Below are 55,590 nucleotides of genomic sequence, written 5' to 3' on the forward strand. Positions count from 1 at the left end.
GGATGGCGCGGGCTACCTGCTCGGCTTCGGCCGCCACCCGCCCGGCGCGGTCGACCTGGCCGGCGGCGGCCAGCGCCCCGGCCACGCCGGTCAGCGCCCGGGCCTGCTCCTCGGGTCTGCGGATTGTCCCGGCGAGGGCGGTTGCACGGTGTGGATGACCGAGGCGAGCCCACAGCCCTGGGAGATCGGTGGGGATGGCCTGGCTGCGTTGGGCGAGCCGGTCGTGTTCGACAACCAGGAGGACGAGTGCGGTGAGGTCGGGCTCCGGCTGGTCGACCAGGAGCTGTTGGGCTCGTTCGACCTCGGCGAGGGCAGCGGCGTCCGTGTTGGTGCGGACTCGCATGCGGTCGTGCCGGGCCGGGTCGGTGGCCATGCTCGTGAGCCGGTCGGCGGCGCCGATCTCGGCGAGCTGCTGCCCGTAGGGGACGAGGAAATAGCGGGGGGTGTCCGGGGGCCATCCCTGGGTGGCGTAGTCGTCGGCCCAGTCGTCGATCAGCCTGCGGAACTCGGGCAGGCGATTCTTGAATCGGTCGCGGGTGCGCTGCATGAGCAGGTCGTGGCCGAAGACATGCACGGTCTGGTGGGTTCCTCCTCGTTGGGCACCACCGCGAGACTGCGGTCGAGCAGGCCTAGATGCGCTCGAGGAGCCCCTCATTACTGCCGCACTCCTGCCGCACTCTTGCCGCACTCGCCGGAGGAAACGCTCGGCGGCGGCGGTGTCCCCGTGCCGGGCAGAGGCGCGACGTCTGGGCGCTCTCGGTGGACTGGCGATTCTCGGATGCGACGGTGGGGTGGGGGTCATGTGTTGACGCCCCACTGTGGTGCTGGACGGCGCCGTTTGACGCTGCCGTCGGTGAGGTGGCGGCGTGCGCGGGTGGTTGGGCCGGGTGCGGCTCACGGGGACACTCCGGCCCGGCTGCGATAAGAGTCGAGTCGATACGGCGTCGCTCGCCGGTGGGAGCTGTTCGCGGCGGGGAGCCCGCATCGCAGGCACTCATCAACGTCGGTCCGGGCGCTCTCGAATGTGTGTCCGGTGGGCCCTGGCCGAAGGGCTACGACGGCAGGCGTCGGCCGGTGAGGCGTCAGTGACTGGAATTCGTCGCTGGGGTGCTGCAGCCCGTCGAGCCAGGCGATGACGGCGCCGGCGCCAGCACGGTCCCAGCCGTGGTGGGCGACCAGTGGGCCAAGGCTGTCGCTGGTCCACCCGAGAACAGCGAGCCGGGTGCTTGCGACGTGGAGGCGGGGTCGGGAGACCTGTGCAGCGAGCGCCGCCGGCAGGTTGGCGCGAATGACGTCGAGGAGGCCTCTATCAACCGCCAGGCCGCTGGGTGCGTCGGTGGTGGTGTTCTGGGTTCTCTCCGAAGTCTCTGGTCCGTCTGCCGGACTGCTCGTGTCGAGAGACGGACGGCTGAGCGCGTCCAGCGGACGGCTGGCAGTTCTTTCAGCCGTCCGCGAGACGGACGATTCAGAAGTCCCAGCAGTCCGGGAGGCGGACGCCTGCTCTGCCTCAGCAGTCTGCAAGGCGGACGGCTGAGACTTCTTGCTGGCTGCCTTCTCCTCGTCCGGGACGGTCGGGATCTGCAGCCGGTAGCGGGCGGAGTGGTGTTGGCGAGCGCGCTCCACCAGCACCAGCCAGCCCTTGGATTCGAGGCCGCGCAGGGCCCGCGAGGCGGCGTCCCGGGACAGTCCGGTCCGCTGCATCAGCACGGGGAACGTGACCCATGCGATGTCACTGTCGCCTGCGTACTTCGCGTAGACGAGGGCCACCAGTCGCTCGAGCGGCTTGAGAGTGGTTGAGTTCCACACTGCGTCAGTCCATGCGTCCCGTGGCCAGCTCATCGGTGCTCCGGGATTTGGGCGACGCCGTGCCACGTCCGGCAGGCACTGCCGGCGCGACCAGGACGCGACTGCCGATAGCCCACCGGAACCATGAGGCCGCGGAGACGCGCATGGGCGATCAGTCGGTCCCGGCGAGACACGGTCGACGGGTTGTAAGCGCCGAGGTTGTCGACAACAAGCTCCCCGCCGCCCTCGGCCATGTGCAGGAGCACGGTCCGGGCTGCGGCCAGCCAACAGTGGTCGCCTCCCAGCAGCGCCTGCGCAGCGCCCGTCGGAGACGGCGCCACAGCCGGTCTGCGGTCGGGGTCGTGGCGTCGGTTCGCGGCCGGTATGGCGCACTGAGGGCACGCGTCGCCGCCGTCGCGGACGGCGACACAGTGATCGGCGATTACGTGTTGTCGTGGTCTCGTGGATTGTCCGGCGTCGCCGCTACCCTCGGCGGCGAGCGGTGCCTGTGCAGGGTGCGACTCGGTGTCCGGGTCGGCTGGGGGTGGAGCCCCGGCCGACCCGGTATCGTTGCGGCTCACGTCCGGGGACATCCCCGAAGGAGGAGTTGGACCCGTGCGCGCTGATGCTCGGACAGCGGCGGCGCAGCCGCTACCACCCGGGCGACGTAGTCAGCCAGGGACGTAGCGGTGGTCGTCTGGTGTGTGCAGGCGGCCGTAGCTGGGGCACTCACTGCGTCGGCTCCACACGGCCCACGGCGATGAAGGCAGCGAACTCCTGCTCGCTGATGAAGACGCGCCGGCCGACCCGATAACAGCCGAGCCGGCGGCGGTGCAGGAGGTGCTCGATGTGCCTGCGCGAGAAGGCTGGCCAGCGGGCGACCAGTTCGCCGATGGTGTAGAGGTCGCTGCCGCAGACCGCAGCAGGGGGGCGGGGGGCTGTCACCAAGGGTCTCCCGGGGACGGGTCGAGCCCGCAGTCCCGGGGGACTGATTGCTCAACGCCTGTCGCCCGGCCCGTAGCCAGCAGCGGTCGTGCGTCACGAGGATCTAATGCGGGTCAGTGCATGTCAATGTCAGCTGGTGATCCCACAGTGAGCTGCATACGTCCTTGCCGGAGATGACGTCCCGCTGAGAGCGGATGTAGTTCCCCCATGTGCGGGTGCCGAACGAGAGGCGGGCCCGGTGGCGGCCGTCAACGTCGGCCGCAGCAGAGCGAACCAGCGCAGCGGCTTACGGCGCGACCCGCCCCAGGCCGGGAATTCGACTCCTCCCCCCGTCGGGCTCGGCACGATCCCCTGCAGGGGCCTCCGTGGCCATGGCGCCTGCCTCGGGACCGGTGGGCATCACCAGTCGCGGATGCCTCCGTCGACACGTAGGGCGCCGTCCGCTACCGCGGGCGGGACGGCTGCGAGGACACCGTTGATGGGCGCACCGCCGGTGGCGTAGTTGGTGACGGCCTCGATCTTGCGACCTTCAGTTGGCTCCCCGGACATCGGACCCCACATCGCCTCGATGTCGACGACCCACCGCTCGAGTGCGACCCGCGCAGCTCATTCGCGTCCACGGCCCATTCGAGGCCTTCCGGAGTGAGCGGTGGGCTGGCGGTGTGCCGGGGACTGTCGGCGGTCAGCCACGTTCAGCTCCACCGACTCCTCCCCCGCCGGCCCGTCGTCCACAGCGATTCACGTGGTCACCCGTAGTCCGCGTCGGCGAGTGCGTCCCGTAGGCCGTCACCGGACGCGCGCGTGCCGCATCTGAGTGAACGGTGCAAGGCCGTGACCCGAGGGCAAGGGGCTGGGACGCCAACCACTCCGCCGGGCGATGACTAGTGGCAGACCAGCCGCCGCGGGCACGGCATTCACAACGATGAGGTCATGCCCACCGTCGAAGCCACAACCGCCCTGCCGTACCCACATGCGGAGCGAGCCACGGCGGGACTGCGCGCGGCGCTGCGGGAGCAGCATCCCAACGGCGAGCCGCCCGACTGGTCCAAGCTTGTGGTGACGGGCCCGGTCGAGGCGCGGGACATCCGGGGCCGGACCTGGTTCCATTACCGCGCCGCCCTTCCCGTCAGTTCCTCCGCGGCCCACTGAGCGACACAAGCCGGCCGCTCCAGACCTGCAGCACCCCCTCGTCCAGATCCGCAGGTTTTGATGTACAGGACACCCTTCGCGCCGGGCTTAGTAAAGCCCCATTAGATGAGCGCCGTCAGCACGACGGCCGGGGCGCGCGAGCGCAGTCAGCCTGCCTTCCAGGTGATCTCGATGCCGCGGGGGTCGAAGTAGGACTCCCCTGGCCGCCACCCGGGCGGACGTCCGCGACGGGCTCGGTGCACCGTCACCGTCATCAGCACATCGATGATGGCGCGTCGCCGGGACAGGTCGAGCGGGGGCCATACGTCGGCCGCCGATGGCCCTGCAATGCCGGCGAGAGCTGAGACACCGGCGGCGGCCAGGCGGGCATCCAGCGCGTCGAGCTGCCCGCGGAGCGTGGCCGTGCCGCGCTGCAGTTGCTGGCCGGTGACTTGCCCGACAGCGAACCGGTCAATCAGCTCATCAAGCCGGGCCTGAACAGCAAGCCGCTCGGCGTGCACTGCCGACGTGTCGTCCGCCGAGTCCGGCGCGCTAAGGTCCGCCGCGTCAGGCTGCGACAGCCGCTCAACCGCCAGGGCCTCCACGAAGGCGTCCAGCTGCGCGCAGCGGCGCACGACATGCGCACCCTGTTCACAGCGGTACGCGGCGACACTCCCCCGACCGAGGCCGCCCGTGCCCCCCGTGGTCGCCCGCAAGGTCGCCCCGCAGACCCCGCACCGGTAGAGCCCTCCCCCAAGCCAGCGACGGGCATTCCCAGTCGTCGTGCGGCGCGACGGGTCACTCATTAACGCCCGGGCAGCCTGCCACAGGGACTCGTCGACGATTGCTGGCCACTGAGCCTTGCCGACGACCTCGCCGCGGTGCTCCATCAACCCGGCATTCCGCGGGCGGGTGAGCAGCTTTCGGACCTCGGTCGCCTTCCATTGACCTCCGGTCGACGTCGTGACCCCGCGGGCGTTCCAGTCGCGGGCAATCGCGTGCAGACTCATGCCCGCCAGCAGGTCATCGGTGGCGCGTTGGATCTCCTCGGCCTCGGCCTCGCGCAGCGCGACCCCGTCTGGCTCGTAGCCGAACGGCCTCCGGCCGCCCTTCCAGCGGCCGGCCGTGGCGGCCTGGAGCTTCGCGGCCTGCTGACGCTCGATCATGTGCTCGACCTCGTACCGGCCGGCGCTGCCTAGCATGCGGGCCACCATCCGCCCCGAGGGTGTGGCGAGGTCAAGTGGACCGGCCTTGACAGTCTGGGTGATGACGCCGCGGGGGTCGCAGACGTCGATGTACTCCTCGAGCTCTACGGGACGACGGTGGAGCCGATCGGTGTGCCAGACGACGACGGCGTCGGCGCGTCCGCGCCGCAGGTCATCGAGGAGAGCGTGGTAGCCGGGCCGGGGGCGTCCCGAGTAGGCGGAGAGGTCGTTGTCCGAGTGGTGGGCAACGACGCCCCAGCCGAGACGTTCAGCAAGCTCAGCGCAGTCCTGGCGTTGCCGGTCGACGCCTAGACCGGCGCCCTCCCGGTCCTTGCTGATCCGGCTGTAAAGGACGGCACGACGGCGCATGCATAGCAGTGTCTCAGTTCAGATATCGCTAGGTCGAACCCGCTCCCCTGCTTCGGCATGGCGGCCGGGGAGAGCCCGATGGTGATCCGGCGCATCGGCCACGCCGCACCGGTGTTGACGACGGCGGCGCGGACGCGGTCCACCGACTGGCGCACCACGGCGTCGGGCAGGCCGACGAGCACGACGCCCGGGAGACCGGCGGACATGTCCACCTCGACCTCCACCAGCGCCCCGGTGACCCCCGCCAGGCCGACCGACCAGGTGCGGGCGAGGGTCACGAGAAGGCCCCGCGCAGGTGCGTCACCACGGCCGGGCCGGCGGGGCGGACGAGCACGCCGACGACGTCGAAGCGCAGGTCCGGCGCGTGCTCGTCGTGCGCGGCCAGCCAGCGCTGGGCCAGCGTGCGCAGGCGCCGCTGCTTGGTGACCGGCACCGCCTCGACCGGGTGGCCGAAGCCGGTGGCACGGCGGGTCTTCACCTCGCAGAAGACGATCGCCCCGCCGTCCCGGGCGACGATGTCGAGCTCGCCGTCGCGGCAGCGCCAGTTGCGGTCGAGGACGCGCAGCCCGGCGTCGGTGAGGTAGGTCGCGGCGATCGCCTCACCGCGGCTGCCGAGTTCGGAGGTGGTGGACACCCGCCGACCGTCGCCCGGCGCACCCCGCCCGTGCGGCTGCGCCGGTGGTCTGTGGACGGCGGCGGGGGCTGTGGACGGGCGCGCCGGTCCCGTCGGCCCCGCCGGTCAGCGTCCGGGGCGTGAGGACCGGATCAGGTGATGCGCGGGCCGTCGGGCAGCTCGAGGTCGGGCTTGTCGAGCTCCTCGACGTTGACGTCCTTGAACGTCAGCACCCGGACGTTGCGCACGAAGCGGGCCGGCCGGTACATGTCCCAGACCCAGGCGTCGGAGAGCTTGAGCTCGAAGAACACCTCGCCGCCGGCCTCGCGGACCTGCAGGTCGACGGAGTTGGCCAGGTAGAAGCGCCGCTCGGTCTCCACCACGTAGGTGAACTGCCGGACGATGTCCCGGTACTCGCGATAGAGCTGCAGCTCCATCTCGGTCTCGTACTTCTCCAGGTCCTCGGTGCTCATCGCGGCTCTCCGGAGATCGTGCGCATGCCCCCATCATCGACCATGCCGCCCGGACCGGTGAGCTGGAGTTCCCGTCCGGCGTGCGCGTCGCGGGCTCGGACGACGTTGACGAACCGCGACCGGTGCTCGGGACAGGGTCCGTGACGCTCCAGCGCGGCCGTGTGCGTCCCCGTCGTGTAGCCCTTGTGCACGGCGAAGTCGTACTCGGGGAAGCGCTCGTGCAGGTCGAGCATGATGCGGTCCCGGGTCACCTTGGCCAGCACCGAGGCGGCCGCCACGCAGGCCGCGACCCGGTCGCCCTTCCACACGGCCAGGTTCGGCACGCCCAGGCCGGGCACGGGGAAGCCGTCGGTGAGCACATAGTCGGCGGCGGGGTCGAGCGCGCACACCGCCCGGCGCAGCGCCTCGAGGTTGGTCACGTGCATGCCGCGCGCGTCGAGGTCGGCGACCGGGATGACGACGACCGACCACGAGACCGCGCGGTCGACCACCTCGTCGTAGACGCGGTCCCGGGCGGCGGCGGTCAGCAGCTTGGAGTCCGCGAGCCCGGGGACGCGGCCCCGGCGGCCGGCGGGCAGCACGCAGGCGGCGGCCACCAGCGGGCCGGCGCAGGCGCCGCGACCGGCCTCGTCGGCGCCGGCCACGGCGGAGAAGCCGCGACGGCGCAGCGAGCGCTCCATGTCCCACAGCGCGTCGTCGGGGACGGGGTCGCCGGGCCCGGACGGGTCGGGAGGGCGGGTGCGGGCGGCCGGCGTCGCGGCGGCCCGGTGAGCGGGGGGAAGACGGCCTGCCATCGCCGTCCGACACTACGACGCCGTGCCGACGGGCCGGCCGGGCCGTCGGCCGGAACGACCACGGGCCGGTCCCCGGGGGCAGAGGGGACCGGCCCGTGGACCGGAGCGGGCCGCAGGGCCCGCGGTCGGGACCGCCGAGGAGGCGGACGGTCCGGACGAGGAGGGGTGGGTCGTCAGACCTCCACCGAAGCCGGCGCGGTGACGCGGTGGGCGCCGCAGGTGCAGGACGCCGAGCCGCGGGAGGACAGGACCAGCGAGACCGCGTGCGCCCGGTCGCGGGCACCCAGCTTGCGCAGGATCGCCTTGACGTGGGACTTGACGGTGTCCTCGCTGATGAAGAGGTTGCGGCCGATCTGCCGGTTGGACTGGCCCTGCAGCAGCTCGTCGAGGACGTCCTGCTCGCGGCGGGTCAGCGGCACCTCGGGGGTGAGCGGCTTGCCGACCGGGGCGGCGGCGGCCTCGACACGGCGGATCTGCGGGTCGACGACCGTGCGGCCGGCGCGGGCGGCCAGGATCGCCCAGCCGAGCAGGGTCGGCGAGGTGTTGAGCAGGAGGTACCCGCGGACGCCGGCGGCGACGGCCTCGTTGACCACGGCCGGGTCCTCGGAGGTGGCCAGGGCGACGACGGCGACCCGGGGGAAGCGGCGGCGCAGGTCGCGGATCACGTTGAGGGTGGCAGCGCGGCCGGCACCCAGCTCGACGACCACGGCGTCGGGACGGGCGGTCTCGACGAGGGTCAGGGCTCGGCGCAGCTCGCCCGGGGTGCCCACCGACTGCATGCCGGCGGTCTCGTTGACCATGCCGACCAGGCCGCGGCGCAGGACGGGGGCGTCGGCGAGGAGGAGCACGCGGGTGACGCCGCGGGTGGCGCTCGCCAGGGGTGCGGACACGACTTACTCCATTTCGGGGAACCGAGTTGCTCTCGATTACCCCATCGGGCGGTATTGGCGACTCCTTGAATGCTTTTCGGAGATTTCTTCGCCACCCGGTGTTCGCGTCCCACGTCACGGGAGTAACACTCCCCGGCGATCGATTCCACATTGTCGACATGGTGACGACCATTCTGTGAATGGTCCCCACCACTCCTGCGACGACGACGGCGCCGCCCCGGGTGCGGGACGGCGCCGTCGGAGGAGGAGACGGGGAGGTCAGCCCGGTGGCGGGCGGCGCAGGCGGCGGGAACGGCTCCACAGGGCCACCGGCAACGCGCCGACCACCCCGGCGGTGAGGGGCAGCGCCTGGCCCACCGCGCCGGAGACCGCGGCGGCGCGGGCGGCCTGGATGTCCGGGGAGTCGAGGGTGCCGAAACGGTCCACCGGCCACACGATGAGCGCGGCCTTGCCGATGACGTCGTCGACGGCGATCGTGCCGCCGTAGCGGTCGCCGACGTGCGACCGCGAATCCGCCGAGGCCGAGCGGTGGTCACCCATCACCCACAGCCGGTCCTCGGGCACGGTCACGGGGCCGAAGGCGCGGCTCTCGATCGGGGTGTTCTCGAAGACGTAGGGCTCGTCGAGCGGCTCGCCGTCGACGGTGACCCGGCCCTCGGCGTCACAGCACTGCACGGTCTGCCCGCCGGTCGCGATGACCCGCTTGACGTAGTCGTCCTCGCTCGGCGGCGCCACACCCACGGTGCGGCCCAGCCAGAGCAGGGCGCCGGTGAACCAGTTGGAGGGCTCCTGGATGTCGACCTCGGGCGTCCAGGTGTCGGGCCCCTCGAACACCACGATGTCGCCGGGCTCGGGCTCGCCGAACCAGTACGGGACCTTGTTGACCAGCACCCGGTCGCCCGTGCAGCCGGGGCAGCCGTGCAGGGTCTGCTCCATCGACCCGGACGGGATGAAGAAGGCCTGTGCCAGGAACGTCTTCACCAGCAGCGCGAGCACGAAGGCCACGACCAGCAGGACGGGCAGCTCGCGCAGCAGGGAGCTCTTCTTCTCCGGCTCGGCCGGACGGCGCCACCAGGAGGCCCGGTGCCCCGCGGCACCCGGCGGCGGCGGGTCCTCCCCCGGGACGACGTCGGCGGGTCCCCCGGACCGGTCGCTGCTCATCGGGAGCCAGCGTACGGCCGCGGGGGACCCGCCGTGGGAGGGCCGGGTCGGGCCGGCGCCTCGCGTCGTGCGGAGTCGTCAGCGCGTGACGGTCTCGCGCTTCTCCTTGATCTTGGCGGCCTTGCCGCGCAGCTCACGGAGGTAGTACAGCTTCGCCCGGCGGACGTCACCGCGGGTCAGCACCTCGATCTTCTCCACGACCGGTGTGTGCACGGGGAAGGTGCGCTCGACGCCCACGCCGAAGCTGACCTTGCGCACGGTGAAGGTCTCGCGGATCCCGCCACCCTGGCGGCGGATGACCACGCCCTGGAAGACCTGGATGCGCGAGCGGTTGCCCTCGACGACGCGGACGTGCACCTTGACGGTGTCCCCGGGGCGGAACTCGGGGATGTCGTCGCGCAGCGAGTCGGCGTCGAGTACGTCCAGGGTGTTCATCGCAGCTTGTCCTCGGTCTCAGCAGTGGCTCGTCGTCGGTCCGGGCAGCGGGACACCCCGCGCTCCGGACCAGGGGGCTGCGACTCCGGGGACCCGTCGGCGGGCGCCTCCGGTCTGCAGCGACTCTCTACTGTGCCACATCCCCGCCGGACTGCCGAGCGCGGCCCGGGACGCGGGGGTCAGTCCACGACACGGGGTGGCCGGCGCCACGGCCCGGCGAGCAGCTCCGGCAGCACCGCGCCGAGCTCTCCTGGCGCGAACTCCTCGCCGCTGGCGGCGATCTCCCCGGCCGTCCACCAGCGGTGCGGCTCCTCGCCGAGCAGCTCCAGCTCGGTGCGGCCGGCCGGGTCGACCTCGTGGACGACGTCGCGGAGGACGAAGAAGGTCTCGCGGCTGTCGACGTCGACCCCGGCGAAGGGGCCGACGTGGCGGCGCAGCCACACCGGGCCCTCGAGCGCGGCGGGGTCGACCACGAGGCCGATCTCCTCGGCGAGCTCGCGGGCGGCGGCCACGCGGACGCTCTCGCCGTCCTCCACTCCCCCGCCGGGCGTGTACCAGAACAGCACGTCACCGGGCGGGATCGCGGGGTCGGTCAGCCGTGCGCCGAGGAGCAGCACCCGGCCGTCGGGGTCGAGGACGACCACCCGCGCCGTGGGGCGCACGATCGCTCGCCCACCCACCCGGTCGTCAGTCACCGCCCAGGACCGCCCGGTCGTCCGGTGACAGCGCGTCCTCGGGCAGTGCGGCGAGCAGGTCGGGACGGCGGTCTGCGGTGCGCCGCAGCGACTCCGCCCGGCGCCAGCGCGCCACGGCGGCGTGGTCGCCGGAGAGCAGGACCGCGGGGACGTCGAGGCCGCGCCACGAGGCCGGGCGGGTGTAGGAGGGGCCCTCGAGCAGCCCGTCGGCGTGCGAGTCGAACTCGACCGACTCCCGGTTGCCGACGACCCCGGGGACCAGCCGGGTGACCGCCTCGACCATCACCAGCACCGCCGACTCGCCGCCGGCCAGCACGTAGTCGCCGATGGAGACCTCGGAGACGGGCCCGTCCTGCGCGGCCCACTCGGCGACGCGCTGGTCGATGCCCTCGTAGCGGCCGCAGGCGAACACCAGACCGGGCTCGGCCGCCCACTCCGCGGCGACGGCCTGGGTGAACGGGCGCCCGGCCGGCGTGGGGACGACCAGCCGCGTGCCGGGCGGGCGGACGTCGGCCAGCGCCCGCGCCCACGGCTCGGGGCGCATCACCATGCCGGGCCCGCCGCCGTAGGGGGCGTCGTCGACGGTGCGGTGGACGTCGTCGGTCCACTGCCGCAGGTCGTGCACCCCGACGGAGACCAGCCCGCGCTCGGCGGCCCGGCCGAGCAGGGACTGCCGCAACGGGGCGAGGTAGTCGGGGAAGATCGTGACGACGTCGATCCGGAAGGTCACAGGTCGAGCAGCCCCTCGGGCGGGTCGACGACGACCTCGCCGGCGGCCAGGTCCACCGTGGGCACCATCGCGCTGACGAAGGGCACGAGCAGCTCGCCGCCCTCGACGCGGTGCACGACCAGCAGGTCGGCACCCTCGTGGCGGACGGCGGCGACCTCGCCCAGCGGCGTGCCGTCGGGGAGCCGGGCGGCCAGGCCGACGAGCTGGTGGTCGTAGTACGTGTCAGGGTCCTCCAGCGCCGGCAGGTCGGCGACCGGGACCTCGAGCAGGGTGTCGCGGAGGGTCTCGATCTCCTCGCGGGAGTCGTAGCCCTCGAACGCCAGCAGCAGCACCTCGCGGTGCCAGCGCGCGCCGGCGACGGTCAGGGGCCCGCGGTCGGCGGGGTCGGTCCGCAGCACGGTACCGACGCGGAAGCGGGCGTCGGGGTCGTCGCTGCGGACCTCGATCGTCGCCTCACCACGGACACCGTGGGGCCGGCCGATGCGGCCGACCACCACGGTGTCCTGGGGAGCGGGTCCCACGTCGGGGACGGAGCCGGTCAGCGCCCGTCGGTGTCGACGACGTCGACCCGCAGGCCGCGGCCGCCGACGCCGGCCATGACGGTGCGCAGGGCCTTGGCGGTGCGCCCGCCGCGGCCGATCACCTTGCCGAGGTCGTCGGGGTGCACCCGGACCTCGAGCGTCTTGCCGCGGCGGCCGCCCACCATGTCGACGGTGACGTCGCGCGGGTGGTCGACGATGCCCTTGACCAGGTGCTCGAGCGCCTCTTCGAGCACGTCTTACTCGGCGGCGGGCGTCTCGGCGGCGGCGTCCGCGGGGGCGGCACCGTCGGCAGGGGCGTCGGCCTTGGGAGCGGCCTTCTTCTTCGGGGTGGTGGCGCCCGCGGCCGGCTCGTCGCCGTTGCCGCGGACGGCCTCCTCGTAGAGGGCCTTGCGGTCGGGCTTGGGGGCGGCGACCTTCATGGGCGGCGGGGCCGGCTCGCCCTTGAACCTCTGCCAGTCACCGGTGACCCGGAGGATCGCCGCGACGGCCTCGGTCGGCTGCGCGCCGACGCCGAGCCAGTACTGCGCACGCTCGCTGTCGACCTCGATGAAGGAGGGGTCCTCCTTCGGGTGGTACTTGCCGATCGTCTCGATCGAGCGGCCGTCGCGCTTGGTGCGCGAGTCGGCGACGACGATGCGGTAGTACGGGGCGCGCATCTTGCCCAGGCGCATGAGCTTGATCTTGGTGGCCACGGTGGCTCGTGTTCTCCTCGAACGCTGTCTGACGGTGCTCGCCGGAGCGACGCGTGGGGGTACGCCGGGGCGGAGCCAGGGACACGGCCGGCAGCGGTGAGAGGGCCGCGCACCGCCGTGTTCGACCGACCATGATGCCAGATGCGGGGAGGCACGCAGTGACCAGCCGGGGTCTGCTCCACCACGTGGAGCTGTGGGTGCCCGATCTCGCCCGCGCCGAGCGCTCGTGGGGGTGGCTGCTCACCGCCCTGGGCGCGGCGCCCTACCAGTCGTGGGAGCACGGCCGGTCCTGGCGGCTGGACGGGGTCTACGTCGTCGTCGAGCAGTCACCCGCGCTCACCGCCGGCACGCACGAGCGGCTCCGGCCGGGCCTCAACCACCTGGCGTTCTGGGCGGGGACGCCCGCTGACCTCGATGCCCTCGTCGCGGACGCGCCGGCGCACGGGTGGCGCCTGCTGTTCGCCGACCGCCACCCGTTCGCCGGGGGCCCCGACCACCGGGCGGCCTACCTCGAGGACGCCGACGGGTACGAGGTCGAACTGGTCGCCGTCCCCGGCTGACCGCCGGCCTCCCTGCAGGGACCCGCCCGAGCCCGCGAGCGGTGGGGGGCAGGGAGGTCCTTCCGTTGATCCCGGCGGGGCCCGTCAGCTCCGGACCGCGGCGAGCACGGTGGCCGCGGCGTCGGCCACCGGCACCTCCGCGCGCTCGCCCGTCGCGCGGTCGCGCACCTCGACGACGCCCTGCGCCAGCCCGCGGCCCACGGTGACGATCGTCGGCATGCCGAGCAGCTCGGCGTCCTTGAACTTCACGCCGGGGCTCACCTTCGGCCGGTCGTCGTAGAGCACGGTCAGGCCGGCGGCGACCAGCTCGTCGGACAGCGCCTGCGCGGCCTCGAACACCGCGGCGTCCTTGCCGGTGGCGACGACGTGCACGTCGGCCGGGGCGATCTCGCGCGGCCAGACCAGGCCCAGCTCGTCGTGGGTGGACTCGGCGATCGCGGCGACGGCGCGCGAGACCCCGATGCCGTAGGAGCCCATGGTGACGGTGACGAGCCTGCCGTTCTCGTCGAGCACCTGCAGGCCCAGCGCGTCGGCGTACTTGCGGCCGAGCTGGAAGATGTGGCCGATCTCGACGCCGCGGGCGAGCTCGAGCGGGCCGGAGCCGTCGGGCGCGGGGTCACCGGGCAGCACCTCGGCGGCCTCGACGGTGCCGTCCCAGGCGAAGTCGCGGCCGGCGACCAGGTCGAACACGTGCCTGCCGGGCGCGTTGGCGCCGGTGATCCACCGGGTGCCGGGGACCACGCGCGGGTCGACGAGGTAGCGGATGCCCGACTCGCTGTCCTTGCCGAGCACCTGGGGGCCGATGTAGCCCTTGACGAGGGCGGGGTGCCGCTCGAAGTCGGTGAACGGCTCCACCTCCGCCGGTGCCAGCTGCGCCTCCAGCCGCTTGGCGTCGACCTCGCGGTCGCCGGGGATGCCGACGACGAGCGGCTCGCGGGTGCCGTCGGGGTGGACCAGCGTCACGACGACGTTCTTGAGCGTGTCCGCGGCGGTGTACCCGGCGTCGGGGAACAGCTGCCGGGCGACGTCGACCAGCGTCTCGATGGTCGGGGTGTCGGGGGTGTCCTCGACGTGGGCCTCGGGCAGGCCGTCGAGGGGCACCGGGTCGGGGACGACGGTGCGCACCGCCTCGACGTTGGCCGCGTAGCCGCCGGGCGAGCGGACGAAGGTGTCCTCGCCGATCGCGGTGGGGTGCAGGAACTCCTCGCTCCTCGACCCGCCCATGGCCCCGGACATCGCCGAGACGATGACGTACTCGAGGCCCAGCCGGTCGAAGATCCGGATGTAGGCCTCGCGGTGCGCGGCGTAGGAGGCGTCGAGGCCGGCGTCGTCGACGTCGAAGGAGTAGCTGTCCTTCATCGTGAACTCGCGCCCGCGGAAGAGCCCGGCCCGGGGCCGCGCCTCGTCCCTGTACTTGTCCTGGATCTGGTAGATCGACAGCGGCAGGTCCTTGTACGACGAGTACAGGTCCTTCACCAGGAGCGTGAACATCTCCTCGTGGGTGGGGCCGAGCAGGAAGTCCGCCCCCCGCCGGTCCTGGAGCCGGAAGAGGTTGGGGCCGTACTCGGTCCAGCGCCCGGTCGCCTCGTAGGGCTCGCGGGGCAGCAACGCCGGGAAGTGCACCTCCTGGGCGCCCATCCGGTCCATCTCCTCGCGGACGACGCGCTCGACGTTGCGGAAGACCCGGTAGCCCAGCGGCAGCCAGGTGAAGCCGCCCGGCGCGGCCCGCCGGATGTAGCCGGCCCGGACCAGGAGCCGGTGACTGGGGACCTCGGCGTCGGCCGGGTCGTCGCGCAGCGTGCGCAGGAACAGCGTGGACATCCGCAACAGCACGCGACGAGTCTCCCAGGCCGGTCGAGCGGGTTCGCGGCCGATGAGCCCGGCGGCGTGCCAGGGTCTCCCCTCCGACCCCCGACCGGCCGATCCCCCAGGAGGCTGAGTGCCGTGACCGAGCAGCGCAGCGTGACCTTCGAGACGACGCTGGCCGCCAGCGGCAACAACACCGGCATCGAGGTGCCGCCGGAGCTGGTCGAGCAGCTGGGGGCCGGGCGACGGCCGCCGGTCCTGGTCGACCTCGACGGTCACGCCTACCGCAGCACCGTGGCCGTGATGGGCGGCCGGTACCTCGTCAGCGTCAGCGCCGCGGTCCGGCAGGCCACCGGGCTGACGGCCGGGGACCCGGTCCGGGTCACGCTGACGCTCGCCGACACCCCGCGCGAGGTGGACGTCCCCGCCGACCTCGCCGCCGCGCTGGCCGCGGACGAGCAGGCGGGCGCCTTCTTCGCGACGCTGTCCAACAGCCTGCAGCGGTACCACGTGGACACGGTGAACGGCGCGAAGACGGCCGAGACGCGGCAGCGGCGCATCGGGAAGGCCGTCGCGCTGTTCCGCGCCGGCCAGAAGCGGTGAGCCGCCTCAGACGACGCGGCCGCGCAGCAGGGTGAGCCGCGGCCGGGCCAGGACGTCGAGGTCGGCGCGCGGGTCGGCGTCGTAGACGACGGCGTCGGCCGGCGCGCCCTCCTCGATCCCGGGCAGCCCGAGCCAGGCGCGCGCCGACCACGACGCCGCCGCCAGCGCCGCCTCGGCGGGCAGGCCGGCCCGGCACAGCGCGTGCACCTCGTCGGCGATCCGGCCGTGCGCGATGCCGCCGCCGGCGTCGGTGCCGGCGAACACCGGCACCCCGGCCTCGTAGGCCGCGCGCACGACGGCGCCCGAGCCCGCGTACAGCCGCCGCATCGTGCTGGCGTAGGCGGGGAAGCGCTTCTCCCCCGCGGCCGCGAAGCCGGGGAAGTTCTCCACGTTGACCAGCGTGGGGACGACGGCGGTGCGACGGGCGGCCATCTCCCCCAGCAGGTCCTCGGTGAGGCCGGTGCCGTGCTCGATGCAGTCGATGCCGGCGCGCACGAGGCCGGGCAGGGCGTCGGCGCCGAAGGTGTGCGCGGTGACCCGGGCACCCTCCTCGTGCGCGGCCGCGATCGCGGCCGGGAGCACGTCGGCCGGCCACTCCGGCGCGAGGTCGCCGGCCGACCGGTCGATCCAGTCGCCGACCAGCTTGACCCAGCCGTCGCCGCGACGGGCCTGCACCCGCACCTCGGCGACGAGGTCCTCGGGCTCGAGCTCCACCGCCAGGCCGGGGATGTAGCGGCGGGTCCGCGCGATGTGCCGCCCGGCCCGGACGATCGTCGGCAGGTCGGGCTCGTCGTCGAGGGCCCGGGTGTCGACCGGCGAGCCGCAGTCGCGCAGTGCCAGCACGCCGGCGTCGCGCTCGGCCAGCGCCTGCCCGCGCAGGCCGGCGGGGTCCTCGACGGGTGCTCCGCCGGGGCCGATGCCGACGTGGCAGTGCGCGTCGACCAGGCCCGGCAGCAGCCACCCGCCGCGGGCGACGGTCTCGGCGCCGGGCACCGGCTCCGCCGTCCACCGGCCGTCGCGGACCCACAGGTCCCGGTGCCCGCCCTCGGGGAGGACGACCCCGGACAGGTGCAGGGCGGCCGGGCTCACCGCCCGGGCCGCTCGTCCCCGAACTTGCTGAAGTCGAGCTTGCTCAGGTCGGGCAGGGCCTGGCCCGGCGGCAGCGACGGCATCCCGCCGGGCAGCCCGCCGAAGGGGTTGCCGGCGCCGGGCGGCAGCCCCGGGGCGCCCGCCGGCCGGCGGGCGGGGGCCTTGCCGCCCTTGCCCTTCTTGCCCTTGCCCTTCTTCGACGACTGGGCCTGCATCTGGCGGCCGCGGGCCTTCTTCGACATGGGGCCCATGCCGGGCATGCCCATGCTCCCGGCCATCTGGCCCATCATCTTCTGGGCCTGCGCGAAGCGCTCCAGCAGCTGGTTGACCTCGGTGACGGTCACGCCGGAGCCGTTGGCGATGCGCACCCGCCGGGACGCGTTGATGATCTTGGAGTCGACCCGCTCCTGCGGCGTCATCGAGCGGATGATCGCCGCGGTGCGGTCGAGGTCGCGGTCGTCGACCTGCTTGAGCTGCTCCTTCATCGCCCCGGCGCCGGGCAGCATGCCGAGCAGGTTGGCGATCGGGCCCATCTTGCGGATGGCCATCATCTGCTCGAGGAAGTCCTCGAGGGTGAAGCCCTCGCGGCTGGCCAGCTTGCCGGCCATCTTCTCGGCCTGGTCGGCGTCGAAGGCCTGCTCGGCCTGCTCGATGAGGGTGAGCACGTCGCCCATGCCGAGGATGCGCGAGGCCATCCGCTCGGGGTGGAAGACGTCGAAGTCGGTGAGCTTCTCGCCGGTGGAGGCGAACATGATCGGCTGCCCGGTCACGTAGCGGACCGAGAGCGCGGCACCACCGCGGGCGTCGCCGTCGAGCTTGGTGAGGACCACGCCGGAGAAGCCGACGCCGTCGCGGAAGGCCTCGGCGGTGGTGACGGCGTCCTGGCCGATCATCGCGTCGACGACGAAGAGCGTCTCGTCGGGCTGCACGGCGTCGCGGATGCCGGCGGCCTGCGCCATGAGCTCGGCGTCGATGCCCAGCCGGCCGGCGGTGTCGACGACGACGACGTCGTGCAGCGTGCGGCGGGCGTGGTCGATCGAGTCCGCGGCCACCCGGATCGGGTCGCCGACGCCGTTGCCGGGCTCGGGCGCGTAGACGTCGACGCCGGCCTGCCGGGCCACGATCGACAGCTGGTTGACCGCGTTGGGGCGCTGCAGGTCGCAGGCCACGAGCAGCGGGGTGTGGCCCTGGCCCTTGAGCCAGCGGCCCAGCTTGCCGGCGAGGGTCGTCTTCCCGGAGCCCTGAAGACCGGCCAGCATGATCACCGTGGGTGACTGCTTGGCGTAGCGCAGCCGGCGGGTCTCGCCGCCGAGGATCTGGATGAGCTCCTCGTTGACGATCTTGATGACCTGCTGCGCGGGGTTGAGCGCCTGCGAGACCTCCGCCCCGCGGGCCCGCTCCTTGACCGCGGCGATGAAGGCGCGCACCGCCGGCAGCGCGACGTCGGCCTCCAGCAGCGCGATGCGGATCTCGCGCGCGGTGGCGTCGATGTCGGCGTCGGTCAGCCGGCCCTTGCCGCGCAGGCCGGTGAAGACCTTGTCGAGGCGGTCGGAGAGGGTCTCGAACACAGCACGTCCTCGTCAGAGCTCGCGGGCGCGGTCCGCCGGCCGGACCGGCCGGCGACTCGGAACGGGTCCGTCGGGCCGGACCCTCGCGCCTCCTGACCCCAGGGTATCGAGAAGCCGCCCCGCGACCGTCCCTACGGCGCCGGGCGGACCCTCAGTGCCCGGACGGGGCGGGCGCCGAGCCGGCCACCAGGGCGAGGAAGTCACCCACGCGCACGTGCTGCTCCAGCGGGTGCCGGAACCGCCCGTGCGTGGCGACGGTGTAGTGGTTGCGGCGGCCCACCCTGCGGCGCTCGACGTACCCGGCGGCCTCGAGGTCGGCGACGATGAGCTGCACCGCGCGGTCGGTGATGCCGACCCGCTCGGCGATGTCGCGGACCCGGGCCCCCGGGTCGGCGGCGAGGCTGACCAGCACGTGCCCGTGGTTGGACAGGAACGTCCAGCCGGGCGAGGAGGCGCTCACGCGGGCACGGTACGCGGGGCGCGGGCGCCACCGGCCGGTGGCGGGACCGTTGTGGGCGAACTGGATTACGCGTATCGTGGTTCGTGCGAGGGGAGTACCCGACCGCACCAGCGAAGCCGCCGCCCGTCAGTCCCGGCCCCCCGGCCCGGGCGCGGCCGGTCCCGCAGGGACCGGGGGAGACCTCGCCCACCGTGGGAGACGCCCGTGATCGCGACCATCCCCGCACCGCCACCCCCCGCGCCGGCGGACGCCGCACCCGCCCGCCGCACGCCGGGCACACCACCGCGCCTCCTGGTGCCGCTGACCGGCCGGGAGGGCGCGCTCGCCGCCCTCGACGGGGCCCACGCCTCCGCCCGGGAGACCGGGCGCGAGGTGCACACCGCCCTGCTGCTCCCCCGGACGCCGCACACCCCGGGCGGCGCGCTCCGGGCCCGGCCCGGCGAGGAGGCCGACCGCGAGGCCACCGAGCTGGTCGCCCTGGTCACGCAGCGCGCCGCGGCGGCCGGCGTGCCGGCGCGGATCACCGTCCACCGGCTGAGCGGCCTGCACGGGCGGCGCCGGCAGCGCGTCCTCGACCGCGCCGTCGCCCGCCTCGCCCGGCGGCTCGACGCCGTGCCGGTGGGCTGGCCGGCGCCGTGACCGCCACCCTGCCGCGCGCGACCGGCCCGACGCCCGAGCAGGTGGTCCTGCTGCAGTCGCTGCGGGACGACCTGTGCGTGTCGCTCCTGGCCTCCACCACTCCCGCACCGCGCATGGCCGACGCCGACGCCCGGACGCTGCAGCGCCTGGCGGCCGATGCCCGGGTGCGGCTGGCCCGGGACGGCGCCCCGCCCGAGCTCGCCGACGCGCTGGAGGCACTCGTGGCCGAGGCCCGGACCGGACCCACCGGCGCGGCGGTCGCCCTGTTCGTGAACCGGGCGCTGCGCCAGGTCGTCCGGCTGCCGGTGCGGGTGGCCGACCGGGTGGTGGTCGACCCCACCTTCGCCACCCGCGACCTCGTGCGGGCACTCCACCGCATCCCGCGGCACCTGGTGCTGCTCCTCTCCGAGCGGGAGGCGCGGCTGCTGGAGGGCGGCGCCGGCACGCTGCGACCGCCGGCCCGCTCGCCGTTCCCCCTGACCGCCGACGACGACGCGGGGGACGCCTTCCTGCGCCGCGTCGACCGGGCGCTGGGGACCTTCCTGCGCCTGCACCCGGCCCCGCTGGTCCTCGTCGGGGGTCACCGGGTGGTCGGCCGGTTCCGGCGGCTGTCGCACAACACCGGGCGGCTGGCGGGCACGGTCCCCGGGAACCTGACCACCGCGCCGGCGACGGTGCTCGTCCCGCGCGTCCGCGCGGTGCTCGACGGCTACCTGCTCTCGCGGCAGGACGAGGCGCTGGCACACCTGGACCACCGGCGCTCCCGCAACGCGGTGGTCGAGGGGATCGACGCGGCCTGGCTCGCCGCCCGCCGGGAACGGCCGGAGATGCTGGCCGTGGAGGAGGGCTTCACCCTCGCCGCGCGGCTGAGCCCGGACGGCGACTTCCTCGTCCCCGCCGAGGACGTCGAGCACCCCGACGTGGTCGACGACGTGGTGGACGAGCTGGTCGAGACGGTGCTGCTGCGCGGCGGGTGGGTGGCCTTCGTCGAGGACGGCACCCTCGCCGGCGCCGGCCGGGTCGCACTCACCCTCCGGTGACGTGATGGAACGGCCCCCGTGCAGGGCCCCGCCGCGAGCCCGTGAGCGGTGGGGGGCACGGGGGTCCTTCGTCAGGCGGCCCGCGCCGCCAGCACCTCGGCCGCGGGCCCGGGGTCGCCGGAGAGGAACGCGGCACCGCAGCCGGTGCAGGCCCACTCGGGGCACTCGCCGCCGTCGGACCCGTGGCCGTCGGCGCACGGCGGCTGCTCGAAGACCGCGTCGTCCCCGCAGGCGGGGCAGGGCCAGATCTGCTGCGCGTCCACGCCGGACTCCTCTCCCCCTCGGTGCCGGGACCGTTCCGTCCCGCGTCGACCCGACGGTCGCACGGGCCACCGACAGTCCCGGGCACCTCAGGCCGGCGTGTCCACTCCCCCGCGGTGCGCGGGGTCGGGGACCGCGCCCTGCGCGGCCGCGACCAGCGCCGCCTCGACCCGCCCGCGCTGGCCGGCGTCGATCGGGCCGCCGGCGGGGTTGCTCACGTAGAAGTAGTCGGCGGCGTCGGCGCCCAGCGTCTCGATGCGCGCCGAGGTGACGTCGAGCCCCTCCGCCCCCAGGGCGGCGGTGAGCCGGTACAGCAGACCGGCCCGGTCGCCGGCCCGCACCTCGACGATGCTCGTCGCCTCCCCGCTGACCTCCGAGTCGTGCCAGGAGACGCGGGGCGGCGCCGACCGGGCGGCGTCCTGCCGGTAGTCGGCCTCGCGCTGGCGCAGCCGCTGGGCCAGCGGCAGCGTCCCCTCCAGGGCCGCCCGCACGGCGTCGGCGAGGATCGCCGGCTGCGGCGCCCGGCCGAACCGCGGGCGGACGGCGAACACCGCCGTCGCCCGGCCGTCGACGACGTTGACCTTCGCGGCGCGGACGTCGAGCTGGTTGAGCGCCAGCACCCCGGCGAGCCGGCTGAACAGGCCCTGCTCATCGGGTGCCCCGATGGTCACCTGCTGGCCGTCGGCGACGTCCTCGACCCCCACCGTCACCGCGCCGTCCCCGCCGGGGTGCGTCACCGTCGGCTCGGTCGGGTGCAGCACGGGCTCGGGCCCGTCCACGGCCGGGCCGCCGAGGTGCGCCTGCACGCGGGCCACCAGGTGCGCCACCAGGTGCGCCTTCCACGGCGACCACGCCGACGTGCTGGTGGCCGCGCCGTCGGCCTGCGCCAGCGCGTGCAGCAGCTGCAGGACGTGCCCGTCCCCGCCGATGGTGCCGGCGACCCGCTCGACGGTGGCGGGGTCGTCGATGTCGCGGCGGGTGGCGGTGTCGGGCAGCAGCAGGTGGTGGCGCACCAGGGTGCCGACGACCGCGACGTCGGCCGCCGTGAACCCCATGCGGGCGGCGACGTCGGCCGCGATCGGCTGGCCGACGACGCTGTGGTCGCCGGGCCAGCCCTTCCCGATGTCGTGCAGCAGCGCCGACACCAGCAGCAGGTCGGGCCGGTCGACGTCGCGGGTGAGCTCGGCGGCGGCCGCGGCGGCCTCGACCAGGTGCCGGTCGACGGTGAAGCGGTGCCAGGGGTGGCGCTGCGGCAGCGAGCGCACCCGGTCCCACTCGGGCACGAGGCGGGCGAGCAGGCCCTCCTGGTCCAGCTGCTCGAGCACCGGCACCGCCGAGCGCCCGCTGGCCAGCAGCCGCAGGAACGACCAGCGCACCTCGGCCGGCCACGGCTCGGGCACCGGCGGGGAGTGCACGGCGAGCACCTTGAGGGTGTAGGGCGAGAGCAGCAGGTCCGCGCGCGCGGCGGCGGCCGCCCCGCGCAGGACCAGCCCGGGGTCGGCGGCCGGGCGGGCGTCGCGGGCGAGCACCACCTCGTCGCCCTGCCGCACCACGCCCTCGGCCAGTGGCTCGCGGCGGACCCGCCGGTAGCGGGCCCGGGGACGGCGGACCAGCGCGGCCTCGACCCGGCGCCAGGTGTCGTCGGCGACGAACGCCAGCCGCCGCCCCGCGAGGCTCACCTCGCGCAGCAGCACGTCCTCGTCGGCGGCGCCGTCGTCCCCGAGGCCGAGCGCGGCGGCGACCGGGCGCTGCTCCTGGCGGACCAGCACGTCGGTGGGGCGGCCGGAGCGGCGGCGCAGCTCGTCGCGGACGTCGAGCAGGAAGGCGTAGGCCGCCTCGACCTCGGCGGAGGGCTCGTCCCCGAGCTGGGCGGCGGCCACCGCGCGCAGCACCTGGCCCTCGCGAAGGCCGCCGTAGGCCTCCTTGAGGTCGGGCTCGAGCAGGAAGGCCAGCTCGCCGACCTGCCGGGCCCGCCCGCGGCGCAGGTCGCGCAGCTGGGGCAGCAGCCGCGACGCCGACTGCCGCCAGCTGGCCAGCGTCGCGCTGCGCAGCGTGGCGGCGAGGGCGGGGTCGCCGGCGACCAGGCGGGCGTCGAGCAGGCCGAGGCCGGCCTTGACGTCGGTGGAGGCCACCGAGACCGCCTCGGCGACCGAGCGCACCGAGTGGTCGAGCCGGACGCCGGCGTCCCAGATGGGGTACCAGACGGCGTCGGCGATGGCGGCCACCTCGGGCCGGCCGTCGTGGACGAGCACCAGGTCGAGGTCGCCGTGGGGCGGGGGCTCGCGCCGGCCCAGGCTGCCGACGGCCACCAGCGCGACGCCGTCGGTCCCGGTGCGCGGGGGCAGGCCGCCCCTGCCCTGCCGCGGCGGCGGGGTGCCGTCCAGCGCGTCGGTGAGCAGGCCGGCGAGCCAGGTGTCGAGGAGCTGCACCCGCTCGGCGCGGGGCAGGTCGGGCAGCGGGCCGAGGTCGGGCACGGTCTCCCCTGTCGGTCGGTGGGTCGGGGCCTCACGGCGTCGGCCGGGGCGGTGACGCGGGACCCGCCCGCTCACCACCCCGGCCGACGGTCGGTCACCGGGCCGGTGCCCGTGTCAGAGCGCGTCCTCGCCGCGCTCACCGGTGCGGACGCGGACGATCTCGTCGATCGTGGTGACCCACACCTTCCCGTCGCCGATCTGGCCGGTGGAGGCCGCCTCGACGACGGCGTCCACCACCCGTGCGGCCTCGATCTCGCCGACGACGACCTCGATGCGCACCTTGGGGACGAAGTCCACCTGGTACTCCGCACCCCGGTAGACCTCGGTGTGGCCGCGCTGGCGGCCGAAGCCCTGGACCTCGCTGACGGTGAGGCCGGTGACGCCGATGAGCTCCAGGGCGTCCTTGACGTCGTCGAGCTTGAACGGCTTGATGATGGCGGTGACGAGCTTCACACCCGGCTCCTGTCGGTGAGGTTAGTACCCCGGGCCTCGGCGCGGGTCTGACCGGAGGCGGTGAGGGCCGAGCCGCCACCGCCACCACCCAGGGACGCGAGGTCGTACCCGGTCTCGGCGTGGACGACGCCGTCGATGCCGGCGACCTCCTCCTCCTCCGTGATGCGGAAGCGCATGAGCTTGGCGATCACGCCGCCGATCACGAGGGTCAGAACGAACGAGTAGACCAGGACGGCGAGGGCGCCCAGCGCCTGCCGCCACAGCTGGTCGACGCCGCCGCCGTAGAGGAGCCCGTCGACGCCGGCGGTCGTGGCCGCGGAGGCGAACAGGCCGACCGCGACGGTGCCCCAGAGGCCGCCGACGAGGTGCACACCGACGACGTCGAGGGAGTCGTCGTAGCCGAGCTTGTACTTCAGGCCGACGGCCAGGGCGCACACCACACCGGCGACCAGGCCGACGGCGAGCGCGCCGAGCGGGGTGACCGAGGAGCAGGCCGGGGTGATGGCCACCAGGCCGGCGACGACGCCGGAGGCCGCGCCCAGCGAGGTGGCGTGCCCGTCGCGCAGCTTCTCGGTGAGCAGCCAGCCGAGGGTGGCGGCGCCGGTGGCGGCGAGCGTGGTCACGAAGACCTCCGCCGCCTGGCCGTTCGCGGCCAGCGCCGAGCCGGAGTTGAACCCGATCCAGCCGAACCAGAGGATGCCCGCGCCGATCATGACCAGCGGCAGGTTGTGCGGCCGCATCGGGTCGCGGCCGAAGCCGCGGCGCTTGCCGAGCACCAGCGCGAGGGCCAGGCCCGCGGCACCGGCGTTGATGTGCACCGCGGTGCCGCCGGCGAAGTCGATGGCCAGCAGGTCGTTGGCGATCCAGCCGCCGGTCTCGGACTCCGCCCCGTCGAAGGCGAAGACCCAGTGGGCGACCGGGAAGTAGACCAGCGTGGCCCAGACGCCGGCGAAGACCATCCACGGGCCGAAGCGGGCGCGGTCGGCGACGGCACCGGAGATGAGCGCCACGGTGAGGACGGCGAACACGCCCTGGAAGGCGACGAACGCCAGCGAGGGCACGGTGAAGACCAGGTTGTCCGGCGCGAACGCCCCGTCCAGACCGGCGGTGCCGATCAGCGAGGACAGGCCGAAGAACTCGAACGGGTCGCCGAGGAGACCCCCGCCGACGTCGTCGCCGAACGACATCGAGTAGCCGTAGAGCACCCACAGCACGCTGATCAGCGCGAGTGCCCCGAAGCTCATCATCATCATGTTGAGGACGCTCTTGGCGCGGACCATGCCGCCGTAGAAGAGCGCCAGACCCGGGGTCATGAACAGCACCAGCGCGGCGCTGATCAGGACCCAGGCGGTGTCACCGGTGTCCACGGCAACCTCCTGACCGAGTGGGGTGGCCCTGCGACGGGGCGGGGCCACGGAACGGGCCCGGGGCGCGAGGAGCCCCGGGGGTGTGTCTGGGTGCGCCCGCCACCGGCGGTGTCCGGGAGGGGCGGGCGTTGCGGCGTCCACGGTGCCGGGGCCTTGTTTCCGACGGTGTCGTCGACGCGTTTCCGGACGGTGAACTCCGCGCCGCGTGTCCGGCCCCCGTGTGTCCGCCGTGTTGCGCTCCCGCCTCCGCGGGACTGCGAGACGTGTGCACCTGCAAGTGATGTGCAATAAGGTCGCCCGCGGGACGGCGCCCGCCGCTCCCGCCGGCCGGTCCCTGGAGGTCCGCGTGCACGTCCCCGACGGGTTCCTCGACGCGCCGACGTCGCTGGCCACCGGCGCCCTCGCCGCCGGGGCGGTCACCCTCGCCCTGCGCGGCGCCCGCCGCGAGCTCGACGACCGCGCCGCTCCCCTGGCCGGCCTCACCGCGGCGTTCGTCTTCGCGGTCCAGATGGTCAACTTCCCGGTCGGCGCCGGCACCAGCGGGCACCTGGTCGGCGGCGCGCTCACGGCGGTGCTGGTCGGGCCGTGGACGGCGGTGCTGTGCATGACCGTGGTGCTGCTCGTCCAGGCGGTGCTCTTCGCCGACGGCGGGCTCACCGCGCTCGGCACCAACGTCACCCTCCTGGGCCTGGTCGCCGTCGGCGTCGGCTACGGCGTCTTCCGGCTGCTCGTGTGGCTGCTGCCGCGCACCCGGACGGGCCTGCTCGCCGCCGCCGGCGCGGGCGCGTTCCTGTCCGTGCCGGCCGCCGCGCTCGCCTTCGTCGGGCTGTTCGCCGTCGGCGGCGTGGCCGACGTCTCGCTGACGGCGGTGCTCGCGGCGATGGGCGGGGTCCACGTGCTCATCGGCATCGGCGAGGCGCTGATCAGCGTCGCGGTGCTGGGCGCGGTGCTCTCCGTCCGGCCCGACCTGGTCCGGGGTGCGGCGCACCTGCTGCGGCCCGCCGATCTCGCCACCCGCCCGGGCCTGCGCGCCGGGGAGACCGTCCGATGAGCCGCCGCGCGTTCTGGCTCACCGGCCTGCTGCTCACCCTGCTCGTGGCGGGGGTCGTCAGCTACCACGCCAGCGCCTCCCCCGACGGTCTCGAGTGGGCCGCCGGCGAGTCCGGGTTCGCCGACACCGCGCAGGACAGCGCGGCCGCCGGCTCCCCGCTGGCCGACTACGGCGTGGCCGGCGTCGACGACGCACGGGTCTCCGGCGGGCTGGCCGGCGTCGTCGGCGTCGCGGCCACCCTCGTGCTCGCCGGCGGCCTGACCCTGGTCCTGCGCCGCCGCACTCCCCCGTCCGCCCGGGACTGACCGTGGGGGCCGGGCACGGCGGCCCGCTGGGCTCGGCCTACGTCGCGCGGGACAGCGTCGTCCACCGGCTGCCGGCGCACGTCTCGCTGGTCGCCGTCGTCGGGTTCGCGCTGGTCGTCGTCGCGACGCCGGTGCGCACCGCCTGGGCCCCGGCCTACGCCGGGTACGCCGTCCTCGTGCTGGCCGCGGCGGCACTCGCCCGCGTCCCGGCCGCCCGGCTGGCCCGCGGGCTGGTGGTCGAGGTGCCCTTCGTCGTGTTCGCGCTGCTGCTGCCGCTGGTCGCGCGCGGGCCGCGGGTCGAGGTGCTGGGCCTGTCGCTGTCGGAGGGCGGCCTGGTCGCGGCGGGCGGGCTGCTGGCCAAGGCCACGCTGTCGGTGCTCGCGGCCACCGTGCTCGCCGCCACGACCACGCCGCAGGACCTCGTGCGCGGCCTGCAGCGGCTGCGGCTGCCGGCGGTGCTGGTGCAGATCCTGTCCTTCATGGTCCGGTACGCCGACGTCGTCACCGGTGAGCTGCGGCGGATGCGGGTGGCGCGCGAGTCGCGGGGGTTCCGCGGCCGCGGGCCGGGGGCGCTGCGGGTGGTCGCGGGTACCGCGGGCGCGCTGTTCGTCCGCTCCTACGAACGCGGTGAGCGGGTGCACCTGGCGATGCTGGCGCGCGGCGGCGACGGCCGGCTGCCCACCGGGCCCGCCGTCGCCGTGCCCGCGCGGGCGTGGCTGACCGGCCTGGCGCTGCCCCTCGCCGCCGGCGCGGTGCTGGCGGCGGGGATGCTCGGAGCGTGACCGCCGACCCCTCCCTCCTCGTGGAGGACCTGGCGTTCGCCTACCCCGACGGGCACCAGGCGCTGTTCGGCGTGGACCTGCGGGTCGAGCGCGGCGAGCGGGTGGCGCTGCTGGGCCCCAACGGCGCCGGCAAGACGACGCTGGTGCTGCACCTCAACGGCATCCTCACCGGTGGCCGCGGCCGGGTCAGCGTGGCCGGGCTGCCCGTGCAGAAGCGCCACCTCACCGAGGTCCGCCGCCGGGTCGGGATCGTCTTCCAGGACCCCGACGACCAGCTGTTCATGCCCACCGTCGGGGAGGACGTCGCGTTCGGCCCGCGCAACCTCGGCCTGCCCGAGCCGGAGGTGGCCGCCCGCGTGGACGAGGCGCTGCGGCAGGTGGGCATGGCGGGCTCGGCCGACCGCCCGCCGCACCACCTGTCCTTCGGCCAGCGCCGCCGCGTCGCCGTCGCCACGGTGCTGTCGATGCACCCCGAGGTGCTGGTGCTCGACGAGCCGTCGTCCAACCTCGACCCGGCCGGCCGCCGCGAGCTCGCCGAGGTCCTCGCGGGCCTGCCGGTGACGATGCTGATGGTCACCCACGACCTGCCCTACGCCCTGCAGCTGTGCCCGCGCTCGGTGGTGCTCGACGGCGGCGTCGTGGTCGCCGACGGCCCGACCCGCGAGGTGCTCGCCGACGCCGACCTGCTGGCCGCACACCGGCTGGAGCTGCCCTACGGGTTCGACCCGCGCACCGTTCCCTGAGCGTCCCCGGCCGGGCGGGCGAGCGGGTCGCGGGGCAGCAGCGCGGCGCCCGCCGCGTGCCCGGCGAGGAGCTTGGCGAAGAACACCGGCCCGAACCACGGCGCGGCCTCCGAGGGGCCCAGCGCCCGGTCCAGCAGCACCCCGCCGGCCGTCGTGAGCAGGCCGAGGACGCGCCGCCTGCGGCGGTCGCCGGTGGCCGTGAGCACCGCGGTGGACGCCAGCAGGTAGCCGTACAGCGCCGCGGCCCAGCGGAGCCGCGACCGGCCCGTGCGCGGACCGGCGTCGAGCCCCGCCCCGTCGATCCAGGCCAGCACGACGGGGTGCAGGTGGGCCGCCGAGAAGGCGAGGTGCTCCCGGGCCCCCTGACCGGGGCGGTGGTACCAGCGCGCCGCCGCCGGGGTGTTGTTGCACCAGGCCCCGCCCCACAGGTCCAGGGCGAGCAGGCGCAGCACCGCGGGCCCGGCCGCCGGCACGCCCCCGCGCGCCAGGGCCGGCGCGAGGACGGCCCCGGCCAGCCCGAGCCCGAGGCTGCCGGCGTTCGCGGCGGCCCCCGCGCCCGGGCCGGCGATCCGGTCCCACGTGCCGGGCAGTCCGTCGCGGACTCCCGGGCCGGCGGCCGTCACTGGTCCGCCGCGCCGACCAGGCCCTCGGCGAAGGCCTCCGGCTCGAACGGCGCGAGGTCGTCGGCGCCCTCCCCCAGCCCGATCAGCTTCACCGGGATGCCGAGCTCGCGCTGCACCGAGACGACGATGCCGCCCTTGGCGGTGCCGTCGAGCTTGGTGAGCACCACCCCGGTGACGTCGACGGCCTGGGTGAACACCCGTGCCTGGACGATGCCGTTCTGCCCGGTGGTGGCGTCGAGGACCAGCAGCGTCTCGGTGACCGGGGACTGCTTCTCCACGACCCGCTTGATCTTGCCCAGCTCGTCCATGAGGCCGGACTTCGTGTGCAGCCGCCCGGCGGTGTCGACGACGACGGTGTCGACCTCGGCCTCGACGCCGGTGCGCACCGCCTCGAAGGCCACCGATGCCGGGTCGGCGCCCTCGCGGCCGCGCACGGTCATCACCCCGACCCGCTCGCCCCAGGTCTCGAGCTGGTCGGCGGCGGCGGCGCGGAAGGTGTCGGCGGCGCCGAGGACGACGCTGCGGCCGTCCCCGACCAGCACGCGGGCGATCTTGCCGACCGTCGTCGTCTTGCCCGCGCCGTTGACGCCGACCACGAGGACGACGCCGGGCCGGCCCTCGCGGCGGTCGGTGCCGAGCGTGCGGTCGAGGTCGGGCCCGAGCACGGCGGTCAGCTCCCGGACCAGCAGCGCACGCAGGTCGGCGGGCGTGGCGGTGGCGAGCACCAGCGACTGGGTCCGCAGCCGCTCGACGATCTGCGTGGTCGCCGCGACGCCGACGTCGGCGGCCAGGAGGGTCTCCTCCACCTCCTCCCAGTCGTCCTCGGTCAGCCGCTCGCGGGCGAGCACGGTGAGCAGGCCACGGCCCAGCGAGGACTGCGAGCGGGCCAGCCGGGAGCGCAGCCGCACCAGCCGACCGGCCGACGGCGGCGGGGTCTCGAAGACGACGTCCGGGGCGGCGACCGCGGGCGGCAGGTCGACCGGCGGCGTCCCGGGCGCGACGGGCTCGACCGGGGCCAGGCCCTGCCCGGACGCGGTGGCCCCGGCCGGCCGGTCCTCCGGGGGCGCGGCCGGGGCACTCGGCGGGCGCGGGCGGGTGAGCGTGGTGCCGGAGACCGCGTCGTCGTCGAGGCGGGTGGTCCGCCGGCCCCGGCCGACCAGCAGGCCCACCCCGGCGACCAGGGCCACCAGCACGAGGGCGATGGCGATCAGCACGAACTCCATGCCGGTCAGTCTCCCAGCCCGCGCACGGCTGCCTCTGGGCGATACCCGGGTCGGTGGGCCACGCTGGACCCATGCCGCCTCCCGGGGAAGACGCCCCCACCCTGCTCATCGGCCCCCTGCTGCGGCACGTCGACCCCGTGTCGGCGACCGTGTGGGTGGAGACCGACCGCCCGTGCACCGTCGAGGTCCTGGGGCGCCGCGCGCGCACCTTCCGGGTCGGCCGCCACTGGTACGCCCTCGTCGTCGTCGAGGGGCTCGAGCCCGGCAGCAGTACGCCCTACGAGGTGCGCCTCTCGACCGACGGCACCGACGGCGTCCGGGTGTGGCCGGAGGAGAGCTCGCCGTTCCCGGCCGGCCGCATCCGCACGCCCGGCCGGCCCGGTCCGTTCCGCCTGGCGTTCGGCTCCTGCCGGTACGCCGCGCCGACCACCGTCGACGTCGACGAGGGGATCCCGCCGGACGCCCTCGACGCCTACGCCGAGCGCGTCACGCGGCTCCCCGAGGACGAGTGGCCCGACGCGCTGGTGCTGCTCGGTGACCAGGTCTACGCCGACGAGCTGACGCCCGCGACCCGGTCGTGGCTGCGGGTCCGCCGCGGCGAGGGCGTGCCCGAGGACGCGCAGACGCGCAACTACGAGGAGTACACCCGCCTCTACGCCGAGTCCTGGACCGACCCCCAGGTCCGCTGGCTGCTGTCGACGATCCCCTCGTCGATGGTGTTCGACGACCACGAGATGATCGACGACTGGAACACCTCCGCGGCCTGGCGCCGCCGGGTCACCGCGACCGGCTGGTGGCACGAGCGGATCGCCGGCGGGCTGGCCAGCTACTTCGTCTACCAGCACCTGGGCAACCTCTCCCCCGCCGAGCTGGCCGAGAACACCACCTGGCAGGCGGTGCGCGCGCTGCCCGAGGACGCCGACGCCGAGCCGCTGCTGCGCGAGATGGCCCTCGCCGCCGACCGCGACCCGCGGACGGTGCGCTGGAGCTACGTCCGCCACTGGGGCGACGCGCGGCTGCTGATGGTCGACAGCCGGGCCGGCCGGGTGCTGGAGGAGCAGGCGCGCCGGATGGTCGACGACGAGGAGTTCGCCTGGATCGAGGAGCAGATGCGGCAGGCCGTCGACGACGGCGTCTGCCACCTGCTGGTCGGCACGTCACTGCCCTGGCTGCTCCCCCACGCCATCGACTCCATCGAGCGCGTCGACGAGGCACTCGCGGTGCGCCACGAGGGCGGGCCGCTCGGCCGGGCCGCCGAGGCGCTGCGGCAGGCCGCCGACCTGGAGCACTGGGCGGCGTTCGGGCACAGCTTCGACCGGCTGGGCGCCGCGCTGCTGGCCGTGGCCCGCGGCGAGCACGGCCGGGCGCCGGCGACGGCGCTGGTCCTCTCCGGCGACGTGCACCACGCCTACGCCGCCGAGGTCGTCTCACCCGGCGACCTGGACGGCCGGGTGCACCAGCTCACCGTCTCCCCGCTGCACAACCAGGCGCCGCACCCCATCCGCGTGGGGTTCCGCATCGGCTGGAGCCGGTGGGCGAAGCGGTTCACCGGCGCGATCGCCCGGGCCGCGCGGGTGCGCCCGCCGTCGGTGGAGTGGGCCAAGGCGGCGGGGCCGTTCTTCGGCAACCAGGTGGGCGAGCTGGTGCTCGAGGGCCGGCAGGCTCGCTTCGTCCTGCACGTGAGCGACCACCGCCCCGACGGCGACGAGTGCCTGCAGCAGGTGCTCGACCTCCCGCTGGCCGACCCCGTCCCGGCGGCGGCGCCGGCGTAGGGGGTGGCAGGCTGACCGGGTGACGGATCCCCACGGCGTCAAGCCGGCCCCCGGACCCGACCAGCCGCCCATCCCCGTCCGCCTGGTGACCTTCAACGTCCACCACGGCGTGGGCAGCGACCGCCGCCACGACCTGCCCCGCCTGGCCAAGGTGCTCGCCGCGGCCGACGCCGACGTGATCTGCCTGCAGGAGGTCGACCGGCACTTCGGCGACCGCAGCGAGGACGTCGACCAGGCGCTGCTGCTCTCCCGCGCCCTGGACATGCAACTGGCGTGGGGCCCGGCCATCGACGAGCAGCGCCCCGGCGACGACCGGCGCAAGCAGTACGGCAACGCGCTGCTGTCCCGGCTGCCCGTCCTGATCAGCGACGTGCACCCGCTGCCCGGGAGCGGGGAGCCGCGCAGCGCCCTGCGCACCCTCGTCGAGCTCGACGGCGGCGCGCTGTGGGTGACGACCACCCACCTGACCACCCGGTCGCCGGCCGAGCGCGCCGAGCAGGTGGCCGTGCTGCGGGCCCTGCACACCGAGCCGATGGCCACCGGGGTCGTCGTCGGCGACCTCAACGCCGCCCCCGACGCCCCGGAGCTGGCCGCGCTGCGCGCCGACTTCGCCGACGCGTGGGAGCTGGCCCCCGAGCGCGACGACCAGGCCCGCTGGCGGTTCTGGCAGCGCGAGGAGGGCCTGACCCACCCGGCGCGGTCGCCGCACGTGCGCATCGACCAGGTGTGGGTCACCCCGGGGATCACCGTGGCCGGGGCCCGCGTGCTCGACGACGCCGGGGCGTCGGACCACCTGCCGCTCGCCGTCGACCTGCTGGTCCCCTCGGGGGTCTGACGAGGCATGGGAAGCTCTCCCCACGTCCTGGGAGCGAGGACGTGGGCATCGCTTCCCATGCCTCAGGGGTCAGAGGAGGGTGCCGCCCTCGGGCTCGAAGGCGGCCAGGGCCTCGTCGACCCGCCGCAGGGTCTCCTCGCCGAGGACGATCCGGGCCGCCTCCGTGTTCTCGACCACGTGGGCCGGCGTCCGGCTGCCGGGGATCGGGACCACGTGCGGGTCCTGCGCGAGCAGCCAGGCCAGCGCGAGCTGCCCGGGTGCCAGCCCGAGCCCGGTGGCCAGCGCCCGCACCGGCGCGTAGCGGTCGTTGTTGCGGGCCAGCGCCTCCCCGGCGAAGCGGGGCGCGTTGTGCCGGAAGTCGCCCTCGCCGAGGGCGGTCACCGTGCCGGTGAGGAACCCGCCGCCCAGCGGGGACCAGGCCACGACGCCGATCCCGAGCTCCCGCGCGGTCGCCAGCAGCTCCGGGTCGGCCGGCCGCCACATCGACCACTCGGTCTGCACGGCCGCGACCGGGTGCACCGCACGGGCCTCGCGGACCTGTGCCGCGGTGACGTTGGACAGCCCGAGGTGGCGCACCAGCCCGGCGTCGACGAGCTCGGCGACCGCGCCGACCGTGTCGGCCAGCGGCACCTCCGGGTCGGGGAAGTGCGGGTAGTACAGGTCGATGCGGTCGGTGCCGAGCTCCCGCAGGCTCTGCTCGGCGTAGGCGCGCACGTGCCGCGGGTCGGCGTTGACGGCGAGCTCGCCGTGGGCGTAGCCGACCGGGAAGCGGTGCGCCGGTGCGCCCTCGGGGACGCGGAAGCCGAACTTCGTCGCCAGCACGACCTCGTCGCGGCGGTCGCGCACCGCGCGGCCGACCAGCCGCTCGTTGTGCCCGTCGGGCCCGTAGCCGTCGCTGGTGTCGACGAAGGTGGCACCCGCGTCGAGGGCGGCGTGCAGGGCCTGCCGGGCGCGGTCCTCGTCGACCTCCCCGTACATGCCGGGGCTGAGCACCATCGCGCCGAACCCGACCGAGGGCACCTCCAGGTCGCCGAGGGTGCGGGTGGGCAGCGGGGCGTCGGTCATCCGTCTGGTCCTCCTGGTCGCCGGTGCGTCGGACCCACCCTCCGGCGGCGACCCGGGCGCCGACCAATGCCGGCTGTCATGCCCGGGAGGCATACCGTCCGGCCGTGGACGTGCACCTGCGGGAGCTGCGGGCACTGGTGGCCGTCGCGGAGGAGCAGAGCGTCACCCGGGCCGCGCAGCGGCTGTTCCTCGCCCAGCCCGCACTGTCGCGGCAGCTGCAGGCGCTGGAGCGCCGGCTGGGCGTGCCGCTGCTCGAGCGGCTGCCGCGCGGGGTGGCGCTGACCGAGGCCGGGCGGGCGCTGCTCGGGCCGGCACGGGAGGCGGTGGCCGCCTGGGAGCGGGGTCTCGCGGCCGCGCTGGCGACCGTCCCGGCCGGGCGGCTGGTCGTCGGCATGCAGACCGCGGTGGGCCGCGGCCTGCAGCGCCGGGCACTCGCCCGCTTCGCCGAGCTCTCGCCGGGCACCGTCCCGGTGCTGCGGCAGGTCGACTGGCGCGACCCCACGGCCGGGCTCGCCGACGGCAGCAGCGACGTCGCCTTCGTCTGGCTGCCGCTGCCCATGGACGACGCCGACGTGCTGCCCGTGGCCCGGGAGGAGCGCGTCGTCGCGCTGCCCTCCGACCACCGCCTGGCCGGGGCGCCGCGCGTCGTCCTCGCCGACCTCCTCGACGAGCCGTTCATCGCCCTGCCCGACTCCGCCGGGCCGCTGCGCGACGCCTGGCTGGCCGTCGCCGACCGCGGGGGCCGGCCGCCGGTCGTGGGCGCCGTCGCCGACACCCCGGACGCGGTGTTCGAGGCGGTGGCCTCGGGACTGGGCGTGGTGCTGCTCGCCGCCGGCAACGCCGACCTCTACGCGCGCCCCGGGATCGTGTGCCGGCCGGTGGAGGGCCTGGCACCGGCGGTGATGGCGCTGGCCTGGCGGCGCTCGGACCGCCGTCCGGTGGTGGCCGCGTTCGTCCGCGCGGTGGACGGCCGGTCGTAGCTCAGGCCGGGTCCGGCTCGCGCAGCCGCTGGCTGATCACGCCGGTGATGCCGTCGCCGCGCATGCTCACGCCGTAGAGCGCGTCGGCGATCTCCATCGTGCGCTTCTGGTGGGTGATGACGATCAGCTGCGAGGTCGCGCGCAGCTGCTCGACCAGGGTGAGCAGCCGGCCGAGGTTGACATCGTCGAGGGCGGCCTCGACCTCGTCGAGCACGTAGAACGGCGAGGGCCGCGCCCGGAAGATGGCCACCAGCAGCGCGACGGCGGTCAGTGAGCGCTCGCCACCCGAGAGCAGGGACAGCCGCTTGACCTTCTTGCCCGGCGGCCGCGCCTCGATCTCCACGCCCGTGGTGAGCATGTCCGCGGGGTCGGTGAGCACCAGCCGGCCCTGCCCGCCGGGGAACAGCGTGGCGAAGACGCCCTCGAACTCGCGGGAGACGTCGGCGAAGGCGGCGGCGAAGACGTCGTGGATGCGGCCGTCGACCTCGCGGACGACGGTGAGCAGGTCCCGGCGGGTGGCCTTGAGGTCCTCCAGCTGGGTGGCCAGGAAGGTGTGCCGCTCCTCCAGGGCCGCGAACTCCTCCAGGGCCAGCGGGTTGACGCGGCCGAGGGCGGCGAGGTCCCGCTCGGCGCGGGCGGCCCGGCGTTCCTGCGCGGCGCGGTCGTAGGGCTCCGGAGCCGGCTCGGGCTCCCCGGCGGCCTCCGCGGCGGCCACCTGCGCGGGCGTCGGCGGGACCGGTGCGGCCGGTCCGTACTCGGCGAGCAGGGTGGGCAGGTCGACGCCGAACTCCTCCGCAGCGCGCTCCTCCAGCGCCTCGATGCGCAGCCGCTGCTCGGCGCGGGCCACCTCGTCGCGGTGCACCTCGTCGGTCAGCCGCTCGAGCTCCGCCGTCGCCGCGCGCACCCGGGTCCGCACCTCCAGCAGCTCGGCCTCCCGGGCGCTGCGCTCGCGGGCCAGCTCGTCGCGCTCGGCGGCGGCGCGAGCCAGGGAGGCCGCCAGCGCGGTGAGCGCCTGCTCGGCGCCGGCGCGCACGCGGGCGGCCACCTCGGCGCCGCGCCGGCGGGCCTCGCGGGCGGCGGCCGCGCGCTCGCGGGCGGCCCGCTCCTGCCGGGCCTGGCGGCGCAGGGCGTCGGCGCGGCCGGACAGCGCGCGGGCCCGCTCCTCGGCGGTGCGCACGGCCAGCCGGGCCTCGGTCTCGGCCTGCCGGGCGGCGGCGGTCCCGGCCCGCAGCCGGTCGCGCTGCCCGGGGTCGGGCTCCTCCGCGGCGGGCGCGGCCTGGGCCTCGGCCAGCCGCGCCTCCAGTTCCGCCAGCGACGACGCCGACTCCTCCAGGGCCTTCTCCGCGCGCCGTTGCGCGGTGGCCGAGCGCTCGGCCTCGGCGGCGGCCGACCGCGCGGCCGCGCCGAGCTCGGCGAGCTGCGTGGCCAGCTGCGAGCGGGTGCGGTCGGCGGCCCGGCGGGCGGTCAGGGCCGCCTCGACGTCGGCCGACCGGGCGCGGGCGGTCTCGCGGGCCGCGGCCAGCCGGCCGGCGAGGTCGGACGCGCGCGTCACGGCGGCGGCGAGCTCCCGCTCGGCCTCGTCGACCCGGGCGCGCACCTCCAGCCCGGACGGCGCGTCGGCCGACCCCCCGGCGGCCCGGTCGGCACCCACGACGTCGCCGTCGGCGGTGACCGCCCGGACGGAGGGCGAGGCGGTGACCAGCGCGGCGGCGGCGCCGAGGGTCGGGACGACGGCGACGCGGTCGAGCACCCGGGACAGCGCCGGACGCAGCTCCTCGGGGGCCTCGACGAGGTCCAGCGCCCAGCGCAGGCCCTCGGGCAGGGCAGGCCAGTCCTCGCGCGGCAGCGGGTCCGGCCCGCCGGTGACCAGCAGCCCGGCGCGGCCGCCGCCGACGTCGCGCAGGTGCGCCAGGGCGTCGACGGCACCGGTGACCCCGGCGACGACGACCGCCTCGGCCAGCCCACCCAGTGCCGCCGCCAGCGCGACCTCCGCGCCGGGCGCGACGGTGATCCGCTCCGCGACCGGCCCGAGGACGCCGGCCAGCCCGCCCGACGCGCCCGCGGACAGCACCGCGGCGGCCCCGTCGGCGGGCGCCAGGCCCTGCGCCAGGGTGTCGCGGCGGGCGGCCCAGGACGCGCGGTCCCGCTCGGCGGCGCGCTCGGCGTCGGCCAGCTCGGTGACGGCACGGGTGGCGGCGGTGTGCGCGGTGACGGCGTCGGTGTGCGCGGTGACCAGCGCGACGTCCTCGTCGTCGGCGTCGGCGACACCGGTGCGGCGCTCGTCGAGGCGGGCCTGCGCGGCCTCGGCGCGGGCAGCGGCCTCGGCGGCGGCCTGCGCCAGCCGCTCCGCCTCCGCCTGCTCGGCGGCGGCCCGGGAGCGCGCGGCGGCCACCTTCCCCGCCAGCCGGGCGAGGCCCTCGCGGCGGTCGGCGAGCGCGCGGGTGGCGGCCACCCAGGCACGCTCCTCGGCGGTCAGCGCCTCCTCGAGCTCCGCGCGGGTGGCGACGGCGGCGGCCAGCCGGCCCCGCTCGGCCTCGAGCCCGGCGGCCAGCTCGGCCTCGGTGGCGGCGACCCGGTCGGCCTCGGCCTCGAGCTGCTCGGGGTCGCGCCCGCCGGTGCCGGCCGGGCCCGGTGCCGACAGGTGGCGGTGCCGCTCCGCGGCCAGCTGGGTGACACCGCGGAAGCGCTCCGACAGCGCCGACAACCGGTACCAGGTGTCCTGCGCCGCACCCAGGCGCGGCGCGTCCGCGGCCAGCGCGGCCTCCAGCGCGCCCTGCCGGCGCGCGGCCCCGGCCAGCTCGGCCTCGACGACGGCGCGGCGGGCACGGGCGGCGGTCTCGTCGGCGACGTCCTTCTCGAGCGCGTCGCGCAGGCCGACGAGGTCGTCGGCGAGCAGCCGCAGCCGCGCGTCGCGCAGCTCGGCCTGCACACCGGCGGCGCGGCGGGCGGCCTCGGCCTGCCGCCCCAGCGGCTTGAGCTGGCGGCGCAGCTCGGCGGTGAGGTCGGCGAGCCGGTCGAGGTTGGCCTGCATCCCGTCGAGCTTGCGGAGCGCCTTCTCCTTGCGCTTGCGGTGCTTGAGGACGCCGGCGGCCTCCTCGATGAAGGCGCGGCGGTCCTCGGGACGCCCGGAGAGGACGGCGTCGAGCTGGCCCTGGCCGACGATGACGTGCATCTCGCGGCCGATGCCGGCGTCGCTGAGCAGCTCCTGGACGTCGAGCAGGCGCACCTTGTCGCCGTTGATCTCGTACTCGCTCTCCCCGGAGCGGTACATGCGGCGGGTGACCGAGACCTCGGTGTAGTCGATCGGCAGCGCGCCGTCGGCGTTGTCGATCGTCAGGGTCACCTCGGCGCGGCCCAGGGCCGCGCGGCCGGCGGTGCCGGCGAAGATGACGTCCTCCATCTTGCCGCCGCGCAGGGTCTTCGCGCCCTGCTCGCCGAGCACCCAGGCGATGGCGTCGACGACGTTGGACTTACCGGAGCCGTTGGGCCCGACGACGGCGGTGATGCCGGGCTCCAGGCGCAGCGTCGTCGCGGACGCGAAGGACTTGAAGCCCTTGAGCGTCAGGCTGGAGAGATGCATGGGGGCTGGTCAGGTGCCCAGCGAGCGGCCTCGCTGCAGGGTCCCGCCACGAGCATGCGAGTGGTGGGGGGCAGCGGGGTCCTTTGTCAGGCGAGCGCGGGCTCGGCGTTGTCGCCGGCCATGCTGAGCAGCTGGGAGGCGATGACGGCGTCGCGGGCGGCGTCGCGGGCGGTGTCGCGCTGCGCGCGCAGCTCGCCGAGCTCCTGCTCCAGGCGGCGCACCCTCGCCCGCAGGACCGCGTTCTCCTCCAGGACGCGGAGCTCCGCGGGGGATACGACGGAACCGAACAGGGCCTTGGCCATGGCGACAGCGGCCTTTCGACAGGGAGAGGGTGCCCAGCGCCCCGGGGAGTCGGTCGGCGCGGGCTCGGTGTCCCCAGGGTGACACCCCCGGACACGCAGGTCAACGGCGACCCTGGAGCACTGCCGTGTCGGGGGGATGTCGTCTTCGTCACGCCGTCGTGAAGCCGGAACCGCCCTGCACCGCGCGCTCCTCCTGCACCACCGCCGCGACCGCCCCGGGCGCACGGGGGCCGTCGAGCGCCGCGACGACCGTGCGGACGGCGTCGGCCGGCCCCTCCAGCTCGACCTCGACGTCACCGTCGGGGAGGTTGCGCGCCGAGCCCGACAGCCCCGCGGCAGCGGCGAGACCCCGCACGAACCAGCGGTAGCCGACACCCTGCACGTGCCCGCTGACCAGAGCGCGCACCCGCACCGTGCCCGCGTCGCCGTCGCTCACGACCGCCTCGCTCGCGGACGGGGCTGGCACTGCGGGCAGCTGTAGCTCGACCGGTTCATGAAGGACTCCCGCACGATCGGCGTCCCGCAGCGCGGGCAGGGCCGGTCCACCTGCCCGTAGACGGCGAGGAAGCGCGAGAAGTAGCCGCTCTGCCCGTTGACGTCGACGTAGAGGGAGTCGAAGGAGGTGCCGCCCTGCGCCAGCGCCTCGCCGAGCACGCTGCGGACGCCGTCGAGCAGGTCGGCGACCTGGGCGCGGGTGAGCCGGTCGGTGGGCCGGGTGCCGTGCAGGCGGGCCCGCCACAGCGACTCGTCGGCGTAGATGTTGCCGACGCCGCCGACCAGCGTCTGGTCCAGCAGCGCGCGCTTGACCTCGGTCCTCCGGCGGCGCAGCGCGGCGCTGAACGCGTCCTCGTCGAAGGAGGGGTCGAGCGGGTCGATCGCGATGTGCGCCAGCCGCGACGGGATGCGCTCGCCGTCGGCGTCCTCCACCGCCAGCCCGCCGAACGTGCGCTGGTCGACGAAGCGCAGCTCCCGGCCGCCGTCGGTGAACGTGAAGCGGGCGCGCAGGTGGGTCCCGTCGGGCTGCGCGGGCTTCTCGACCAGCAGCTGCCCGCTCATGCCGAGGTGGGCCACCATCGCCCGGCCGGACGGTGCGCCGTCGGGCTCGGTGAGCGGCAGCCACAGGTACTTGCCGCGGCGGTGGGCGGCGGTGAGCGTGCGGCCGGTCAGCGCCTGCACGAAGTGCTCGGCGCCCTCGAGGTGCCGGCGGACGGCACGCGGGTGGTGCACCTCGACGGTGGCCACGGTGCGCCCGGCGACCCAGCGCTCCAGGCCACGCCGCACCACCTCGACCTCGGGCAGCTCGGGCACGGCGCTACTCCCCGCCGGGCGGGGTCGGCCCCTCCGCCGAGACGGCGCGCCAGGCGGCCTCGGCGGCCTCCTGCTCGGCGGCCTTCTTCGTGCGGCCGGTGCCGGTGCCGCGGACGCCGTCGGCCAGGGACACCGCTGCCGTGAACGTCTTGGCGTGCGGCGGGCCCTCGTCGGTGACGACGTACACCGGGGCGCCCAGGCCGCGGGCGGCGCCCAGCTCCTGGAGGCTGGTCTTCCAGTCCAGTCCGGCGCCGCGGGTGGCCGACTCGACCAGCAGCGGGTCGAACAGCCGGTGCACGATGTCGGCGGCGACGCCGAGCCCGAGGCCCAGGTGCGTCGCGCCGATCAACGCCTCGAGCGCGTCGGCGAGGATCGAGTCCTTCTCGCGGCCGCCGGTGGTCTCCTCGCCGCGGCCCAGCAGCAGGTGCGGGCCCAGGCCGCCGTCGCCCAGCCGCCGCGCGACGCCGGCCAGCGACGTCATGTTGACCACCGAGGCACGCAGCTTGGCCAGCCGCCCCTCGGGCAGGTCGGGCTGGCTGCGGTAGAGCTCGTCGGTGACCACGAGACCGAGCACCGCGTCGCCGAGGAACTCCAGGCGCTCGTTGGTGGGCAGCCCGCCGTGCTCGTAGGCGTAGGAGCGATGCGTCAGCGCCAACGGCAGGAGGCCGCCGGGCAGCTCGACGCCGAGGGCGTCGAGCAGCCAGGCGGCCGCGCGGGAGGCGTGCGCCGGCCCCGCCGGCGAGTCGTCGTCGGGCACGACCGGCGCTCCGGCGACGCTCCCCACGTCCTGCGGGGTCAGACCGAGAGGACCTGGCGGCCGGCGTGCTGGCCGCAGTTCGGGCAGGCCTGGTGCGGCGGCTTGAGCTGGCCGCAGGCGCGGTTCGGGCAGGGGGTGAGCGTGGGGGCGCTCGCCTTCCACTGCGACCGGCGGGCGCGGGTGTTGGCGCGGGACATCTTCCGCTTCGGGACGGCCACGGTCAGTTCTCCTCAGGGTCGCCCGGACGGTCGGCGACCGCTCCGGTGGTGAAACGGCCGGCGAGACCGGCCCAGCGGGGGTCGACCAGCTCGTGGGAGTGGTCGGCCGGGAGGTCGTCGACACGCTGCCCGCAGCCGGCGCACAGCCCGGCGCAGTCCTCGGTGCAGGTGGGCGAGAGCGGCAGCGCGAGGACGACGGTGTCGCGGACCATCGGCTCGAGGTCGATGCGCTCACCCTCGACGAGGCGGACCTCGTCCTCCTCGCTCGTGGCCTCGGTGGTGCTGCCCGGGTAGGCGAACAGCTCCTGGACGTCGAGCTCGAGGGTGTCCTCGACCGGGTCCAGGCACCGGGCGCACTGGCCCTCGACCGGGACCTCGACGTCGCCGGAGACGAGCACGCCCTCCATGACCGACTCCAGGCGCAGCCGCAGGTGCACCGGAGCGCCCTCGGGGACGCCGATGAGCTCGAGCCGCCAGTCCGCCGGGGCGGGGATCGTGCGGTCGAGTTCCTGCATCGAGCCGGGCCGGCGGCCGAGCTCGCGCAGCTCCACGGCCCAGGGGTTGGCGGCGGGGCGCCGGGCGTGGGTGGACGCGGCGCCTGGGCGGTCGGTCGGTGCGGCAGGCATGTCGGTACTCGCGGTCGTCAGGTGGGAGGGGATCCGGCCGGGATCGGCACCGGCGGACCAGCAACCGAGACTACCCGATCCTGCGCGGGCGCCGTCCGGGCCCGGTCGGCCACGATCAGGGTCCCTGATCATGGGGCGTCCTCCCTCACGGTGGGACGTGCGGGAGGACGCCCGACGATCAGGTCACCTGATCGTCGGGAGACCGCGCGGTCAGGGCTCCCGGAGGGTGTCGCGGGCCTTCTCCACCGAGCGCAGCATCCGCTCGAGGGTGCTGCCGAAGTCGGCGAGCCGGGTGTCGACGTACTCGTCGACCTCGGCGCGCATCCGGGCGACCTCGGCGACGGTCTGGGCCCCGAGCTCGTCGGAGCGGCTGACCGCGCCCCGGTAGACCTCGGTCTCGGAGACCAGGCGCTCGTGCTCGGCGCGAGCCGCGGCGACCATCTCGGCCTGCTGTGCCTCCGCGTCGGCCAGCAGCGCCTCGTGGTGGGCGCGCGCCTCGGCGACCATGCGGTCGGCCTGGGACTCGGCCTGCGCCAGCAGGTCCTCGGCCTCGGCCCGCGCGCGGGCCAGCAGCTCGTCGCGCTGCCGGCGGGCGGTGCCGAGGACCTCCTCGCGCTGCCGGCGGGCCGCGGCGACCAGCCGGTCGGCCTCCTCCCGGGTGCGGCCGGTGAGCTGCTCGGCCTCGGCCTGGGCCTGCTCGAGGATCTCGGTGCGCTGCTCGACGATCGCGCCGGCGGCGTGCACCTCGTCGGGGAGGTTCTCGCGGAGGTCGTCGAGCAGGTCCAGCAGCTGGTCGCGCGGCACCATGCAGGAGCCCGACATGGGCACGCTGCGGGCGTTCTCGATGACCCGGCTGAGCTCGTCGACGGTCTCGTAGAGCCGGTACACGACCTCGGTCACGGCCGGTCCCCGTCGCGCCGGGCCAGCAGCCGGTCGAGCACGCCCTTCGGCACCAGCCGCGAGACGTCGCCGCCGAACGTGGCGATCTGCTTCACCAGGCTGGAGGACAGGTGCCCGACCTGCGGGGCCGTGGGCACGAACAGCGTCTCCACACCCGCGAGCTCGCGGTTCATCTGCGCCATCTGCAGCTCGTACTCGAAGTCGCCGACGGCCCGCAGCCCCTTCACCACCACCGGGATGTCATGGCTGCGGCAGTAGTCGACCAGCAGGCCGCTGAAGCTGTCGACGACGACGTTGGGCAGCTCGGCGACCGCCTCGCGCAGCAGCTCCATGCGCTCGTCGACGGAGAACAGCCCGGCCTTGCCGGGGTTGACCAGCACGGCGACGACCAGCTCGTCGTAGAGCGCCGCCGCCCGGGTGATGACGTCGACGTGCCCGTTGGTGACCGGGTCGAACGACCCGGGACACACGGCTCGTCTCACGGGAGGCGACCGTACCGGAGCAACGCCTCCCCGTAGCGGCGCTCGCGGATCCGGGTCAGGGGTGTCGGCCACTCCCACGACCGCTCGCGGGAGGACCGCTCGACCACGACGACCGCCCCCGGCGCCAGCCACTCCCCCGTGACCAGCCCGCTCAGCACGCCGCGCACCTCCTCGGCGGGGACGGCGTAGGGCGGGTCGGCGAGCACGAGGTCGAAGCGGGCCGGCGGCGCGCCGGCGACGACGGTGGGCACCGAGCCCGCGACCACCCGCGCCCCGGGCAGGCCGACGGCGGCGACGTTGGCGCGCAGCACGGGCAGCACCCGCGGGCCGTTCTCGACCAGCACGACCTCCCGCGCGCCGCGGGAGAGCGCCTCCAGGCCGAGCGCGCCGGAGCCGGCATAGAGGTCGAGGACGGCGGCACCCTCGAGGTCGAGCAGCGTGCCGATGCTGTTGAACATGCCCTCGCGGGCGCGGTCGCCGGTGGGCCGCACGCCGCTCGGCGGCACCGTGAGCCGCCGCCCGCCGGCCACCCCGGAGATCAGGCGCGTCATGCCTTCTCGAGGTAGGTCGCGCGCTCGTCGGTGGCCAGCGCGGCGACCTCGGCGGCCAGGCCCGGGTGGTCGGCCAGCCCGCGGTCGGTGGCCAGCAGGGCGGTCGCCTCGGCGCGGGCGGCGGCGATGAGCTCCTCGTCCTCCAGCAGCGACAGCAGCTTGACGGTGGACCGCCTGCCCGACTGGGCCGCACCGAGGACGTCGCCCTCACGGCGGGTCTCGAGGTCCACGCGCGCCAGCTCGAACCCGTCGGAGGTGCCCGCCACGGCGGCCAGCCGCTGACCGGTCGCCGTCGTGTCACGGGCCTCGGTGACCAGCAGGCACAACCCGCGGTGCTTCCCGCGCGCGACGCGACCGCGGAGCTGGTGCAGCTGGCTGACGCCGAACCGGTCGGCGTCCATGACGACCATGACGGTGGCGTTGGGCACGTCGACGCCGACCTCGACGACGGTGGTCGCGACGAGGACGTCGACCTCCCGGGCCGCGAAGGCCTGCATCGTCGCCTCCTTCGCCTCGGGCGTCATGCGGCCGTGCAGCACCGCCAGCCGCAGCCCGGCCAGCGGGCCCTGGTGCAGCGCCTCGGCGACCTCGAGCACGGCCAGCGGCGGGCGGCGGTCGCTGCCGCCCCCGGCGTCCTCCTCCGCCGGGGCGCCGTCGGCGTCGTCGGGGGCGTCGGCGTCGTCGGTGTCGGTGTCGTCGTCGCCGATCCGCGGGCAGACGACGTAGGCCTGCCGCCCGGCGGCGACCTCCTCGCGCAGCCGCTCCCAGGCGCGGTCGAGCCACGCGGGCTTGTCGCTGACCGGCACCACGGAACTGGCGACGCCGCCGCGGCCGCTGGGCAGCTGGCGCAGCACGGAGGTCTCGAGGTCGCCGTAGACGGTCATCGCCACGGTGCGCGGGATCGGCGTGGCCGTCATCACCAGCACGTGCGGCGGCCGGTTGCCCTTGGCGCGCAGCGCGTCGCGCTGCTCGACGCCGAACCGGTGCTGCTCGTCGACGACGACCAGGCCGAGGTCGGCGAAGTCGACGCCCTGCTGCAGCAGGGCGTGCGTGCCGATGACGATGCCGGCACTGCCGTCGGCCACCGCGGCGCGGGCGGCGCGGCGGGCGGCGGCCTTGAGGGAACCGGTGAGCAGCACGACCTTCGTCCCCGACGGGTCGCCGTCGAGCTCGCCGGCCCGGGCCAGCGGGCCGAGCATCGCGGAGATGCTGCGGGCGTGCTGCGCGGCGAGCACCTCGGTGGGCGCGAGCAGCGCGGCCTGCCCGCCGGCGTCGACGACCTGCGCCATCGCCCGCAGCGCGACGACGGTCTTGCCCGACCCGACCTCGCCCTGCAGCAGGCGGTGCATCGGCTGGTCGCGGGAGAGCTCGGCGGCCAGCTCCTCCCCCACGTCGCGCTGCCCGTCGGTGAGCGTGAACGGCAGCGCGGCGTCGACGGCGTCGAGCAGGCCGCCGGGGCGGCGCGGGCGGGCGGTGCCGGGCTCCAGCGCGGCGGCCCGGCGGCGGGCGGCGAGGACGAGTTGCAGGGTGATCGCCTCGTCCCACTTCAGCCGGTCCTGGGCGCGCTCGACGTCGTCCTGGCCGGTGGGCCGGTGGATGTCGAGCAGCGCGGCGGGCAGGCTCAGCAGCCCGTGCCGGGCGCGCAGGTCCTCGGGCAGCGGGTCGTCGACGAAGCCGAACCCGCCGGCGGCGTCGAGCAGCAGCTTCACCGACTTCTGGATCACCCAGCTGGAGACGTCCTTGCTGGCGGGGTAGATCGGGATGAGCGCGCGGGCCCAGTCCTCGTCGTCGTCGCCGCTGATGAGGTGGAAGTCGGGGTGGGCGAACTGCTTGGTGCGGCGGTACTCCCCGACCGTGCCGGCGAACAGCCCCCAGGCCCCCTCCTCAAGCTTGCCGAACCGGCGGTTGAAGAAGACGAGCTGCATCTGCCCGGCGCCGTCGCCGACCGTGACCTCGGTGAGCGTGCCGGGGCGGTTGCGCATCCGCCGGCTGGTGACCTTGCGGACCTGCGCGAGCACGGTGACCCGGTCGCCGACCTGCAGGTCGTCGAGGCGGGCGATCTCACCGCGCCGGGCGTAGCGGCGCGGGTAGTGGCGCAGCAGGTCGCGGACGGTGCGCAGGTCCAGCGACTCGGCCATCGCCTTCGCCGTCTTGGCGCCGAGGACGCGGGCGAGGTCGGTGTCGAGGGTGACCGCCACGTCACTCCACCCCGATCTGCAGCGGGACCTCGGCCCCGCTCTCGTAGCGCACCACCTCGACGGTCGGGTGCACGGCGGCCAGGTGTTCCCAGGCGGCGTCGCCGAGCGCGGGGTCGGGGCCGACGAGCAGGGTGGCCATCTCGCCGCCGGCCGACAGCAGCCGGTCGAGCAGGTCGCAGGCGACGGCCGCGAGGTCGGCGCCGATCACCACGACGTCGCCCTCCGCCGACCCCAGCACGTCGCCCGGGCGGCAGGGCCCGGCGCTGGTCAGCGCCTCCTGCCGGGCGACGGCGACCTCGGCCCAGCGCGTGGCCGCCGCGGCCTCGGCCATGCCGATGACGTCGTCGCCGAAGCGGCGGCCGGGGTCGGCGACGGCGGCGGCGGCCAGGCCCTGCACCGGCGACCGGGTGGGGACGACGGCGACGTCGCGGCCGAGCTCGCGGGCCCGCTCGGCGGCGCGGGAGGCGACGGGGGTCAGCGTGGGGTCGTTGGGCAGCAGGACCACCTCGGCGGCGGTGGAGGCGACCACCGCGGCGAGCACCTCGTCCTCGGTGACGCCGGCGGGGCCGCAGGTCACGGCGCGCACCCCCTCCCCGGCGAACAGCCGCGCGAGCCCCTCGCCGGGGACGACGGCGACGACGGCGCGGCGGCCGGGCACCGGGGCCGGGGGCAGCAGCGGGGCGAGCGGGGTGACGCTGATGCCGTGCGGGCGGCCGGCCTCGATACCGGCCTCGATGGCGCCGCCGATGTCGTTCGTGTGCACGTGCACGTTCCACTGCCTGCCGGCCGGGGTGTCGACCCCGACCACGACCAGGCTGTCGCCGAGGGCGGCCAGGCGGCCCTGCAGGACGGCGACCGCGGCCTCGTCGGAGTCGGCCAGCAGGTACTGCACCTCGCTGCCCGGCCCCGGCGGCGGCTGGTGCGGCACGTGCGCGGGGTCGGGGTGGCGGTGCGCGCGCCGGCCGAGCGGCGGCCGGGCGGGCTCGACGCCGGTGACGGTGGTGACGAGCGCGTCGAGGACCAGGCACAGACCGGCACCGCCGGCGTCGACCACCCCCGCGGCGCGCAGCGCGTCGAGCTGGCCGGGCGTGGCCTCCAGGGCCTCGTGGGCGCCGTCGGCGGCGGCGGTGACAACGTCGGCGAGACCGGTCCGCTCCCCGGCGACCGCGGCCACCGCTGCCTCGGCCCCGGCGCGGGCGACGGTGAGGAAGGTGCCCTCCTCCGGGTCGGCGACGGCGGAGTAGGCGCCGTCGGCGGCCTTGTGCAGGGCGGCGGCCAGCGCCGGGCCGTCGGCTGGCCCGGCGCCGGCGAGCTGGTCGGACAGGCCGCGCAGCAGCTGGGCGAGGATGGTGCCGCTGTTGCCGCGGGCACCGAGGACCGCGCCCCGCGACAGCGCCGCCCACACCGGCTCGCCGGCCCCGCGCCCCTCGAGGGCGGCGACGGCGGCCTGCGCGGTGAGCAGCAGGTTGGTGCCGGTGTCGCCGTCGGGCACGGGGAAGACGTTGAGCTCGTCGATGCGGTCGCGGGCCGCGGACAGCGCCGTGACCGCGGTGCGGCACCACTGTCCGACCGCGGCGTCGTCGAGCGCCTGCAGCACGGGCGGAGGGTACCCACGGACGCCGACGGTCCGGTCCCGGCGATCCCGTGCCGACGGGGCGGTCCCGGGGCGCGGCGACACCGGCCCGCCGGAACGGTTAGGATGGTCGACGGTCTCGCGGTCGCCGTCGGTGCACCGCCGTTTCGAACGATTCTCTGGGAGTGATCCACCGTGGCTGCCGTGTGCGATGTCTGTGGCAAGGGGCCCGGTTTCGGTATGTCGGTGTCGCACTCGCACCGCCGCACGCCGCGCCGTTGGAACCCGAACATCCAGTCGGTGCGGGCCCTGGTCGCCCCCGGCAACCGCCGCCGCATCAAGGCCTGCACCTCCTGCATCCGCGCGGGCAAGGTCGTCCGCGGCTAGTCGAAGGACCCCGTCCTCCCCACCCTTCGCAGGCTCAGGGCGGGGCCCGGGACGGGGCCGTTCCAGCACGTCATCGCGGGACCCCGGAGGTCGGTGACCTCCGGGGTCCTCTGCGTGCGCGGGATCAGTGCCCGATGCCGCGTGCCCGGGCCGCGGTGACCACGAGGTCCACCACCGTCGCCAGCGGCAGCGCCGTCCCGTCGACGACGAGGTGGTAGTGGCGGACGGCGGCCGGGTCGGACCGGTAGTAGTGCCGCACGTAGGCCTCGCGCGTGCGGTCGTTGCCCTGCATCTCCCGCCGCAACTCCTCCGCGGGCCGGCCGTAGCGCTCCACCGCCGTCCGCAGCCGCTCCTCCGGCGGCCCGTCGAGCCGCACGTGCAGGACGTCCGGCCGGCCGCGCAGCACCATCGCTCCGGCGCGGCCCAGGACCACCCCCCCGTCGCCGTCGGCGATCTCGTGCAGCACCCGCTCCGTCTGCTCCCGGTAGGCCCGCTCGTCGGGCTCCCCGGTCAGCGGCACCACGCCGCCGACCGGATCGGGCATGGCGCCGAGCGAGGCCACCAGGCGCCACAGCCCGCGGACGACCCGCTCGTCGTTGGCCTCGGCGTCGTCCTGGGACACGCCGAGCCGGCCGGCCACCCGCGCGGGGATGGCGCGGTCGTGGAAGACCAGGCCGAGCCGCTCGGCGACGGCCGGGCCCACCTCGGGGCCGCCCGCCCCGTACGAGGCCGAGATCGTCACGACGCCCACGAGGGCTCCTCCCGGCCGGTGGCGTCCCCGCCGCCGAGGTCCTTGCCGAGGAACACCGCGCCCTCGCCGTCGGCGTAGATCCCGTACCCCGGGACGGGCACGTAGCCCATCGCCCGGTACAGCGCCAGCGCCTCGGGCTGGCGGTCCCCGGAGTTGAGCACGAGCGAGCGGTGGCCGGCGCGGCGTGCGGACTCCTCCAGTGCCGTGACCACCACCTGGGCCAGGCCGAGCCGCCGGAAGGCGGGCACGACGTAGACCCGCTTCATCTCGGCGGTGTCCGGCCGGGCGGACTCGGTGTGCCGGCGCCAGGCGCCGCAGCCCGCGGGCCGTCCGCCCACCTCGGCGACGAGGAAGAGCCCGGCGGGCGGCACGAACTCCGCGGGGTCGACCGGGGCCTCGTCGGGGCCGCCGTAGCGGTCGACGTACTCCCGCTGCACCCGGTCGACGAGGTCGCGGGCCACCGGGTCGTCGTAGGGCACCGCGCGCAGGCCGACCACCGACCCGTCGCGCAGCCGGTGCTCGCCCGCGGACCGCTCAGCCGAAGTGGACATGCCCGGTCCTCCCCGCTCCCACCGACACGGCGACGTCGGCCGCCGGCTCCCCGCTGACCGTCACCCCCGGGGTACCCGCCCGCACCTCGCCGACCACCGCCCAGCCCTCCGGCAGCGCCGCGCCGGACGGGAAGGTCGCCAGCAGCGCGTGGTCCTCCCCGCCGGTGAGCACCCAGGCCAGCGGGTCGGCGCCCAGCGCGGCCGCCACCTGCTGCATCGGTCCCGGCGGCTCCAGCATCGTGCGCACCAGCGCCGCCCGGTCCAGGTCGACCACGACGCCGCTGTCGGCCGCGAGGTGGCCGGCGTCGGCGAGCAGGCCGTCGCTGACGTCGCACATGGCGGTGGCGCCGGCGTCGGCCGCCGCGGGGCCGGCGGCGTAGGGCGGGCTGGGACGGCGGTGCGCGGCGACGGCCGCCAGCGGGCTGCTGAAGCCGCGGCGGAGCACGGCCAGACCGCACGCCGACCAGCCCAGCCGCCCGGCCACGGCCACGACGTCGCCGGGGCGGGCGCCGGAGCGCAGCACCGGCGCGCGACCGCCGAGGTCGCCGAGCGCGGTGACCGACAGGACGACCGCGCCGCTGCCCGGCGCCGAGGCGACGGTGTCCCCGCCCACCACCGCCGCGCCCAGCGGCGCGCACTCGGCGGCCATGCCGGCCGCCACGCCCTCCAGCCACGAGGTCGGGGTGTCGGCCGGGCAGGCCAGGCCCACGAGCAGCGCGGTGGCCACGCCCCCCATCGCCGCCACGTCGGCGAGGTTGGCGGCGGCGGCCTTGTGCCCGACGTCCTCGGCCGACGACCAGTCGCGACGGAAGTGCCGCCCCTCGACGAGCACGTCGGTGGTGGCCACGACCCGCCCGTCGGGGGCCCGCAGGACGGCCGCGTCGTCACCGGGGCCGACCTCGGCGACCGCGGCCGACCCGGCCCGCGCGACGACGCGCGCGATGACGCCGAACTCACCGACCACCCGCACGCTGTCGGCGAGGTCACCGCGCCCGGTCAGCGGCCGGGGCCGGGTCACCGGGGGCCCCCGCGGGCTGCGGTAGGTTGCGGTCGAGTCCGCCAGCCGGGGCCGGGGAGCCGCCGGACGCGCTGCCCGAGGAAGGTCGTTCCGTGGTCCACGCCTACATCCTGATCCAGACCGAAGTCGGCAAGGCCGCCCAGGTGGCCACGACGATCGCCGAGATCGCCGGCGTGACCAAGGCCGAGGACGTCACCGGCCCCTACGACGTCATCGTCCGCGCCGAGGCGGAGAGCGTCGACGCGCTCGGCCGCCTGGTCGTGGCGCGGGTGCAGTCGGTGGACGGGATCACCCGCACGCTGACCTGCCCGGTCGTCAACATCTGAGCCCCTGAGCCCGGACACCCCCGCCCAGGGCGCGACGCAGGCGCCCGCGCCACCCGAGCGCCCCGACCCGCTGCGCCGGCTGGCGCTGCTCGCCGTGGCCGTCGTGGTCCCGGTGCTGGTCGCGGTGCTCGTGCTCGTCCGCGTCCTCGGCGGCGACGACGGTGACGGTGACGACGGCAGCGGGGACGACGCCGTGGCCGACGTGGACGGGCCCGGCCGCCAGCGCGAGGACCTGCCCGTCCTGCCGGTCGAGGTGCCGCCGCCCACCCCCGAGGCCGACGCCTCCTGCCCGGCGCTCGTCCAGGCGCTGCCCCTCGACCTGCTCGGCGAGCCCGCCCGTCTGGTCGACTCCGACACCCCCTACGCCGCCGCCTGGGGCGACCCCGCGGTCGTGCTGGTGTGCGGGGTGCCGCAGCCGGAGGCCCTGGTGCCCGGCGAGGGCCTGATCACCATCGACGCGGTGACCTGGTTCGTCGAGCAGTCCGAGGAGGCGACCACCTGGACCGCGGTCGACCGTGCCGTGTACGTCGAGGTGACCCTGCCCCCCGACGTCGACAGCGCGCCGGTGACCGTCCTCAGCGGGCCGATCGCCGACACCCTCCCGCCGCGCTGAGCCACCGCGCTCAGGACGCGGGCAGCTCCTCCAGCTGGGCGAGCACCACGGCGCGCAGCTCCTCCGTCGCCGTCTCCTCCCGGTCGGCGACGACGGTCACCGCGACGCTGAACGAGCCGTGGCCGCACCAGGCGAACGCCGCCGGCCCCGCGAGCCCGGTCTCGGTGCCGGTCCCGGGCACGATGAGCAGGCTGCAGCCGTCGGGGAGGCCCTCCGGGTCGTGGCGCAGCACGCCGTCGTAGACCTCCGCGTCGTTGCGGGCGAGGTCGCGGGCGTAGGTGGCGGCGCCGGCCGGGTCGTCGAACTGGTCGAGGAAGACGCTGGTCAGGGGCCCGGTGGTCGAGCCCCAGAACCGCTCCCAGCCGTGCCGGTAGCCGTAGTCGCGCAGCACCGACCGCTCCCGCGCCGGGTCCTGCGCGTAGGAGGCGACGTCCTCGACGGTCTTGGCCCCGGCGGGGGGCTGCAGGTCGGCGTCGGGGATCCGCGCCAGGCCCGACGGCACCGCGTCGAGCACCAGGTCGCCGAGCTGCTCGGCGGTCTCCGGCGTCGGCGACGGGGTGGCGCTGTCGGCCTCGTCGGGGGTGCAGCCGGCGAGCACCAGCAGCAGACCGGCCGACAGGGCGACCCGTCCGCCGCGGCTCACCGTGCGGCCGGGCGGCCCGCGCGCGCCAGCGCGGAGGCGACCAGCCGGTCCACCAGCTCGGGGTAGGACACCCCGCTGGCCGCCCACATCCGCGGGTACATCGAGATCGGGGTGAAGCCGGGCATCGTGTTGACCTCGTTGACGACCAGCCGCTCGGCACCGTCGGGGCCGGTGCCCAGGAAGAAGTCGACCCGCGCGAGCCCCTCGCAGTCCAGCGCCAGGTAGGCCCGGCAGGAGGCCTCCTGCACCGCGCGCGTCTGCTGGGGGGTCAGGTCGGCCGGGACGTCGAACTCGACGGCGTCCTCGAGGTACTTGGCGCTGAAGTCGTACCAGTCGGTGCCGGCCTTGAGCCGGATCTCGGCGGGCAGGCTCGCCTCGGGCCGCCCGCCGTCGCGGCCGGCGAGCACCCCGCACTCGATCTCCCGCCCGGGGACGGCGGCCTCGACGACGACCTTCGGGTCGACGGCGGCCGCGGTGGCCACCGCCGCGGGGAACTGCGCCCAGTCGGTGACCTTGGTGATGCCGATGCTCGACCCGGCGCGGGACGGCTTGACGAACACCGGCAGCCCCAGCCGCTCGCGGTCGGCGGCGGTGAGCACCTCCGGGTCGGCCGACAGCGCACCGCCGGCGTCGCGCAGGACCACGTGCTCGCCCTGCGGCAGGCCGGCGGAGGCGAGGAGCTTCTTGGTGAACTCCTTGTCCATCGAGGCGGCGCTGGCGAACACCCCGGACCCGACGTAGGGCAGCCCGCTCATCTCCAGCAGCCCCTGGATGGTGCCGTCCTCGCCGTGGGCGCCGTGCAGGACCGGGAAGACGACGTCGACCTCGGTGAGCGCGGGGCCGATCGCGGCCGTCGGCTCGAGCACCGCCAGCCCGCGGCCGGCCGGGTCGCCGACCAGCGACACCGCCGTCCCGCCGGCGACCTCGGGTAGTCGCCCGTCGGTGATGGCCAGCGGCTGGCCGGCGTCGGGGAGCACCCAGCGGCCGTCGCGGGCGATGCCGACCGGCACGACGTCGTAGCGCTCGGGGTCCAGGGCCGCGATGACGCTCCCCGCCGAGACGCAGGAGATGGCGTGCTCGGCGCTGCGCCCCCCGAACACGACCGCGACGCGCACCCTGCCTGTCCCGCTCATCCCGGCCGACCCTAGTCGACGCCCGGAGGCCGTCCGGCGTCTCCCGCAGGGTCGTCACCGGCGAGGTGTGGGAACCTGCTCCCTGATGCGGGAGAACGCGGCCCCTCCGGTGGATCCCCGGCCTCCGGCGACGACGGCGCAGCAGGGGCACGGCGAGCACGGTGACGTCCCGGCCGGCCGCCGGCACCCGCTGTCGCTGCGGCTGGCCGGCGCGGCGGTGCACGCCTACACCGCGCTCGGCTCGGTGCTGGCGCTGCTCGTCGTGCTCGCCGCGCTGGAGGGCGAGGCGATCACCGCGCTGTGGCTGGGGCTGGCGGCGCTGTGGATCGACGGGACCGACGGGATGCTCGCCCGCCGCGCCCGGGTCAAGGAGACGATCCCCTGGTTCGACGGCGCGCTGCTCGACAACATCGTCGACTACCTGACGTACGTCTTCGCGCCGATGGTGCTGCTGTGGACCACCGGCGCCCTGCCGCACGGTCCTGCCGGGTGGGCGCTCGCCGCCCTGCCGCTGCTGGCCTCGAGCTACCAGTTCTGCCGGGTCGACGCGAAGACCGACGACCACACGTTCCTCGGCTTCCCCAGCTACTGGAACGTCGTCGCCTTCTACGCGGTCGTGCTGGACCTGTCGCAGGTGGTCACCGGGGTCGTGCTGGTGGTCTGCTCGGTGCTGGTGTTCGTGCCGGTGCGCTACCTGTACCCGTCGCGCACCGAGGCGCTGTGGCAGGTGAGCATGGGCCTGACCGTGGTCTGGCTGGTCACCTACGCGGTGCTGCTGCTGCAGTACCCCGACCCGCACCCGGTCGTCGTGGTCCTGTCCTTCGCCTACGTCGTGTACTACCTGGCCTTCAGCGGGTGGCTGACCGCCCGGGCCGCCCACCGCCGGCGCAAGGCCGCCCGCGCCGCCTGAGCCGCTGCCCGGCGATGCCGGGCGGGGTCATTCCTCAGAACGGGGCGCGCAGCACCAGCTCGACGTTGCGGTCGGCGGGCGTGCCGGCCAGGCCCGCCCCCAGCCCCGCCCACGGCACGTTGGCGGCCAGTTCCCGGTGCAGCGAGGCCAGGGCCGCCGGCTCGCGCGCGGCGGGGTCGGCGGCGGCGGGCGGCCGGGCCGGGCTGCCGTGGTCGACCATCGTGCACACCAGCGACAGCGTGCCGTCGCCGTTGGCGAGGACCTCGACCAGCCGCGCCTGCCCGGGCCAGTCCACGACCGCGCAGGTGGCGACCTCCCACAGCCCGCGGCCGGGCTCGTCCGGGTGTGGCCACGCCCGCACCTCGCTGACGTGGGTGTGCCCGTTGAGCCAGAGCACGACGTTGGGCCACCGGTGCAGCAGCGCCAGCAGCTCGGCGGCACCGAGTGCGGCCCCGCCGGCCCCGTCGCCTCCTGCCGGGCGGGTGAGCGTGCTCGACCCGTGGTGCGACAGCAGCACCACCAGCCGGTCGGCGTTGCCGGTCGCCACCCGGGTGCCGTCGGGCCCGGGCGCGGACGACGACACCTCGCGCAGCCGCTCCTCCAGCCACCGCGCCTGGGCGGCGTCCACCGCGCCGTCCGCGCCCCCGGTGACCCGGGTGGTGTCGACGCAGACCACCCGGACGCCGGGCACGCCGTCCCACGCGTAGAAGGCGGTGCCCTCGCGCAGGTTGTCCTCGGTGAAGCCGTGCCCGGCCGGCGTCCCGGGATCGGCGAGGTGGGCGGCGACGAAGGACCGCCGGTCGATGAAGCGACGGTCGGCCACCGGCGTCACCGGCCGGGAGGTGGCGGTGGTGAACACCTCCGAGGAGTGCGTGAACAGCGCCAGCGCGTCGTCGAGCGCCAGGGCGGGGTCGACGTCGACCGGCTTGCGCCCGGCCCCGAGGACCGCCGACAGGGCCGGCGTGGGCACCCCGACGCCCTGGATGAGCGCCTCGTGGTTGCCGTGGCAGCCCAGCCACGGCACGCGCAGCCCCTCGGCGGTGAAGGTGGCGAAGGCGGCCTCCAGCAGGCCCGGCCGCGCGGGGAAGCCGAACCGCTCGTGGTGCAGCCCGCCGTCGTCGTCGGGGCGCCAGAAGAGGTCGTGCGGCCAGCCGGAGGCCTGCACGCCGTCGTAGGCGGTCAGCCCCGCGCCCGGGGAGACCACTCCCCCGCGCAGGACGGCGAGGAAGAGCTCCAGCTCGTTCCACTGGGCGTTGTCGATGGCGTCGCCGGTGGTCACCACCACCTGCAGCGGCTCGCCGCTGCGCGGAGCGCCGCGCAGGCCGTTGAGGGTGCGCACCAGCGCGTCGACGGCGTGCGCGGTCAGCGCCTCCTGCGGCCGGTGCATGGGCACCAGCGCGCGCATCCGCGGGTCGGTCTCGAAGCGGTGGAAGAACTCGAAGCGCACCGGGGAGCAGACGTCGGCCAGCTGCAGGTCGGTGACGTGCGCCAGGCAGGCCAGCGCCCGCACGCCCCGTCGCGGCGGCTCCCACGCCGGCCCGACCAGCTCGCGGCGGACCCGGTGCGGCTCGCCCCCGGCCCATGCCAGCGCCCGGTAGTCGCCGTCGCGGCCGCGGTGCAGCACCGGGCCGGCCGCCAGCACGCGGTCGAGGGTCGTGCGGCTCACGCGGTCAGCCGGCGGCGGTGCCGCCACCGAGGGCGGCGTCGAGCCCGGCGGTGAGGTCACCGACGACGTCGGCGGTGTCCTCGATGCCGCAGGAGAAGCGCAGGAACCCGCCGGGCACCGCGTCGCCGCCCCACTGCGCGCGGCGGTCGACGGTCGAGTGCACGCCCCCGAAGCTCGTGGCGGCCACCCACAGCCGGGTGGCGGCCAGGAAACGCGAGACGGCGGCCTCGTCGGCGAGCTCGGCCGACACGACGCCGCCCGGGCGCAGCATCTGCCGGGTCGCCAGCGCGTACGACGGGTCCTCCGGCCGCCACGGCCACCGCACCCCGGTCACCGCGGGGTGCGTGGCGAGGACGTCGGCGACCGCCGCCGCGGTGCCGGCCTGGCGGGCCAGCCGGAGGTCCAGCGTGCTCATCGAGCGGTGCCCCAGCCACGCGTCGAACGCCCCCGGGGTGGCCCCGGTGTGGTCGCGCCAGCCCTTGAGCCGGTCGAACACCTCGTCGGAGGAGGTGCTCACGTGGCCCAGCAGCAGGTCGCTGTGCCCGGTGAGCGCCTTGGTGTCGGCTCCGACCGTCAGGTCGGCGCCCAGCGCCAGCGGCCGCTGGCCCAGCGGCGTGGCGGTGGTGTTGTCGACGGCGAGCAGCGCCCCGGCAGCCCTCGTCGCCCGGGCGACGGCGGCGACGTCGCACACGTCGAGCTGCGGGTTGCTCGGGGTCTCGAGGAACACCATCCGGGCGCCGTCGAGGTCCCCGCGGGCGGCGACGCCGGCGATCTCGAGAGTCGGCACGTACTCGACGCGGATGCCCAGCCGCTCCAGCTCGTCGCGGGCCAGCAGCCGGGTCGTGTAGTAGCCGTCGCTGGGGAGCACCAGCCGGTCGCCGGCCGACACCAGCGCCAGGACGGCGGCGGAGATCGCGGCCATGCCGGTCGAGAAGGACAGG

The 55,590-nt window shown here is 75.7% G+C and carries 62 protein-coding genes (1 of these 62 only partly in view); 16 read left to right on the top strand and 46 right to left on the bottom strand.

Features of this window, described 5'->3' with window-relative positions; genetic code table 11:
* From BM165_RS14400 to BM165_RS14410, 3 genes are all read right to left on the bottom strand, one after another.
* The coding region (locus BM165_RS14400) for a hypothetical protein (protein WP_208976751.1) at window positions 1-574 on the bottom strand (574 nt) is incomplete at its 3' end.
* A 320-nt stretch (window positions 575-894) separates the two neighbouring features.
* The gene (locus tag BM165_RS14405; protein WP_083427372.1) at window positions 895-1,839 is read right to left on the bottom strand and encodes a helix-turn-helix domain-containing protein; all 945 of its coding nucleotides are present in this window, start codon (window positions 1,837-1,839) and stop codon (window positions 895-897) included.
* A gap of 675 nt (window positions 1,840-2,514) precedes the next feature.
* Window positions 2,515-2,730 carry a MerR family transcriptional regulator gene (locus BM165_RS14410; protein ID WP_075014263.1) on the bottom strand — a complete coding sequence of 72 codons (216 nt, stop codon included), beginning with the start codon at window positions 2,728-2,730 and terminating at the stop codon, window positions 2,515-2,517.
* 930 nt (window positions 2,731-3,660) lie between these two features.
* On the opposite strand from BM165_RS14410, the gene BM165_RS14415 reads away from it, so the two are divergent.
* Window positions 3,661-3,879 (top strand): hypothetical protein, encoded by a 219-nt coding sequence (locus BM165_RS14415; protein ID WP_075014264.1) that lies wholly within the window; start codon window positions 3,661-3,663, stop codon window positions 3,877-3,879.
* Window positions 3,880-4,025: 146 nt separating this feature from the next.
* Here the strand turns inward: BM165_RS14415 and BM165_RS14420 are convergent, their stop codons facing one another.
* The 13 genes from BM165_RS14420 to rpsP form a co-directional block, all read right to left on the bottom strand.
* Window positions 4,026-5,432, bottom strand: a complete 1,407-nt coding sequence (locus BM165_RS14420; RefSeq protein ID WP_075014265.1) for a recombinase family protein — start codon at window positions 5,430-5,432, stop codon at window positions 4,026-4,028.
* Window positions 5,372-5,710 carry a magnesium chelatase domain-containing protein gene (locus tag BM165_RS14425; RefSeq protein ID WP_244274231.1) on the bottom strand — a complete coding sequence of 113 codons (339 nt, stop codon included), beginning with the start codon at window positions 5,708-5,710 and terminating at the stop codon, window positions 5,372-5,374. Before BM165_RS14425 ends, BM165_RS14420 begins: the two co-directional genes overlap by 61 nt.
* Window positions 5,707-6,066, bottom strand: a complete 360-nt coding sequence (locus BM165_RS14430; protein WP_075014266.1) for a YraN family protein — start codon at window positions 6,064-6,066, stop codon at window positions 5,707-5,709. Before BM165_RS14430 ends, BM165_RS14425 begins: the two co-directional genes overlap by 4 nt.
* 131 nt (window positions 6,067-6,197) lie before the next feature.
* Entirely contained in the window at window positions 6,198-6,518 is a 321-nt protein-coding gene (locus tag BM165_RS14435; protein ID WP_073421822.1) for a DUF2469 domain-containing protein, read from the bottom strand.
* Entirely contained in the window at window positions 6,515-7,312 is a 798-nt protein-coding gene (locus BM165_RS14440; RefSeq protein ID WP_083427373.1) for a ribonuclease HII, read from the bottom strand. Before BM165_RS14440 ends, BM165_RS14435 begins: the two co-directional genes overlap by 4 nt.
* Before the next feature lie 173 nt (window positions 7,313-7,485).
* Window positions 7,486-8,202 carry a response regulator transcription factor gene (locus BM165_RS14445; protein WP_075014268.1) on the bottom strand — a complete coding sequence of 239 codons (717 nt, stop codon included), beginning with the start codon at window positions 8,200-8,202 and terminating at the stop codon, window positions 7,486-7,488.
* A 258-nt stretch (window positions 8,203-8,460) separates the two neighbouring features.
* Window positions 8,461-9,363 carry a signal peptidase I gene (lepB, locus tag BM165_RS14450; RefSeq protein ID WP_075014269.1) on the bottom strand — a complete coding sequence of 301 codons (903 nt, stop codon included), beginning with the start codon at window positions 9,361-9,363 and terminating at the stop codon, window positions 8,461-8,463.
* A 78-nt stretch (window positions 9,364-9,441) separates the two neighbouring features.
* Entirely contained in the window at window positions 9,442-9,798 is a 357-nt protein-coding gene (gene rplS, locus BM165_RS14455; protein WP_075014270.1) for a 50S ribosomal protein L19, read from the bottom strand.
* Window positions 9,799-9,977: 179 nt separating this feature from the next.
* On the bottom strand, window positions 9,978-10,493 hold the full coding sequence (locus tag BM165_RS14460; protein ID WP_244274232.1) for an NUDIX hydrolase: 516 nt from the start codon (window positions 10,491-10,493) through the stop codon (window positions 9,978-9,980).
* Window positions 10,486-11,223 (bottom strand): tRNA (guanosine(37)-N1)-methyltransferase TrmD, encoded by a 738-nt coding sequence (trmD, locus tag BM165_RS14465; protein WP_075014271.1) that lies wholly within the window; start codon window positions 11,221-11,223, stop codon window positions 10,486-10,488. Before trmD ends, BM165_RS14460 begins: the two co-directional genes overlap by 8 nt.
* On the bottom strand, window positions 11,220-11,744 hold the full coding sequence (gene rimM, locus BM165_RS14470; protein WP_083427374.1) for a ribosome maturation factor RimM: 525 nt from the start codon (window positions 11,742-11,744) through the stop codon (window positions 11,220-11,222). Before rimM ends, trmD begins: the two co-directional genes overlap by 4 nt.
* A gap of 17 nt (window positions 11,745-11,761) precedes the next feature.
* Complete coding sequence (locus tag BM165_RS14475) at window positions 11,762-11,998, bottom strand: RNA-binding protein (protein WP_075014273.1); 237 nt, start codon at window positions 11,996-11,998, stop codon at window positions 11,762-11,764.
* 3 nt (window positions 11,999-12,001) lie between these two features.
* A complete protein-coding gene (gene rpsP / locus BM165_RS14480; protein ID WP_075014274.1) occupies window positions 12,002-12,457 on the bottom strand; it encodes a 30S ribosomal protein S16 in 456 nt (151 codons plus the stop codon).
* A 158-nt stretch (window positions 12,458-12,615) separates the two neighbouring features.
* Between rpsP and BM165_RS14485 the strand changes: the two genes are divergently transcribed.
* Window positions 12,616-13,017, top strand: coding sequence for a VOC family protein (locus tag BM165_RS14485; protein WP_208976752.1), 402 nt, complete (start codon window positions 12,616-12,618; stop codon window positions 13,015-13,017).
* An 84-nt stretch (window positions 13,018-13,101) separates the two neighbouring features.
* Here BM165_RS14485 and BM165_RS14490 read toward each other — a convergent pair whose 3' ends face one another.
* Window positions 13,102-14,850 (bottom strand): proline--tRNA ligase, encoded by a 1,749-nt coding sequence (locus tag BM165_RS14490; protein WP_075014275.1) that lies wholly within the window; start codon window positions 14,848-14,850, stop codon window positions 13,102-13,104.
* A gap of 111 nt (window positions 14,851-14,961) precedes the next feature.
* Between BM165_RS14490 and BM165_RS14495 the strand changes: the two genes are divergently transcribed.
* Window positions 14,962-15,426, top strand: a complete 465-nt coding sequence (locus BM165_RS14495) for a YdeI/OmpD-associated family protein (protein WP_244274233.1) — start codon at window positions 14,962-14,964, stop codon at window positions 15,424-15,426.
* Between the two features lie 6 nt (window positions 15,427-15,432).
* On the opposite strand, the gene BM165_RS14500 is transcribed toward BM165_RS14495, so the two are convergent.
* The 3 genes from BM165_RS14500 to BM165_RS14510 all read right to left on the bottom strand — a co-directional run bounded on the left by BM165_RS14500 (window position 15,433) and on the right by BM165_RS14510 (window position 18,543).
* On the bottom strand, window positions 15,433-16,515 hold the full coding sequence (locus tag BM165_RS14500) for an amidohydrolase family protein (RefSeq protein ID WP_177225203.1): 1,083 nt from the start codon (window positions 16,513-16,515) through the stop codon (window positions 15,433-15,435).
* A complete protein-coding gene (gene ffh, locus BM165_RS14505; RefSeq protein WP_075014276.1) occupies window positions 16,512-18,083 on the bottom strand; it encodes a signal recognition particle protein in 1,572 nt (523 codons plus the stop codon). The genes BM165_RS14500 and ffh overlap by 4 nt, the downstream gene beginning before the upstream one ends.
* A gap of 151 nt (window positions 18,084-18,234) precedes the next feature.
* Complete coding sequence (locus tag BM165_RS14510; protein WP_075014277.1) at window positions 18,235-18,543, bottom strand: helix-turn-helix transcriptional regulator; 309 nt, start codon at window positions 18,541-18,543, stop codon at window positions 18,235-18,237.
* A gap of 204 nt (window positions 18,544-18,747) precedes the next feature.
* Between BM165_RS14510 and BM165_RS14515 the strand changes: the two genes are divergently transcribed.
* Together BM165_RS14515 and BM165_RS14520 are read left to right on the top strand one after the other, a co-directional pair.
* Window positions 18,748-19,182, top strand: coding sequence for a hypothetical protein (locus tag BM165_RS14515; protein WP_075014278.1), 435 nt, complete (start codon window positions 18,748-18,750; stop codon window positions 19,180-19,182).
* Complete coding sequence (locus BM165_RS14520) at window positions 19,179-20,222, top strand: baeRF3 domain-containing protein (protein WP_075014279.1); 1,044 nt, start codon at window positions 19,179-19,181, stop codon at window positions 20,220-20,222. The genes BM165_RS14515 and BM165_RS14520 overlap by 4 nt, the downstream gene beginning before the upstream one ends.
* A gap of 71 nt (window positions 20,223-20,293) precedes the next feature.
* On the opposite strand, the gene BM165_RS14525 is transcribed toward BM165_RS14520, so the two are convergent.
* From BM165_RS14525 to BM165_RS14540, 4 genes are all read right to left on the bottom strand, one after another.
* Complete coding sequence (locus BM165_RS14525) at window positions 20,294-20,485, bottom strand: hypothetical protein (RefSeq protein WP_075014280.1); 192 nt, start codon at window positions 20,483-20,485, stop codon at window positions 20,294-20,296.
* A gap of 87 nt (window positions 20,486-20,572) precedes the next feature.
* Window positions 20,573-22,957 (bottom strand): [protein-PII] uridylyltransferase, encoded by a 2,385-nt coding sequence (locus BM165_RS14530; protein ID WP_075014281.1) that lies wholly within the window; start codon window positions 22,955-22,957, stop codon window positions 20,573-20,575.
* 114 nt (window positions 22,958-23,071) lie between these two features.
* Window positions 23,072-23,410 carry a P-II family nitrogen regulator gene (locus BM165_RS14535; protein ID WP_075014282.1) on the bottom strand — a complete coding sequence of 113 codons (339 nt, stop codon included), beginning with the start codon at window positions 23,408-23,410 and terminating at the stop codon, window positions 23,072-23,074.
* Window positions 23,407-24,777: an ammonium transporter gene (locus tag BM165_RS14540; protein ID WP_075014283.1), complete on the bottom strand. Its 1,371-nt coding sequence runs from the start codon at window positions 24,775-24,777 to the stop codon at window positions 23,407-23,409. The genes BM165_RS14535 and BM165_RS14540 overlap by 4 nt, the downstream gene beginning before the upstream one ends.
* A gap of 346 nt (window positions 24,778-25,123) precedes the next feature.
* On the opposite strand from BM165_RS14540, the gene BM165_RS14545 reads away from it, so the two are divergent.
* From BM165_RS14545 to BM165_RS14555, 4 genes are read left to right on the top strand one after another with little or no spacing between them, the layout of a single operon-like run.
* Window positions 25,124-25,828 carry an energy-coupling factor ABC transporter permease gene (locus BM165_RS14545; RefSeq protein ID WP_177225204.1) on the top strand — a complete coding sequence of 235 codons (705 nt, stop codon included), beginning with the start codon at window positions 25,124-25,126 and terminating at the stop codon, window positions 25,826-25,828.
* Window positions 25,825-26,133 carry a PDGLE domain-containing protein gene (locus BM165_RS24810; RefSeq protein WP_177225205.1) on the top strand — a complete coding sequence of 103 codons (309 nt, stop codon included), beginning with the start codon at window positions 25,825-25,827 and terminating at the stop codon, window positions 26,131-26,133. The genes BM165_RS14545 and BM165_RS24810 overlap by 4 nt, the downstream gene beginning before the upstream one ends.
* A 2-nt stretch (window positions 26,134-26,135) precedes the next feature.
* Entirely contained in the window at window positions 26,136-26,915 is a 780-nt protein-coding gene (gene cbiQ, locus BM165_RS14550) for a cobalt ECF transporter T component CbiQ (RefSeq protein WP_075014284.1), read from the top strand.
* Window positions 26,912-27,658, top strand: a complete 747-nt coding sequence (locus BM165_RS14555; RefSeq protein ID WP_075014285.1) for an energy-coupling factor ABC transporter ATP-binding protein — start codon at window positions 26,912-26,914, stop codon at window positions 27,656-27,658. The genes cbiQ and BM165_RS14555 overlap by 4 nt, the downstream gene beginning before the upstream one ends.
* Here BM165_RS14555 and BM165_RS14560 read toward each other — a convergent pair.
* Together BM165_RS14560 and ftsY are read right to left on the bottom strand one after the other, a co-directional pair.
* Window positions 27,628-28,281 carry a hypothetical protein gene (locus BM165_RS14560; protein ID WP_075014286.1) on the bottom strand — a complete coding sequence of 218 codons (654 nt, stop codon included), beginning with the start codon at window positions 28,279-28,281 and terminating at the stop codon, window positions 27,628-27,630. The two genes, BM165_RS14555 and BM165_RS14560, sit on opposite strands and share 31 nt — an antisense overlap.
* A complete protein-coding gene (ftsY, locus tag BM165_RS14565; protein WP_075014287.1) occupies window positions 28,278-29,504 on the bottom strand; it encodes a signal recognition particle-docking protein FtsY in 1,227 nt (408 codons plus the stop codon). The genes BM165_RS14560 and ftsY overlap by 4 nt, the downstream gene beginning before the upstream one ends.
* Window positions 29,505-29,575: 71 nt before the next feature.
* Here ftsY and BM165_RS14570 point away from each other — a divergent pair, with 71 nt between their 5' ends.
* Window positions 29,576-31,276, top strand: coding sequence for an alkaline phosphatase D family protein (locus tag BM165_RS14570; RefSeq protein WP_075014288.1), 1,701 nt, complete (start codon window positions 29,576-29,578; stop codon window positions 31,274-31,276).
* Window positions 31,277-31,295: 19 nt separating this feature from the next.
* Window positions 31,296-32,111: an endonuclease/exonuclease/phosphatase family protein gene (locus BM165_RS14575; RefSeq protein WP_075014289.1), complete on the top strand. Its 816-nt coding sequence runs from the start codon at window positions 31,296-31,298 to the stop codon at window positions 32,109-32,111.
* A gap of 69 nt (window positions 32,112-32,180) precedes the next feature.
* Here the strand turns inward: BM165_RS14575 and BM165_RS14580 are convergent, their stop codons facing one another.
* The gene (locus BM165_RS14580) at window positions 32,181-33,176 is read right to left on the bottom strand and encodes an aldo/keto reductase (RefSeq protein ID WP_075014290.1); all 996 of its coding nucleotides are present in this window, start codon (window positions 33,174-33,176) and stop codon (window positions 32,181-32,183) included.
* A 104-nt stretch (window positions 33,177-33,280) separates the two neighbouring features.
* Here BM165_RS14580 and BM165_RS14585 point away from each other — a divergent pair, with 104 nt between their 5' ends.
* Complete coding sequence (locus tag BM165_RS14585; protein WP_075014291.1) at window positions 33,281-34,156, top strand: LysR family transcriptional regulator; 876 nt, start codon at window positions 33,281-33,283, stop codon at window positions 34,154-34,156.
* Between the two features lies 1 nt (window position 34,157).
* Here the strand turns inward: BM165_RS14585 and smc are convergent, their stop codons facing one another.
* From smc to BM165_RS14645, 12 genes are all read right to left on the bottom strand, one after another.
* Window positions 34,158-37,736, bottom strand: coding sequence for a chromosome segregation protein SMC (smc, locus tag BM165_RS14590; RefSeq protein WP_075014292.1), 3,579 nt, complete (start codon window positions 37,734-37,736; stop codon window positions 34,158-34,160).
* 86 nt (window positions 37,737-37,822) lie between these two features.
* On the bottom strand, window positions 37,823-38,038 hold the full coding sequence (locus tag BM165_RS14595) for a hypothetical protein (RefSeq protein ID WP_075014293.1): 216 nt from the start codon (window positions 38,036-38,038) through the stop codon (window positions 37,823-37,825).
* 148 nt (window positions 38,039-38,186) lie between these two features.
* Entirely contained in the window at window positions 38,187-38,474 is a 288-nt protein-coding gene (locus BM165_RS14600) for an acylphosphatase (RefSeq protein ID WP_143108174.1), read from the bottom strand.
* Entirely contained in the window at window positions 38,471-39,346 is an 876-nt protein-coding gene (gene mutM / locus BM165_RS14605; protein ID WP_075014295.1) for a bifunctional DNA-formamidopyrimidine glycosylase/DNA-(apurinic or apyrimidinic site) lyase, read from the bottom strand. Before mutM ends, BM165_RS14600 begins: the two co-directional genes overlap by 4 nt.
* Window positions 39,347-39,350: 4 nt before the next feature.
* Entirely contained in the window at window positions 39,351-40,103 is a 753-nt protein-coding gene (rnc, locus tag BM165_RS14610; protein WP_075014539.1) for a ribonuclease III, read from the bottom strand.
* A gap of 38 nt (window positions 40,104-40,141) precedes the next feature.
* Entirely contained in the window at window positions 40,142-40,321 is a 180-nt protein-coding gene (rpmF, locus tag BM165_RS14615) for a 50S ribosomal protein L32 (protein ID WP_075014296.1), read from the bottom strand.
* Between the two features lie 2 nt (window positions 40,322-40,323).
* The gene (locus tag BM165_RS14620) at window positions 40,324-40,947 is read right to left on the bottom strand and encodes a YceD family protein (RefSeq protein ID WP_075014297.1); all 624 of its coding nucleotides are present in this window, start codon (window positions 40,945-40,947) and stop codon (window positions 40,324-40,326) included.
* Between the two features lie 210 nt (window positions 40,948-41,157).
* A complete protein-coding gene (locus BM165_RS14625; RefSeq protein ID WP_075014298.1) occupies window positions 41,158-41,847 on the bottom strand; it encodes a hypothetical protein in 690 nt (229 codons plus the stop codon).
* The gene (coaD, locus tag BM165_RS14630) at window positions 41,844-42,329 is read right to left on the bottom strand and encodes a pantetheine-phosphate adenylyltransferase (protein ID WP_075014299.1); all 486 of its coding nucleotides are present in this window, start codon (window positions 42,327-42,329) and stop codon (window positions 41,844-41,846) included. The genes BM165_RS14625 and coaD overlap by 4 nt, the downstream gene beginning before the upstream one ends.
* Window positions 42,326-42,880, bottom strand: coding sequence for a 16S rRNA (guanine(966)-N(2))-methyltransferase RsmD (gene rsmD / locus BM165_RS14635; RefSeq protein ID WP_075014300.1), 555 nt, complete (start codon window positions 42,878-42,880; stop codon window positions 42,326-42,328). Before rsmD ends, coaD begins: the two co-directional genes overlap by 4 nt.
* A complete protein-coding gene (recG, locus tag BM165_RS14640) occupies window positions 42,877-45,078 on the bottom strand; it encodes an ATP-dependent DNA helicase RecG (RefSeq protein ID WP_075014301.1) in 2,202 nt (733 codons plus the stop codon). The genes rsmD and recG overlap by 4 nt, the downstream gene beginning before the upstream one ends.
* A 1-nt stretch (window position 45,079) precedes the next feature.
* Window positions 45,080-46,675 (bottom strand): DAK2 domain-containing protein, encoded by a 1,596-nt coding sequence (locus BM165_RS14645; protein WP_075014302.1) that lies wholly within the window; start codon window positions 46,673-46,675, stop codon window positions 45,080-45,082.
* Between the two features lie 180 nt (window positions 46,676-46,855).
* Between BM165_RS14645 and rpmB the strand changes: the two genes are divergently transcribed.
* The gene (gene rpmB, locus BM165_RS14650; RefSeq protein WP_432276817.1) at window positions 46,856-47,038 is read left to right on the top strand and encodes a 50S ribosomal protein L28; all 183 of its coding nucleotides are present in this window, start codon (window positions 46,856-46,858) and stop codon (window positions 47,036-47,038) included.
* A 124-nt stretch (window positions 47,039-47,162) separates the two neighbouring features.
* Here rpmB and BM165_RS14655 read toward each other — a convergent pair whose 3' ends face one another.
* From BM165_RS14655 to BM165_RS14665, 3 genes are read right to left on the bottom strand one after another with little or no spacing between them, the layout of a single operon-like run.
* Window positions 47,163-47,789 carry a cytidylate kinase-like family protein gene (locus BM165_RS14655; protein ID WP_075014304.1) on the bottom strand — a complete coding sequence of 209 codons (627 nt, stop codon included), beginning with the start codon at window positions 47,787-47,789 and terminating at the stop codon, window positions 47,163-47,165.
* On the bottom strand, window positions 47,777-48,340 hold the full coding sequence (locus BM165_RS14660) for a GNAT family N-acetyltransferase (protein ID WP_075014305.1): 564 nt from the start codon (window positions 48,338-48,340) through the stop codon (window positions 47,777-47,779). The genes BM165_RS14655 and BM165_RS14660 overlap by 13 nt, the downstream gene beginning before the upstream one ends.
* On the bottom strand, window positions 48,324-49,358 hold the full coding sequence (locus tag BM165_RS14665; protein WP_075014306.1) for a thiamine-phosphate kinase: 1,035 nt from the start codon (window positions 49,356-49,358) through the stop codon (window positions 48,324-48,326). Before BM165_RS14665 ends, BM165_RS14660 begins: the two co-directional genes overlap by 17 nt.
* A 92-nt stretch (window positions 49,359-49,450) precedes the next feature.
* Between BM165_RS14665 and BM165_RS14670 the strand changes: the two genes are divergently transcribed.
* Window positions 49,451-49,684 carry an Lrp/AsnC ligand binding domain-containing protein gene (locus BM165_RS14670; protein WP_075014307.1) on the top strand — a complete coding sequence of 78 codons (234 nt, stop codon included), beginning with the start codon at window positions 49,451-49,453 and terminating at the stop codon, window positions 49,682-49,684.
* A 94-nt stretch (window positions 49,685-49,778) separates the two neighbouring features.
* Window positions 49,779-50,297 (top strand): DUF3515 domain-containing protein, encoded by a 519-nt coding sequence (locus BM165_RS14675; protein ID WP_083427375.1) that lies wholly within the window; start codon window positions 49,779-49,781, stop codon window positions 50,295-50,297.
* Between the two features lie 10 nt (window positions 50,298-50,307).
* Here BM165_RS14675 and BM165_RS14680 read toward each other — a convergent pair whose 3' ends face one another.
* On the bottom strand, window positions 50,308-50,940 hold the full coding sequence (locus tag BM165_RS14680; protein ID WP_075014309.1) for a hypothetical protein: 633 nt from the start codon (window positions 50,938-50,940) through the stop codon (window positions 50,308-50,310).
* Window positions 50,937-52,073 carry a D-alanine--D-alanine ligase family protein gene (locus BM165_RS14685; protein WP_075014310.1) on the bottom strand — a complete coding sequence of 379 codons (1,137 nt, stop codon included), beginning with the start codon at window positions 52,071-52,073 and terminating at the stop codon, window positions 50,937-50,939. Before BM165_RS14685 ends, BM165_RS14680 begins: the two co-directional genes overlap by 4 nt.
* An 85-nt stretch (window positions 52,074-52,158) precedes the next feature.
* Here BM165_RS14685 and BM165_RS14690 point away from each other — a divergent pair, with 85 nt between their 5' ends.
* Entirely contained in the window at window positions 52,159-52,983 is an 825-nt protein-coding gene (locus BM165_RS14690; RefSeq protein WP_244274234.1) for a CDP-alcohol phosphatidyltransferase family protein, read from the top strand.
* 34 nt (window positions 52,984-53,017) lie between these two features.
* Here BM165_RS14690 and BM165_RS14695 read toward each other — a convergent pair whose 3' ends face one another.
* Entirely contained in the window at window positions 53,018-54,649 is a 1,632-nt protein-coding gene (locus tag BM165_RS14695; protein ID WP_177225206.1) for a TIGR03767 family metallophosphoesterase, read from the bottom strand.
* A gap of 4 nt (window positions 54,650-54,653) precedes the next feature.
* On the bottom strand, window positions 54,654-55,590 hold the 3' portion of the coding sequence (locus tag BM165_RS14700; protein ID WP_075014312.1) for a cystathionine gamma-lyase. The gene runs 227 nt beyond the window's last position; only the last 937 of its 1,164 coding nucleotides appear in the window; its start codon lies off the right edge, out of view; it ends in the stop codon at window positions 54,654-54,656.

The sequence above is a fragment of the Geodermatophilus obscurus genome, from assembly GCF_900115395.1.
In the GTDB taxonomy this organism is placed as follows: Bacteria; Actinomycetota; Actinomycetes; order Mycobacteriales; family Geodermatophilaceae; genus Geodermatophilus; species Geodermatophilus obscurus_B.

Coding starts and splice junctions, on each gene's coding strand:
- BM165_RS14405 (WP_083427372.1), bottom strand. CDS start 1,839: ATGAGCTGGCCACGGGACGCATGGACTGACGCAGTGTGGAACTCAACC.
- BM165_RS14415 (WP_075014264.1), top strand. CDS start 3,661: ATGCCCACCGTCGAAGCCACAACCGCCCTGCCGTACCCACATGCGGAG.
- BM165_RS14420 (WP_075014265.1), bottom strand. CDS start 5,432: ATGCGCCGTCGTGCCGTCCTTTACAGCCGGATCAGCAAGGACCGGGAG.
- BM165_RS14435 (WP_073421822.1), bottom strand. CDS start 6,518: ATGAGCACCGAGGACCTGGAGAAGTACGAGACCGAGATGGAGCTGCAG.
- BM165_RS14440 (WP_083427373.1), bottom strand. CDS start 7,312: ATGGCAGGCCGTCTTCCCCCCGCTCACCGGGCCGCCGCGACGCCGGCC.
- lepB (WP_075014269.1), bottom strand. CDS start 9,363: ATGAGCAGCGACCGGTCCGGGGGACCCGCCGACGTCGTCCCGGGGGAG.
- rplS (WP_075014270.1), bottom strand. CDS start 9,798: ATGAACACCCTGGACGTACTCGACGCCGACTCGCTGCGCGACGACATC.
- BM165_RS24810 (WP_177225205.1), top strand. CDS start 25,825: ATGAGCCGCCGCGCGTTCTGGCTCACCGGCCTGCTGCTCACCCTGCTC.
- ftsY (WP_075014287.1), bottom strand. CDS start 29,504: ATGGAGTTCGTGCTGATCGCCATCGCCCTCGTGCTGGTGGCCCTGGTC.
- BM165_RS14570 (WP_075014288.1), top strand. CDS start 29,576: ATGCCGCCTCCCGGGGAAGACGCCCCCACCCTGCTCATCGGCCCCCTG.
- BM165_RS14580 (WP_075014290.1), bottom strand. CDS start 33,176: ATGACCGACGCCCCGCTGCCCACCCGCACCCTCGGCGACCTGGAGGTG.
- smc (WP_075014292.1), bottom strand. CDS start 37,736: ATGCATCTCTCCAGCCTGACGCTCAAGGGCTTCAAGTCCTTCGCGTCC.
- BM165_RS14595 (WP_075014293.1), bottom strand. CDS start 38,038: ATGGCCAAGGCCCTGTTCGGTTCCGTCGTATCCCCCGCGGAGCTCCGC.
- BM165_RS14620 (WP_075014297.1), bottom strand. CDS start 40,947: ATGCCTGCCGCACCGACCGACCGCCCAGGCGCCGCGTCCACCCACGCC.
- rsmD (WP_075014300.1), bottom strand. CDS start 42,880: ATGACGCGCCTGATCTCCGGGGTGGCCGGCGGGCGGCGGCTCACGGTG.
- BM165_RS14660 (WP_075014305.1), bottom strand. CDS start 48,340: ATGTCCACTTCGGCTGAGCGGTCCGCGGGCGAGCACCGGCTGCGCGAC.
- BM165_RS14685 (WP_075014310.1), bottom strand. CDS start 52,073: ATGAGCGGGACAGGCAGGGTGCGCGTCGCGGTCGTGTTCGGGGGGCGC.
- BM165_RS14690 (WP_244274234.1), top strand. CDS start 52,159: ATGCGGGAGAACGCGGCCCCTCCGGTGGATCCCCGGCCTCCGGCGACG.